This is a genomic window from Cytobacillus kochii (genome assembly GCF_020171845.1).
GTDB lineage: Bacteria > Bacillota > Bacilli > Bacillales > Cytobacillaceae > Cytobacillus > Cytobacillus kochii.
Genome location: NZ_JAIVAM010000013.1, coordinates 57,672 through 115,342 on the forward strand (window position 1 = coordinate 57,672; position 57,671 = coordinate 115,342).

Sequence of the window (57,671 nt, forward strand, 5' to 3'; positions counted from 1 at the left end):
TAAATATCCAATATGTCATCTCAAAAGGTGAAGTCTATGTGTTAGAAGTGAACCCTCGCTCAAGTAGAACGGTACCTTTCTTAAGTAAAATTACAAATGTACCAATGGCAAAAATTGCAACAAAGGTCATTTTAGGAGAAACATTACAAAGTCAAGGGTATGAAAATGGTTTAGTGTCGGAGAAAGCCGGCGTATACGTTAAAGTACCGGTATTCTCTTTCGCGAAACTAAGGAGAGTTGACATTACGCTTGGACCAGAAATGAAATCCACTGGTGAAGTGATGGGCAAAGATCAAACCCTTGAAAAAGCGTTATATAAAGGATTAGTTGCTTCAGGAATGAAAATTTATCCATATGGCACGGTTTTAATGACTGTAGCAGATAAAGATAAGGAAGAAGCTTTGAGTCTAGCGAAACGCTTTGCCTCTATCGGTTATAGATTGATGGCGACCAGTGGAACGGCAGAATATCTTCAAAGTGCGGGTATACCGGTTGATATTACGAATAAAATTGGCACAGATGAACCAAATTTACTTGATGTCATCCGAAACGGTCAAGCGCAAATTGTTATAAACACCTTAACAAAAGGGAAGCAGCCAGCAAGAGATGGTTTTAGAATTCGTAGAGAATCGGTTGAAAATGGGGTCCCATGTTTAACATCCTTAGATACAGCAGATGCCATTCTCCAAGTAATTGAATCGATGACTTTCTCTGCTGATGCAATGAATAATTTAGAAGAAAAAGCAGTACAGGAGGCGGTTTTCTTATGATCAAACAAGAATTATGTCAAGTGATTGATCAAACAGAAATCGCAACAAATATTTATGAGCTCACCGTAAAAGGTGAGCTTGTTCATGAAATGAAAGAGCCAGGACAATTTGTTCATTTGAAAGTGAATAACGGAATTTCACCGCTTTTAAGAAGACCAATCTCGATTGCAAATATCAATCAAGACGAAGAGACTTTCACGATGATCTATCGTGCAGAAGGAAAAGGTACACGCTTGTTAGCAACGTTACAACAAGGCGACCTTCTTGATGTATTAGGTCCGCTTGGTCACGGATTTCCTGTAGAGGAGACGGAGGCTTGTGATACGGCATTGCTTGTCGGTGGCGGTATTGGAGTCCCCCCGCTATATGAACTTTCGCAAAGACTAACTGCCAATGGTGTAAAAGTCATTCATGTCCTCGGGCATCAAACAAAGAATGCTGTTTTTTATGAAGAAGAGTTTAAACAATTAGGTCCGACTTTTATTGCGACTGCTGATGGTAGTTACGCTTATTCAGGATTTGTGACAGATATTATAAAGAATGAAAATATAACGTTCGATGTTCTGTATACTTGTGGGCCAACGCCCATGCTCCGCGCACTTGAACAAGAATATAGACATAAAAAAGTATTTTTATCATTAGAAGAGAGAATGGGTTGTGGAATCGGTGCTTGTTTTGCCTGTGTATGTCATACAGCAGAAGATCCCACAGGCGTGTCTTATAAAAAGGTTTGTAGCGATGGGCCAGTCTTTAAGGCAGGGGAGGTTGTCATATGAGCGCTTTGAATATTAGTTTACCAGGGCTTGAGTTGAAAAACCCAATAATGCCGGCATCTGGTTGCTTCGGTTTCGGTAGAGAATACAGTGACTTGTATGATTTGAGTCAGCTCGGTGCGATCATGATTAAGGCAACAACGAAAGATGCGAGATTCGGTAATCCTACACCAAGGGTAGCGGAGACATCTGCCGGAATGCTGAATGCGATCGGGCTGCAAAATCCAGGATTGACGAAAGTCGTAGAGGAAGAATTACCGTGGCTTTCGCAATTTGATGTACCAATCATAGCTAATGTCGCCGGTTCAATGGAAGAAGATTATATCGAGGTGGCAAAAGAAATTTCGCAAGCGCCGAATGTTCATGCACTTGAATTAAATATTTCATGTCCCAATGTGAAAACAGGTGGTATTGCTTTTGGAACCGTACCGGAAATTGCGCAATCATTAACGAAGAAGGTAAAGGAAGTATCAGCTGTTCCTGTATATGTGAAACTCTCGCCGAATGTCACAAATATTGTTGAAATGGCAAAGGCTGTTGAACAAGGTGGTGCTGACGGATTAACAATGATCAATACGCTCGTTGGTATGAGAATTGATATAAAGACCGGTAAACCGGTAATCGCCAACAAAACCGGTGGTCTTTCTGGGCCGGCCATTAAACCAGTTGCCATTCGCATGATTCATGAGGTAAGCCAACAAGTAGCGATTCCAATCATCGGTATGGGGGGCGTGGAATCAGCTGAAGATGTGATTGAATATTTTTATGCCGGGGCGAGCGCCGTCGCAGTGGGAACGATGAACTTTGTTGATCCATTTATCTGTCCAAAAATCATAGCAGAGTTGCCAGAACTTATTCATTCTTTAGGATTTGATCATATTTCTGAATGTACCGGAAGGAGCTGGAAAACAGTTGAAAAACTCACTCATCATCGCGCTTGATTTTGCTAACCGTCAACAAGTGGAAGATTTCCTCAAACCTTTCACAAATGAGCAATTATTCTTAAAGGTTGGAATGGAGTTATATTATCAAGAAGGTCCACAAATTGTTGAACGATTAAAATCTGAAGGCCACCAAGTTTTCCTTGATTTGAAACTGCATGATATTCCGAATACAGTCAAAAGTGCCATGAAAGGACTTGCTCGTCTCGGTTGTGATCTCGTGAATGTCCATGCAGCTGGTGGTATAGAGATGATGCGGGCAGCTGTTGAAGGACTTGAGGAAGGGAAAGTGCAAGGAAAGGAACGGGCAAAGCTTATTGCTGTTACGCAATTAACGAGCACATCTAGGCAGCAAATGAATAGTGAACAGTTAATCCCTGTTTCTTTAAATGAATCTGTGTTGCATTATAGCCAAATAACAAAGCAAGCAGGCTTAGATGGTGTGGTTTGTTCGCCTTTTGAAGCCAAACAAATTGCCGAGAAGGTGGGCGCTGATTTTTTGACCGTGACACCAGGAATAAGAATGGAGACTGACGACAAGCAAGATCAAAAAAGAGTGGCAACACCTGATTTTGCCAGAGCTGAAGGTGTTTCAGCAATCGTCGTAGGGCGATCCATTACTAGAGCATCTAATTCCCTTGCTGCCTATTATCAAATCAAGAATCTTTGGGAGGGTATTTCCGTATGAAAAAACAAATAGCAGAAAGTTTATTAACTATTAAAGCAGTCGCACTAAATCCTAAAGATCCTTTTACGTGGTCATCTGGTCTTAAATCACCAATCTACTGTGATAATCGCTTAACATTAGCTTATCCTAAAGTAAGAAATGAAATTGCGCAAGGGCTACAAGCACTTATTGAGGAACATTATGCAGACGCTGAGGTGATTGCTGGGACAGCGACTGCAGGCATTCCACATGCTGCATGGGTAAGTGATCGGATGAATTTACCGATGTGCTATGTTCGGTCAAAGGCGAAAGCTCACGGTAAAGGCAAACAAATTGAAGGGAAAGCGGAGAACGGGCAAAAAGTTGTCGTCGTCGAGGATTTAATTTCGACAGGTGGCAGTGTGATCAACGCTGTCGAAGCACTAAGAGAGGCAGGTTGTGAAGTTCTAGGGGTGGTCGCTATTTTTACTTATCAATTAGCAAAAGGCGAAGAATTACTTCAGGCAGCAAATGTTTCCGTTCACACACTTTCCGATTTTGAATCATTAAAAGAAGTTGCAAAGAATCAAGGGACAATCGAGGCATCCGATTTTGCAGTATTAACTGAATGGAGAAAAGACCCGCAAGCATGGGGGAAAGCATTTGCATAAATAAGTGCGGCGAAAAGTTAGCAATAGCAAACTTTTCGCTTAGCCTATCTAACAGTATACAGTTTTATCAGTAAAGAGGAATTAATGTAATAATCCCGATTGAAAAGCAATCGCCACAACTTGTGTGCGATTTTTTGCTTTTAGTTTAGTCATTAATTGACTGACATAATCTCTCACCGTATGCTCGCTTAAATAGAGCATGGAGGCGATGGTTTTATTATCATGACCATCAGCTAGTAGGATGAGAATAGAATGCTCCCTTTGGGTAAGATGAATGGAGGATTGGATCATATCATTTCCACTTTTTCGAGAAAAGAATAAACCCAATAATATACCTACTTCATTGATATAATCTAACTCTTCTTTACTATATTCAAACGCCTCTCCCTTTTGGTCAAAAGTTAACCAGCCATATAATTGTTCTTCACATAAAATGGGAAGAAAGATAATTGAAGATAAGCCGAATAATTCGATATGTTCTTGTCTAATTAATTGCTTAGGGTCTTTTAGGAAAATTGGTTTCTTTGTAGAGAAGACTGAGAAATTCTCTCCTAACTGACCTTTCATACTCTGCACTTTGATAACTTCTGTTCCGACTGCACCATAAAATTCATTGGACCACGGAATATAACCATAAAAGACACAACGTTTAAACCCAAACCAATCTTCACATTTTTTTAGGATATCGGGGAGTTCCGTCTTCGATGAACGAATTAATAATTGACTTAATTTAGTTAAGGGTGCTCTATGAGGTATTTGCTTCTCTTTTTTTGCTATTTGCTGATATGTTTTCAGTAAATCTGATTGTAAGTTAAATAAAAACATGATAAACCCATCGTTCTTATGAATTTTTTCTTTCTTTAATAAGGTTGTTACCGCTTTTTGTAGAATCAATGAAAACAAATATAATCGTTCAGTGGATAGAATGGATATTTGCGCATAAAGCCAATCTATTAACTGATTATGAATGTCTTCCTCCATTTCTCCCATGTGTATATGGTGAAACCATTCTGTAAAGGAACGGAGTAGCAGTGTAACCGCCTCAAAATGCTCTTCGTCAGAAATCCCCTCGACATTAAGGTATATCCGGATATTTTCTTCTAAGTTTTGCCTATATGTTTTCATAAAGAATATAAATTCCCGCAATGTAACTTCTTCAAAACGATCATGAGATTGAGCCATGAAATTCCCCCTATATATGACTGTAAAATAGCTACTCATAAACAGTATCTTATAGGATAGCGCTAAAAAGTTAAAGTTTGTATCATTGTAGATGTGGGGTGAACAATGAATGAATTGTTGATAAGTAAGGATATTCATGTAAATATGACAGCAGAGAAGGGGTAAGGATTATGAGATTAAATGAAAAAGTGGCTGTTATTACTGGTGGTGGCACTGGGATTGGGAAAGAGACAGCACTTCTTTTTGCACAAGAAGGAGCAAAAGTTATTCTGACAGATATTCATGAAACGTCTGGTCAAGGTACCGTCGAAGAAATCAAAGCAAATGGTGGGGAAGCAATATTTGTTCGCCATGATGTAAGTAATGAAAATGATTGGCGTAAGGTCGCTAATGAGGCGATAAAAGCTTATAACCAAGTAGATATTCTCTTCAATAATGCAGGGATTTATCTTATTAAACCACTAGCTGAAATTGAGCTAGAGGAATGGAATAAATTAATGGCTATTAATGTAGGGGGTGTGTTTTTAGGAATGAAGCATATTATGCCATTAATGGCTGAGCGGCAGAAAGGTTCTGTGATTAACGCTTCTTCTATTGCAGGCTTAGTGGGCTCTCCCGGCCATGTTTTATATGGTGCAAGTAAAGGTGCTGTACGTGTCATGACTAAGGACGCTGCCATTGAATATGCTCCAATGGGTGTTAGAGTAAATTCCATTCATCCAGGGTATATTGATACTGGCATGGCTGATTATGCTTCAGAACAGACTGGTCAGTCAAAAGATGCTTTAGGAAAGAACCTATTTCCACTCGGTTATTTAGGTAAAGTAAAAGATGTAGCTAATACAGTGCTCTTTTTAGCTTCAGACGATTCAGCATACACTACAGGGGCAGAGTTTGTCATTGATGGTGGAGCGACAGCAAGATAATGAAAAGAAAGAGGAGATTAAAATGAAATTACAAGATAAAGTAGCAATCGTAACAGGTGGAGCAAGTGGTATTGGTGAAGCAGTTGTCAAAGAATATGTAAAAGAAGGTGCAAAGGTTGTCATAGCTGATTTCTCTGACAAGGGACAAGCTCTTTCTGATACTTTGAATAAAGAAGGATATGAGACTTTATTTGTTAAAACAGATGTATCAAACGAAGAAGATGTGAAAAATGTCGTTGCACAAACAATTAGTCGGTTTGGAAAATTGGATATCATGTATGCCAATGCGGGTATTGCCAGCGATGGGCCAGCAGCTGAATTAGATTATGATAAATGGAAAAAAACGATTGATATTAATCTTTCTGGTGTGTTTCTATCAGATAAATACGCAATCGAACAATTCCAAAAACAAGGAAGCGGCGGTGTAATAGTGAATGCAGGATCTATTCATAGCTTTGTCTCACTGCCTAATATCCCAGCATACTCCTCTGCAAAAGGTGGCGTGAAACTGTTAACACAAAACCTATGTACGGCATATGCGAAAGAAAATATCCGTGTAAATGCGGTTTGTCCGGGATACATTGATACGCCTTTATTATCAGAATTAGAATCAGATGTGAAGAATCACCTTGCCTCCCTTCATCCACAAGGTAGACTTGGAAAACCAGAAGAAATTGCTAAAGCTGTTTTATTCTTATCAAGTGATGATGCGAGCTTTGTAAATGGTACAACCTTATTAGTAGATGGTGGTTATACAGCACAGTAACTGTTTAACTAATAAAAAACCCAATTGGATGGATCGCCTGGTAGAGTAAGGCGTTCATCTCAATTGGGTTTTGTTATTTCTTTTTACTAAGTGAAATGACTTTTTCTTCATCAGGGGTGACAAAGATTGTTTGTTGTTGATCATAAATGACAAACCCGGGCTTAGCACCACTCGGCTTTTTCACATTACGTACCTTTGTGTAATCGACGGGTACACTACTTGAGTTACGCGCTTTACTAAAATAAGCAGCTAAACAAGCAGCTTCTTGAATAACTTCATTACTTGGCGCTTTATCTCTAATGACCACATGGGACCCAGGGATATCTTTTGTATGGAGCCATATGTCGTCTTTTGCAGCTAATTTATTCGTCAAATAATCATTTTGTTTATTGTTCTTACCAACAATGATTTCTGTCCCATCGCTAGCGACAAAATAATCAAGGATTGGTTTGGCATTGACCGGCTTTTTCTGTTTTTTTTGTCTTTCCCGTAAGTAACCGCCTTCAATAAGTTCCTCCCGTATTTCTTCAATATCTTTCGGTGATGCGGCTTGTATTTGTTGTAAAAGATGATCGAAGTAGTTAACTTCTTCATAGGCTTGATCTATTTGTTCTTGTACAACTTGTTTGGCATGTTTAGCTTTTTGATATTTCTTAAAGTATATCTGTGCATTTTGCGAAGGTGTTTTTTGTGTATCTAGAGGGATAAGGACATTACTGTTATTTTCATCATAATAATTGCTCACTTCAATCTCATCCATCCCTCTATGAATGGCATACATATGAGCTGTAATTAATTCACCGTACAATTGAAATTGCTCGGCATTTTTTGCATCTTGCATGGTTAGTTTTAATTTCTCTATTTTTTTTGTGTTTTTTTCTTTTTCATTGCTAATGAATTTTTCCAAGTCATTACCTTGTTGTTTGACACGATCTCTTTCTGCTTTGCCGAAATAATAGCGGTCAAGCATTAGACTTAAGCTCTCAAAATGACGCTGCTCTCCCTGAATATGATCTAACTGGAGGAAATAAAAAGTCTCTTTATGCTCATTTATCGTAATGGTCGGTTGAACTTCTTTGTTTTTTATTTTATCTATTGTCTTAATAAAGGCAGCAGGTAATGTTGTACGGTTGGCTAATCCTGATTGGTAAACAATTTCTTTTGCAAGTAGGGGAGAAAACCCGCTGTAATGTTGTACAAGTTGTCTATCTAACTTCCCACTATTAAAGTCCATTCTTCGTAATACATCCGTCTCATCAGCTTCTATTGGGTTGGCTTTATTTTGAGCCGGGGGAGTCACATATGTTTGACCTGGAAGTAAGGCACGATAACTATTTACGGCATAAGATACATGTTTAATACAATCGAGAATCATATTTCGTTCTTGATCGATAAGCGTAATATTACTATGTCGTCCCATTATTTCTACAATCAGTCTTTTATAGGAAACGTCCCCAATCTCATTGCGGCCTTTAATGTCAAAGATAATAATGCGATCTAAATCCATTTGTTTAATATCTTCTAATATATATCCTTCTAAATGTTTTCTTAATAGCATGCAAAACATCGGTGGTATGCTCGGGTTGTCATAGGCTTCATTTGTTAATTGTACCCGAGCATAACTTGGGTGAGCAGATAAGAGTAATTTATGATTTTTTCCGTTTGCTCTAATCACTAATATCATTTCATTTTTATAAGGTTGGTGAACTTTATTAATTCGACCACCTTTAAGAGTGGATTGTAACTCCTCTACCATCGCTTTTGTAAATAATCCATCAAATGACATTGAAAACATCCTTTTCTACGCACGAGATTCAGCGCTGTGCGTCTCTTTACTTTATGGAAGCTATTTTCCCATAAACAAATGGTTTTTAAAAGCTTTCTGTTTATGTAAAAACATTCTTTCTCATAATAGCATAGCATTTTTTAGGACGAGACTGAATAAGCTTTCATGAGAGCCTTAAAAATAGGACAGCTCTCCATCGAGATAGTAGGGGAAGCAGGACGGTTCGCATGTAGTAGATGCGAATTCTCTTAAAATGAAAAGGAGGAAGTGTGATGTCCGGATGAAATACCATGAGATGGAAGCGAGAGAGGTTGAAGACACGTTAAACACGAATAGGCATGAAGGCATGTCTGAAGAAGATGCGCAAAAAAGATTAGAGCAATTTGGATATAATGAATTAGTAGAGGGAGAAAAGCAATCTGCTTTACTCTTATTTTTTAGTCAATTCAAAGACTTTATGACTTTAATTCTATTAGTAGCCACATTGATATCTGGGCTACTGGGTGAATATATTGATGCAATCGCCATTATTGCGATTGTACTTATCAACGGAGTATTAGGTTTTTTTCAGGAACGAAAAGCAGAGAAGTCATTAAGTGCGCTAAAAGAATTATCCACACCTCATGTAACAGTATTACGTGATGGAGAATGGAAGAAAATCCCCTCAAAAGAAGTCGTTGTTGGTGACTTATTGAAGTTCTCCTCCGGTGATAGAATTGGGGCGGATATCCGCTTAATCGAGTGCAATAACTTAGAAATAGAAGAGTCGGCCTTAACAGGTGAATCATTACCAGTGCAAAAAACAGTCGCAGCAATTAAGCAAGATAACCCCGGAATCGGCGATATGGAAAATATGGGCTTTATGGGTACGATCGTAACGAAGGGTAGCGGAGTGGGGGTTGTCATTGGCACAGGAATGAAAACAGCGATGGGACAAATCGCTGATATGATCCAAAGTGCGGAAACGATGACAACACCGCTGCAAAGAAGGTTGGAACAATTAGGAAAAATCCTCATTGTTGTCGCACTATTCTTAACGGTTCTTGTCGTAGGTATCGGTGTGCTTCAAGGACAAGAATTATATACGATGTTCTTAACAGGGGTATCGTTAGCTGTAGCAGCAATACCAGAGGGATTACCGGCGATAGTCACCGTGGCCTTATCGCTTGGAGTCCAACGCATGATTAAACAAAAGGCGATTGTCAGAAAGCTCCCAGCAGTAGAAACATTAGGGTGTGCTTCTGTCATATGCTCCGATAAAACGGGAACCTTGACTCAGAACAAAATGACTGTCACCCATTTATGGAGTGGTGGTAACACTTGGCAAGTAGATGGCATTGGCTATACACCTAAAGGAGATTTTTATCGCAGTGAAAAACGTGTAGATCCAAAAAATGAAAAAACATTACAACAATTATTGATGTTTGGTATGCTTTGTAATCATGCTGAAATTCATAAGAAAAATAAAGAATTTGTCATTGACGGTGATCCAACAGAAGGTGCATTGTTAGTCGCTGGGATGAAAGCAGGATATAGTCGCCCCTCTTTATTAAATCAATATGAAATTCTCGAAGAATTTCCTTTTGATTCAACTAGAAAAATGATGAGTATCGTGTTAAAAGATGCTAGTGGCAGAAGATTTGTTGTCTGTAAAGGAGCACCGGATGTGTTGGCACAGAACTGTGAGAGTATCCTGTGGGATAACCGTAAGCAAGCAATGACCCAAGAGATGCATAGGTCAGTGAATGAGGCCATTCACGGTTTAGCCTCCCAAGCCCTAAGAACAATTGCAATAGGATATAAAGAATTGACTAATGAGGGCAGAATAAAATCAGAAAAAGAGGCAGAAAATCGATTGACGTTTATAGGTTTACAGGGAATGATTGATCCGCCAAGGACCGAGGTACGAGCTGCGGTTAAAGAATGTAAAGAAGCAGGAATTAAGACAGTGATGATTACAGGCGATCATATTACAACTGCTCAAGCAATTGCTAAACAATTAGGTATTCTTAATAAGTCAACAAAAGTAATGGAAGGAAAAACATTAGCTACATTGAGTACAGAAGAGTTAGAAGATGTAGTGGATGATGTATCGGTGTTTGCGCGCGTATCACCGGAGCATAAATTAAAGATCGTTAAAGCTCTGCAAAATCGTGGTCATATTGTAGCCATGACAGGGGACGGAATCAATGATGCACCAGCTATCAAAGCTGCTGATATTGGCATTGCCATGGGCATTACCGGTACGGATGTAGCAAAAGAAGCATCTTCTCTTATTTTACTTGATGACAACTTTGCAACCATTAAATCAGCAATAAAAGAAGGGCGAAATATTTACGATAATATTAGAAAGTTTGTAAGGTATTTACTTGCATCTAATGTTGGCGAAATACTGGTTATGCTATTTGCAATGATACTAGCACTACCTCTGCCGCTAGTACCTATACAAATTCTTTGGGTGAATTTAGTAACAGATGGGCTGCCGGCGATGGCGTTAGGTTTAGACCGACCAGAAGGTAATGTCATGAAGCGAGAACCGCGTAATCCTAAAGAGGGCATCTTTTCAAGAGGACTTGGCTGGAAAGTTATTTCAAGAGGATTTTTAATTGGTGGAGTAACCTTACTTGCGTTTATGCTCACATATAAAGGCGATCCTAATGAGCTCGCGTATGCGCAAACCGTTGCATTTGCGACATTAGTCCTTGCTCAATTAATTCATGTGTTTGATTGTCGAAGTGAAAAATCAGTTTTTGCTCGAAACCCATTCGGTAATATGTATCTTGTCTGGGCGGTTATTTCTTCGGTTTTACTTATGCTAGTCGTTTTATATTGGCCGCCATTACAACAAATTTTCCACACAGTACCAATCGCTGGTCGTGATTGGTTAATGATTGTTGGCTTATCAGCTGTCCCAACATTTTTGCTTGGCTTCACATATTTGGCAAGAAAATCGAAGTGAAATATGGTATAATCCTTTAGGTAGTAGAGTGAAACTCTATTACCTTTTGGTTTTTTAAAGAAAACTACATAATATATGAGTGTAAGAAAAGGTATGGTTAGTGCCAAATTTGTATAAGAAAGTTGTAGGTACTTCCCGCAAACAGCGAAAGGAAGTGTGGTTAAACGATGGTAGCGAGCATGACAGGGTATGGACAGGGTAAAAGGCAAACTGACACCTTCTCTATCACGATTGAAGTAAAAACGGTTAATCATCGTTTTACAGAATATTTCCTGCGCATTCCAAAGCAATTTCTCAAGCTGGAAGATAAAATAAAAAAAACGCTTAATCAATATATTAAGCGTGGTAGAATAGAAGTCTATGCAACCATAGAACAAACGGGATCGAAACAAAAGAAGATACGTGTGGATTGGGATTTGTTAGACGAATTTTATCGTTCAATGACAGAAGTGAAAGAAAAATATAAGTTAAGCAGTGAGCCTGGGTTAAAAGATTTACTTAATGAAGATGTATTTGCTATTGTGGAAGTGGATGAAGAAGACGAATGGTTAGATGAGTTGATTCTTGAAGCGACAAATGAAGCTGGTAAAGAGCTGCAAATGATGCGGTTAGCTGAAGGTAAGGAGCTAGAGAAGGATCTTTTTAAACAGCTCGGTTTACTAACTGAATGTCTTAACCGCTTATATGACTTAGCCCCTAACGTGGTAAAGCAATACGAAGACCGTTTGCGAAAGCGAATGGAGGAATATGCTGATGGTCATATTGATGAATCAAGAATTATTACAGAGGTGGCAATTTTTGCAGACAAGGCCGATATCAATGAAGAATTGACACGACTCGCATCACATCGTAATCAATTTCAATTGACCCTTTCCTTGGAAGATGCAATTGGCAGAAAGCTTGATTTCATGATTCAAGAGATGAATCGAGAAGTTAATACAATCGGTTCTAAAGCGAATGATTCTACCATTGCTGGAGAAGTGGTTGAAATGAAAGGTCTATTAGAAAAGATGAAAGAACAAGTACAAAATATTGAATAAAGCGGTTTAGAAACGCGTGATAAAGGTCAAAATAGTTAACTGATGACGGGGGGACGCATATGTCAATAAAATTAATTAATATTGGCTTCGGAAACATTGTTTCTGCCAATAGAATCATATCAATAGTGAGTCCGGAATCGGCACCAATTAAGAGAATTATTCAGGATGCAAGAGACCGTGGTGTACTGATAGATGCAACATATGGCCGTAGAACGAGAGCAGTCATTGTCATGGATAGTGATCATGTCATTTTATCTGCTGTTCAGCCGGAAACAGTAGCTGCACGACTGAATGACCGCGATGATGTTATCGATGAAGGGTAGGATTTTCTAATGAAGGAAAAAGGTTTATTAATAGTACTCTCAGGTCCATCTGGTGTAGGGAAAGGTACAGTGAGAAAAGAGATTTTCTCACAGCCTGATACGGCATTTGAATACTCTATTTCTATGACAACAAGAAAGCCGAGACAAGGTGAAGTGGATGGAGTAGATTATTTCTTTAAATCTCGTGAAGAATTTGAAACATTAATAGAACAAGATAAATTATTGGAGTATGCTGAGTTTGTTGGCAACTATTATGGAACCCCTGTTGATTATGTGAAGCAAACGTTAAACGAGGGCAAGGATGTATTTTTAGAAATAGAAGTACAAGGTGCAAAGCAAGTGCGTGAGAAGTTTCCTGATGGCTTGTTTATCTTCCTTGTTCCACCTAGTTTATCTGAATTAAAAAATCGTATTGTTACACGAGGCACAGAAACAGAAGATATAATTAATAATCGTTTAAGTGCAGCTAAAGAAGAAATTGAAATGATGAAATTATATGATTATGTTGTAGAAAATGATCAAGTGGAAAACGCTTGTGACAGAATTAATGCGATTGTAGTAGCAGAACATTGCCGTCGCACGCGCGTTGAACCTAGATATTTGAAAATGTTGGAGGCTGAATAATATGTTAAATCCATCAATTGATTCATTGATGACAAAAATTGATTCAAAATACTCTCTTGTGTCTGTGGCTGCTAAAAGAGCACGGAAATTACAAAATAATGAAGAGCAATATCGTTTAGAAAAATATGTATCACATAAAAATGTGGGTAAAGCGTTAGAAGAGATTAATGCAAACGAACTATTTTATCGCTTAGGTGATACAACGCATGAAGGGGAAAAAAGGTAAAATACACATATATGAAAAAATAACAACCTGTATGGAGGTTGTTATTTTTGTTCATAGCCGTAATTTTTGTTAAAAACAAGAAGAGATAGATGAAAAAGTGAGCGAAATTATTCATAATAAAAGAAAAATAACCTTTTGAATATTGGGGGTTTGTATAGATGTTGAATGGTAAAAAAATCCTGTTGTGTGTAACCGGCGGTATTGCTGTTTATAAAGCTGTAGCTTTAACAAGTAAGTTAACGCAAGCTGGAGCTTGTGTGAAAGTAATGATGAGCGAGTCAGCTAGACAATTTGTGTCACCATTAACTTTTCAAGTGATGTCACGTAATGATGTATATTTTGATACCTTCGATGAAAAGGACGCTAGTAAGATTGCTCATATTGATTTAGCGGACTGGGCAGATTTGATATTGATTGCACCAGCAACTGCGAATATTATTGGTAAGCTTGCAAATGGCCTAGCAGATGATATGATTTCTACAACATTGTTAGCACACACATCGCCTGTATGGATTGCACCGGCGATGAATGTCAATATGTACAATCATCCTGCAGTGATAAAAAATATTGATACTCTTCATCAGTTTGGTTATCAATTTATTGAACCGAGTGAAGGCTATCTCGCATGTGGTTATGTTGGAAAAGGTAGATTAGAAGAACCGGAAAAGATTGTTGAGCATATGAATCATTTTTTCAATCAAAAGGAACCGTTGTTAAAAGGGAAAAAGTTATTGATCTCAGCAGGGCCGACAAGAGAAAAAATTGATCCTGTTCGTTATTTAACCAATCATTCGAGTGGTAAAATGGGCTATGCGATTGCAGAAGTCGCAGCGAAACTTGGTGCAGATGTGACATTAGTATCAGGTCCTGTCCATATTTCTTCACCTCATGGTGTAAAAGTAATCAATGTTGAAAGTGCGGAAGAAATGTATGAAGAAATGATTACTCGCTTTGCTGATGCTCATATTGTAATAAAAACGGCTGCTGTAGCAGATTATCGGCCTAAATATACTTATGATCAGAAAGTGAAAAAGAATGATGGTGATCAACAGTTGGAATTAGAAAGAACTAAAGATATTTTAATGGCACTTGGTAAAAGAAAGAAAAATCAAGTGTTGGTGGGTTTTGCGGCAGAAACAAATAATGTGGATGTATATGCGAGAGGAAAGCTGGAAAAGAAAAATGCTGATATGATAGTAGCCAATGATGTAACAAGTGCGGGTGCCGGATTTGGAACAGATACGAATGTTGTTACTCTCTATAAACGGGATGGAACTAAAACTGATCTCCCGTTAATGTCAAAACATGACGTAGCAGTAAGCATTCTAAAAGAAGCACTTCATATACACGAGGATGAGGGAAAATGATTGCTGAGGTCATTGTTGACGTACCGGCTAAGCAAACAGATCGACCTTTTGATTATGTTATTCCGCAATCACTTGAGACGGTCATTCAAATTGGGATGCGCGTCGTTGTCCCATTTGGGCCAAGGAGAATTCAAGGTTTTGTCATTGGGATCAAACCTCAGTCCACGCTTAATAAATTAAAAAATATCATTGAGCCGTTAGATTTAACACCTGTATTATCTGAGTCGCTCATTTCATTAGGAAATTGGCTATCAGAAGAAACTTTAAGTTATCGGATCTCTGCTTATCAAGCGATGTTACCAGCAGCACTTAAAGCAAAATATCAAAAAAAATTACAAGTTTCAACTGAAAGCAAACATTTGTTACCCCAAACCTTACAAGACTTATTTACTAACCAAGATAGCATCCTGTGGGAAGAAGCGAAAGAAACAGGCTATTTATCATTGTTACAGCAAGAAGTAACGAAAGGTCATATTCTAATTATTTATGAAGTGAAAGATAAAATAAAAAAGAAAAAACGCCTCGCTATTAGAAGCGCCCTTTCAACAGAGGAATTAAAGACTTATCAATCTTCTCTTACACCAAGAGCACAAAAACAACATGACGTGATCACATACTTTATCGCAAATAATGATTGGATATTCTTAACTGACTTAACGGCAACTCTACAAATATCGAATGCCGTCGTAAAAGAACTAGTGAAAAAAGAAGTATTAGAGGAGAGCGAACGTGAAATTTATCGTGATCCTTATGAAAATCGTTATTTTGCACGAACAGAACCATTGCTGTTAACAAATGAGCAACAAGAAGCCATCGATCCAATCCATGATCGCATTGCAAAATCCCTTCATGAAGTGTTTTTATTGTATGGCGTAACAGGGAGTGGGAAAACAGAAGTTTACTTACAGTCGATACAGAAAGTACTAGGGAGAGGCCAAGAAGCAATTTGTTTAGTGCCAGAGATTTCACTTACCCCACAAATGGTTCATCGTTTTAAAGGAAGATTTGGGAATCAAGTAGCTGTGATGCATAGTGGATTATCTGCTGGTGAGAAGTATGATGAATGGCGAAAAGTACAGCGTGGAGAAGTGAAAGTCGTTGTTGGAGCGCGGTCAGCTGTATTTGCTCCCTTTGAAAACCTCGGTCTCATCATTATAGATGAGGAACATGAGACAAGTTATAAACAAGAGGAAAACCCAAAATATCATGCAAAAGATGTAGCAATAAAACGAGGGAAGCAAGGTAGTTTCCCCGTTATTTTAGGTAGCGCTACACCTTCACTCGAATCATTTGCTCGTGCTAAAAAAGGTGTATACACTTTGTTAAGTTTGCCGAAGAGGATGAATAATCAAGATTTACCACAGGTGGATATTGTAGATATGCGTGAAGAGCTAAGAAGTGGAAATCGCTCGATGTTTTCTTCCTCCTTATTAGAAAAGCTCCAATTACGTCTAGAAAAAAAAGAGCAGACAGTCCTTTTCTTAAATAAACGTGGATACTCTTCTTTTGTCATGTGTCGTGATTGTGGTTATGTTGTTAATTGTCCGAACTGTGATATTTCATTAACTTATCATCGCCACCAGCAGCAAATGAAATGTCATTATTGTGGATATGAGGATCATGTCCCCTCTGTTTGTCCAGAATGCCAGAGTGATCATATTCGTTATTTTGGCACAGGGACACAAAAGGTAGAAGAAGAACTCCATAAAGTATTGCCTGAAGCGAGAGTTATTCGTATGGATGTGGATACAACGAGTAAAAAAGGCTCTCATGAGCGACTGCTTAATGAGTTCCAAAAAGGCCATGCAGATATTCTGCTAGGGACCCAAATGATTGCCAAGGGACTTGATTTTCCAAATATAACGCTTGTCGGTGTATTATCAGCTGATACAATGCTTCATTTGCCAGATTTTCGTTCATCAGAAAAAACGTTTCAGTTATTGACGCAAGTGAGTGGAAGAGCAGGGCGTCATCAATTACCAGGAGAAGTGGTCATTCAAACATACAGTCCTGAACATTATAGTATTGAGTTAGCAGCTGAACAAAATTACGACCAGTTTTACGAGCGCGAAATGATGATTAGAAAAGGCTTAAAGTACCCACCTTTTTATTTTATTACGCTTATTACGGTCAGTCACGAGCAATTGATGAAAGCGTTAGATGTCACAGAAAAAATTACCACATTTCTGACTAGTCGCTTAACTAAAAGCGCCATCTGTCTTGGTCCGGTTGCATCACCTATTCCACGAATCAACAATAGATATCGCTACCAATGTTTGATAAAATACAAACGGGAGCCAGAGTTAAATCAATCATTAAAAAAGATATTAGATCAGTATCAGCAAGAAGTGACTTCAACTTCCTTGAAAATATCTGTGGATGTTAATCCATTTATTCTGATGTAAAGAAAAATAACTAAAAAAGGTTATAGATAGAGAAAATCGTCGAGAATGGTAATAATTTTAGTCTAGCTATGGCTGTCTGTTGAATGAGAAGATGTTATGGAGGATTTATATTTTGAGTGTTAAACAAATAGTGATGTACCCTAATACAATTTTAGAAGAAAAATGTACACCGGTAACGGTTTTTGATAAAAAATTAGTAAGGCTATTAAATGATATGTATGATACAATGATTGAATTTGATGGTGTAGGACTAGCTGCTCCTCAAATAGGTCTCAATAAAAGAATAGCGATTGTAGATATTGAAGATGAACATGGCACGATTGAGATGATAAATCCCGAAGTAATCGAAACATCAGGTGAACAAACAGATCCAGAAGGCTGTTTGAGCTTTCCCGGTATTTATGGTGATGTCACACGACCGTCATTTGTGAAAATAAAAGCCTTCAATCGAAAGGGTAAGCCATATGAGTTCGCAGCAGAAGGTTTTCTTGCTAGAGCCATTTTACATGAGATTGATCATTTGGATGGAATCCTATTCACCACTAAAGTTAGCAGATATATAGAGGCAGAAGAGTTAGAGAGGTTGGATGAAGAATGACAAAAATTGTATTTATGGGTACACCGGATTTTTCAGTTCCGGTATTACGAAGTGTTATTCAAGCAGGTTATGAAGTCATTGCAGTTGTTACACAACCTGACCGGCCAGTGGGAAGGAAAAAGGTGTTAACTCCACCACCAGTAAAAGTGGAAGCACAAAAACACGGTATTCCAGTGCTACAGCCTGAGAAAGTTAAAAATAAAGAGGACTTGCAAGCTGTTTTAAATCTAGAGCCTGAACTTATTATCACGGCTGCATTCGGGCAAATTCTCCCTAAGCCATTGTTAGATGCACCTAAATATGGTTGCATTAACGTACATGCTTCATTATTGCCAGAATTAAGAGGTGGAGCACCAATTCATTACAGCATCATCCAAGGGAAAGAAAAGACTGGTATTACGATTATGTATATGGCTGAAAAGTTGGATGCAGGTGATATTTTAACACAGGTAGAAGTCGAAATCGCTAAGGACGATACTGTTGGTAGCTTACATGATAAATTAAGTGAAGCTGGTAGCAAACTATTGTTAGAAACATTACCACCATTATTAAAGGGTGATTTGCTTCCGAAACAACAAGATGAAAATTTAGCAACATTTGCATACAATATTAAGCGTGAAGAAGAAAAAATTCAGTGGAGTAAACCAGCAATAGAAATTTATAACCATATTAGAGGGATGAATCCTTGGCCAGTTGCTTATACGACTTTGTCTGATGCAGTTATGAAAGTGTGGGCTTCTGTGATCATTGAATCAAAATCAAATCAAGTGCCTGGAACAATTGTTGGATTAGAAGAGGATGGCATCAATGTCTCCACCGGCGATGGTCAGATATTGAAGCTAACAGAGATTCAGCCATCAGGTAAAAAACGCATGAAAGCGAAAGATTACCTGCGCGGCGCAGGTGCCCATCTTCAAGTTGGCATGAAGTTAGGGGACAATCAATGAAAAAACAAAGAAAAAAAAATGTAAGAGAAGTTGCGATGGATTTGTTAGATGCAATTGAAAAGAACCAATCGTATAGTAACCTCCTGTTAAACCATGCTATTAATCAAAATCATTTAGAACAAAAAGATATTGGTTTGCTGACAGAACTGGTTTATGGGACGCTACAACGTAAAATGACGTTAGATTATTATTTACAGCCCTATATAAAAAAACCAAATAAAGTGGAGTCTTGGGTAAAGCAATTATTAAGGATTACGGTTTACCAAATGGTTCACTTAAATAAAATTCCTGATCATGCGGCATTAAATGAAGCGGTAGAAATAGCAAAAAATAAAGGCCATAAAGGCATTGCTTCATTTGTGAATGGGATATTACGAAATGTACAAAGAACTGGGATTAGACAAGTGGAAGAAATTAAAGATCCTATTCAAAGAATCTCGATAGCAACAAGTCACCCAGAATGGCTCGTTGCTAGATGGGTGGATCAATTTGGGCTAGAAGCAACGGAAGAAATGTGTAAGCTTAATTTACAAGCTCCGACTCAAACAGCGCGTGTAAATAGTACGAAAGCTACGACAGAAGAAGTGATTACATTATTAGAAGAGGAAGGATATGCCGTGAAACGGAGTGAATGGGTATCAGAAGCCATTCATGCTCTTCGAGGAAATCTTGCCAAGTCTACAGCATTCAAAAATGGACTTATCACAATACAAGATGAAAGTTCAATGTTAGCTTGCTTGGCCCTGAATCCTCAAAAAAATGAAAGAATCCTTGATGCTTGTGCAGCTCCAGGTGGGAAAACGTCTCATATTGCTGAAGCGATGTCGGGGAGTGGAGAGGTTATAGCGATAGATCTCCATGAGCATAAAGTGAAGCTTATTGCACAAACAGCAGATAGATTAGGATTAGAGAATATTGGTACTCTTGCTCTCGATAGTAGACAAGTTCAAGATCATTTCCCGCAAGAGTCGTTTGATCGTATTTTGTTAGACGCACCGTGCTCAGGTTTAGGTGTGATGCGTAGAAAACCTGATATGAAATACACAAAAAAAGAAGATGATTTATCACGCCTGCAGTCCATTCAATTGGATTTATTAAATGCCATCACCCCATTATTAAAAAAAGGTGGTATGCTAGTGTATAGTACATGCACTGTTGATGAATCTGAAAACCACCAAGTCATTTCACGTTTTTTAAGTGACCATAAAGAATTTGTTGGAGACTCAACACTTAAGGCAAGGCTACCACAAGCATTACAAACGTTTGTGGATGATTTTGAAATACAAGTATTACCGCAATATATTGGTTCAGACGGGTTTTATATCGCTTGTCTGAGAAAGAAGGTGTAATCACATGGAAAGAAGTGCAACAAAGAAAAATACAGAAACGAATCATCAACCATCCATTTATTCATTACAATTAGACGAACTAAAGGACTGGTTAAAAGAAAATAATGAAAAAGTATTCCGCGCAAGTCAAATTTTTGATTGGTTATATACAAAAAGAGTAACAAACTTCGATGATATGACAAATTTATCAAAAAGTTTGCGAGAAAAGCTCGCTGCTACATTTACTTTAACAACATTAAAAACGATTATTCAGCAACAATCTACTGATGGCACGATTAAATTTTTATTTGAGTTACACGATGGCTATTCAATTGAGACGGTTTTAATGCGTCATGAATACGGTAATTCTGTTTGTGTTACAACACAGGTAGGGTGTCGTATTGGTTGTACATTTTGTGCCTCGACTTTAGGGGGATTAAAACGTCATTTAGAAGCAGGAGAAATCGTTGCTCAAGTCGTAAAAGTACAACAAGCATTAGATGAAACAGATGAAAGAGTAAGCTCTGTTGTCATTATGGGTATTGGGGAACCGTTTGATAATTATGATCAAATGATGTCTTTCTTGAAAATTATTAATCATGATGATGGCTTGAATATTGGTGCTAGACATATCACTGTATCTACAAGCGGAATTATCCCGAAAATCTATAAATTTGCTGATGAAAATATGCAAATCAATTTTGCTGTCAGCTTGCATGCCCCTAATAATGATATAAGAGGAAGATTAATGCCGATCAACCGCGCTTATAAATTGCCCGATTTAATGGAAGCTATTCATTATTATGTGAACAAGACAGGAAGACGTGTAAGTTTTGAATATGGTTTATTTGGAGGAGTCAATGATCAAGTAGAGCATGCAGAAGAGCTTGCTGATCTCGTTAAAGGATTGAAGTGTCATATAAACTTAATTCCAGTCAATTACGTACCTGAGAGAGACTATGTAAGAACTCCTAGAGAGCAGATTTTTCAATTTGAAAAGGCATTGAAAAATCGTGGGGTTAATGTGACCATCCGTAGAGAACAAGGTCATGATATTGATGCAGCATGTGGACAACTTCGTGCAAAGGAGAGAAAAGAAGAAACGAGGTGACAGTATGAAGGCTGTTTTTATGACTGATGTAGGGAAACTTCGTCAGCGAAATGAAGATAATGGTGGCATTTTTACAAACGCCAGTGGTGATCGCTTAGCTATTGTAGCTGATGGTATGGGCGGTCACCGAGCTGGTGATGTAGCTAGTGAAATGGCCAAAGAAAAGCTAAAATCTATGTGGCTGCTTGCCCCAAAGATTGAAACCGCGGATCAAGCAGAAAAGTGGTTGCATGACCATATTAATGAAACCAATAAAGCTATATATGCTCACAGTAAAGAAGTAACTGAATGTGAAGGTATGGGTACGACCGTTGTTGCTGCTATTTGTACTAGTCGATTTGCTACGATTGTAAACGTAGGTGATAGCCGTTGTTATATTAGAAATGAAGCGGGTTTTCAGCAGCTAACTGACGACCATTCCCTTGTTAATGAACTGCTTCGGTCTGGGCAAATTACAAAAGAGGATGCTGAAAATCATCCGATGAAGAATTTAGTGTTACGTGTGCTCGGTACGGAAGAAGATGTAAACCAAGATATTAAAACAATTATTTTTGAGGAAGACGATAGACTATTGCTATGCTCTGATGGTTTGTCAAACAAAGTTTCAGAACAAGAGATGGAATCGATTATAAATGGAAATGACTCATTAGAGGAGAAAGCTACTGAGTTAATTAAAAGAGCAAATGAAAATGGAGGGGAAGATAATATTACCCTCGTAATCATCGAGTATGCAGATGATTGTGAGAGAGGGTGATAAACGTTGATGATTGGTAAGCGTATAAACGGCCGTTATAAAATTTTGGAAATGGTCGGTGGAGGCGGCATGGCCAACGTTTATTTAGCTCATGATATGATTCTAGATCGAAACGTGGCACTAAAGATGTTGAGACTAGACTTCGCTGAAGATGATGAGTTTATTAAACGATTTCACCGTGAAGCTCAATCAGCTACAAGCTTAACTCACCAAAATATTGTGACGATTTATGATGTAGGAGAAGAAGATACCCTATATTACATCGTCATGGAATATGTTGACGGTCAAACATTAAAACAATACATACAAAAAAACGGACCTGTTCCTTTGGAAACAGCGATTGATATTATGAAACAGCTGACCTCAGCTATTTCTCACGCCCATCAAAACCAGATTATTCATCGTGATATTAAACCACATAATATCTTAATTGATCATGAAGGTAAGATAAAAATTACTGACTTCGGAATTGCGATGGCTCTAAGTGCAACGAGCATTACCCAGACGAATTCCGTATTAGGGTCGGTTCATTATTTATCACCAGAACAAGCCAGAGGCGGTATGGCAAACCGTAAATCAGATATTTATTCATTAGGGATTGTCATGTTTGAGCTTTTAACTGGAAGATTACCGTTTTCAGGAGAATCAGCTGTTTCTATTGCATTGAAACATTTGCAATCAGAAACGCCTTCCTTAAGAAGATGGAACCCAGATATACCACAAAGTGTTGAAAATATCGTATTGAAGGCAACAGCAAAGGACCCTTTCCATCGCTATAATAGTGCCGATGAAATGGAAGAAGACCTCTCTACATCTTTGAACGAAGAGAGGATGAATGAAAGAAAGTTTACTGTACCTGATGACGATGATGCTACAAAAGCAATTCCGATTATTACTGCAGATAAAATGTACCACCCTACTGACGAAACGATTATTCATAAAATTGAAGAAAAAAATGAAGATAGTCCTGTACCTATTGTAAAAAAGGAAAGTCCCAAAAAAGAAAAAGAAGATACGAAAAAGAAGAAAAAACGAAAAAAAGGTCCAATGATTCTTATATCTACTTTTGTTCTATTAGTTGTGCTATTTGTTCTTACCATCACTGTTTTACCTGAGGTGCTCTCACCTGATGATGTTACTGTACCAGATGTATCAAATATGAGCGTGGATGAAGCGAAAACATTGTTACAAGAAGAAGGATTTACGATTGGTGAAGAAATCGAACAAAACAATGATGAAGTGAAAGCAGGAGAAGTTATAAGAACCGAACCGAGAGCAGGTAGGACACAGAAAGAAGGAACAGCAGTAAATATTTATGAAAGTATCGGTAAAGAGCGCTTTTCTATGGAGGATTTTACTGGTCGCCCTTATAGTGATATAGAAGAGTTACTAAAAGAAGAGGGTTTCCAATCTATCCAATCAGAAGAAGAATTTAGTGAGGAAGCCAAGGGAACAATTCTCGAACAGAATATTGATCCCGGAGAAGAAGTGATTCCCCAAGAAGAAGAGCTCATCTTCGTCGTCAGCAAAGGGGAGGAACCGATAGAATTAAAAGATTTAACCGGTTATAATGATAAGGCTCTAGCAGAATACGAAGCATCTAGTGGATTAACAATTGAAGTAGCTGGAGAAGAGCATCATGCTGAGATTGCTCAAGGCGAGGTCATTCGGCAGGAACCTGAAGCTGGAGCATCTTTAAATGACGGGGACACAGTAAAAGTTTATCTATCAAGTGGGCCGGAACAAGTTCCTGTTGAAGTGAAAAGAGAAGTGAATGTACCGTATAAGCCAAATCCTGATAATGTCGGACAACCTCAAGAAGTACAAATCTTTATAGAAGATATGGACAACAATATTGATGAGCCATTTAATACGATTCATATTACTGAAGATCGAGTTATTTCCTTTTCACTGCAAATACAACCAGGAGAAACCGCTTCTTACCAAATTATGAGGGATGGACAAATGATTATTCAAGAAAATGTTCCGTATGAACAGTGATGTAGGAGGACTACTATGCCAGAAGGCAAAATCATAAAAGCTTTAAGTGGCTTTTATTATGTTTTGAACAAGGATAAAGAAATCATCCAATGTCGTGGACGCGGTGTCTTTCGTAAAAATAAAATAACTCCATTAGTCGGAGATGAAGTACACTATCAAGCAGAAAATGATAAAGAAGGGTATATTTTAGAAGTGAGAAAGCGTAAAAATGAACTTATTCGCCCACCTATAGCGAATGTAGATCAAGCTTTTCTCATTTTCTCAAGTGTTGAACCTACTTTTAGTACAGCGTTATTAGATCGTTTTCTTGTACTGGTAGAATCGAATCATATTACGCCTATTATTTGTATCACTAAAATGGATTTGGCAAGTAAAGAGGAACAAGATACACTAGCTGTATATGCTGATAACTATCGAAAAGCAGGCTATAAAGTTGTTTTGACTTCGTCCGAAACGGCGGAAGGGATTGAAGATCTTTATCCTTTCATAACGGGAGAAATATCCGTATTTGCTGGTCAATCAGGTGTTGGTAAATCTTCACTTTTGAATGTATTACGTCCTGATTTGCAATTAAAAACAGACGATATATCCTCTCATTTAGGGAGAGGAAAACATACAACAAGACATGTGGAGCTCATTGAGATTAATGGTGGACTTGTCGCTGATACACCGGGTTTTAGCTCTTTAGAGTTTACAGAAATTGAGCAAGAGGACTTACAAAATTATTTTCCTGACATCCAAGAATTAAGCAGCTCATGTAAATTCAGAGGTTGCATGCATTTAAAGGAACCTAAATGTGCAGTTAAACAAGCTATAGATGCCGGAGATTTGCCACGTTATCGCTATGAGCATTATATTACTTTTATAGACGAAATAAGAGACAGAAAGCCGAGGTATTAACGCATGGTAAAAATTGCACCATCGATTTTATCTGCAGATTTTTCTAAATTAGGAGAAGAAATTCTTGATGTCGAACGTGGGGGAGCGGATTATATTCATGTAGATGTGATGGATGGTCACTTTGTTCCTAACATTACGATTGGTCCGTTAATTGTTGAAGCCATTAGACCGATAACGAACCTACCATTAGATGTTCATCTTATGATAGAAAATCCTGATCAATATATTCCAAGCTTCGCCTCAGCAGGAGCAGATATTATTACTGTTCATGCTGAGGCATGTAAACACCTTCATCGTACAATACATCTCATTAAGTCCTTGGGTGTGAAAGCAGGCGTTGTGATTAACCCAGCAACACCTGTCGAAGCGATTAAGCATGTAATAACTGATGTTGATATGGTGTTATTGATGACGGTGAACCCTGGCTTTGGTGGACAATCATTTATTGAAAATGTTTTACCTAAAATTGCTGAAGTAAAAGAATGGAGTAAAACATCTAATCCCTCTCTCGAAATCGAAGTGGATGGTGGGGTAAATGAGGAGACTGCAAAAAAATGCATTGCTGCAGGAGCGAATGTTTTAGTAGCAGGCTCTGCCGTTTATAATAAACAAGACCGCAAAGAAGCAATCGCTAGACTGCGGAATTGACCTGAAAAAGCTGATTTTAAGATTATACTTAGAGTCAGCTTTTCTTATGTTTCTTGTATTTTACAGTAGTTAGCAATTTAAAAGAATAAATAGTTCATAACCTAAAAGGATAGGAAAAGTGGAGGGCGTAGAGATGAAAATCAATATATTAGCAGGGGGACCACAACAGTATCTACCCAATCTCAATGACTATTGTTTTGATGAAGTATTATGGATAGGTGTTGATCGTGGCGCTTATACATTAATAAAAAAGGGAATCGCAATTGATTATGCATTTGGAGATTTTGATTCAGTTGATGAAAGTCAGTACAGTATGATTAAGCAGCATGTTCCTCATCTTCAAAGGGTAAAACCTGAAAAGGATGAAACGGATATGGAACTAGCACTTTTATGGGCGATCGAGCAAAAGCCAGAAGAAATTACGGTATTTGGAGCCACAGGTGGGAGATTAGATCATTTTTTTGCTAATACTCAACTGTTAATTCAACCACTTCTAAATGACATTCTAGTACCTATTTGTTTAGTTGATAAACAAAATCAAATTATGGTTAAAAAGAGCGGCCATTATCAAATTGCTAAGGAATCATCTTACCCATATATATCTTTTATTCCGGTAACAGAAAACGTGAGGAACTTGACATTAACGGGATTCAAGTACCCATTAACTAATCACTTCGTACCTTTAGGGTCAACTCTTTGTATTAGTAATGAACTTATTGATGATAATGGTACTTTTTCTTTTGATAAAGGCATATTAATGGTGATAAGAAGTAAGGATGAAAAATAACTAATATTGATTCCTTTGTTCTAATATGAATAAAAAGAAGTAGTGCGTACGTTTATTACTTAAGGTGTGAGACTTTGAGGAGGGACTTAAATGAGATTTTATACAATCAAGCTGCCTAAATTTTTGGGAGGCATTGTGAGGGCGATGCTAGGGACATTTAAAAAGGAGTAATACTCTAACGTCTTTAGTGCGAATATTGTATAAAAAAAGAGGGTACCAATACTGGTACCCTCTCATTCATTATACGCGTTCAACTTTACCTGATTTCAAAGCTCTTGCAGAAACCCATACACGTTTAGGTTTACCGTCTACAAGAATGCGTACTTTTTGTAGGTTAGCACCCCAAGTACGTTTGTTAGCATTCATAGCATGAGAACGAGCATTACCTGTTTTTGTTTTCTTTCCAGTAATTACACATTGGCGTGGCATCTATATTCCCTCCTTACTAAAACATGACATCATTATTTTCATGTTTCGATCACAATTGTCAGTTACATCTAACTTAATATGAAAGTAGCTCGCACCAATTTCATACTAAAAAGATACTTTAATAATTTATCATACAAACACCTACAATGCAATAGTTTGCCTCTATTCTATCAAGAAAAAAACCTTGACATATATGCTGTGGAAATACGTTATAATATGAAAGAGGTAAGTATGACTTTTAAAATGCTTACATGTATAGTAAAATATTCTTTATGAAAAGTGTAGTACATGCGTCTATTCGTTCCATGGCTTCATCATACAATGATTGTCATTCATTAGATATTCACAATGAAAACGAAGACTAGCTTAGAAGAAGCAGTAATTTACCAGAAGGGGGAACAATAAAATGTCCATCGAACTAAAGAATAACTACGGGCAAATTGATATCTCAAATGACGTAATTGCGACAATTGCAGGAGGAGCAGCAGTCGACTGCTATGGTATTGTTGGCATGGCCTCTAAACATCAAATAAAAGACGGCTTATCTGAAATCCTGCGTAAAGAAAACTTTACTAAAGGTGTCATCGTGCGTCAGGAAGAAGATGAAGTACATATCGACATGTATATTATTGTTAGCTACGGAACGAAGATTTCTGAAGTTGCTCATAATGTGCAATCCAAAGTTAAATACACTTTAGATCAAACAGTCGGTCTAAGTACTGAGTCTGTTAATATTTTTGTTCAAGGTGTTCGTGTAACGAACCCGTAATGAGGAGGAAAATTTCGTGTCAATTAAAGTTTTAGAAGGAAAACAATTTGCGAAAATGATTGTCCAAGGAGCTAATCATTTATCTACAAATGCGAATTATGTAGATGCATTGAATGTTTTCCCTGTTCCAGATGGTGATACTGGGACAAATATGAACTTGTCAATGACTTCTGGTGCAAAGGAAGTTAAAAATATAACAACCAATCATATTGGTAAAGTTGGGGTTGCTCTTTCAAAGGGTCTATTAATGGGCGCTCGTGGTAACTCTGGTGTAATTCTCTCTCAGCTTTTTCGTGGGTTCGCAAAGCATATTGAGCAGAAAGAAAGTGTAAATGGACTTGAATTTGCATCTGCATTTGAAGCGGGTGTAGAAACGGCTTATAAAGCGGTGATGAAACCTGTTGAAGGAACAATATTAACTGTTGCGAAAGATGCTGGAAACAAGGCAGTACAAGTAGCGAAAACAGAAGATGATATTGTTCAAATTATGCAAGCAATCGTTAATGAAGCTAAGGCTTCTCTTGAGCGTACACCAGAGCTACTACCAGTGTTAAAAGAAGTAGGGGTAGTTGATAGTGGTGGACAAGGTTTACTTTTTGTATATGAAGGCTTTCTAGCAGAATTAAAAGGAGAAGCATTACCTGACTCCAGTGCATCTCTTCCGAAAATGGAGGAGCTTGTAAGTGCAGAACATCATAAAAGTGTACAGAGCCATATGAATACAGAAGATATTGTATTCGGATACTGTACAGAATTTATGGTTAGATTTGAATCTGAGAAGTTAGCTACGAATCCATTCTCTGAAGAAAAATTCCGTCAAGACTTAAGTCAATATGGTGATTCCCTACTTGTGATTGCTGATGAAAACCTCGTGAAGGTTCATATTCATTCTGAACAACCAGGTGATTGCTTATCCTATGGACAAAAGTACGGAAATCTTATTAATATGAAGATCGAGAATATGCGTTTGCAACACACAAACATTCTTGACGAAGATGAAAAGGCTTCCGCATCACAAAATGATACTAAAGTTCCCCAAGAAAAACGTGAATACGGAGTAATCACTGTTTCAATGGGAAGCGGAATTGCTGAGGTTTTCCGTAGTATTGGGGCGCATGTAGTAATTGAAGGCGGCCAAACAATGAATCCAAGCACAGAGGATATTGTAAAGGCGATTGAAGAAGTGAACGCAGAGAAAGTAATTATCTTACCAAATAATAAAAATATTATTATGGCTGCTGAACAGGCGTGTGAAGTATCAGAAACCGATGCCATCGTTGTTCCTTCCAAAACTGTTCCTCAAGGAATGAGTGCGCTCCTTGCCTTTAATCCATCCGCGGAGCTATCAGAGAATAAGGATTATATGTCTGAAGCGTTATCGCATGTGAAAACAGGTCAGATCACTTTCGCAGTCCGCGATACGAGTATCGATGGTCTTGAAATTGAAAAAGGCGACTTTATGGGGATTGAAGAAGGCAAAATTATCGTTAAAGATAAGGATAAACTTCAATCTGCTAAAAGTTTAATTGACCAGATGATAGATGAAGATTCGGAAATTGTCACAATTATTCAAGGTGAAGATGCCTCGAAAGAAGATGTAGAAGTAATTCTTAACTATATAGAAGAGAAGTATGATGATGTCGAAGTAGAAGTGCACGACGGCAAACAACCATTATATGCATTTATCTTCTCGGTAGAATAAATAGAAGAGAATGGCCATGGGTAGCTTCTTTTACACTGCTCCCGTGGTCTTTTTTCATCAAATGACTCACTGCCTTCTCCTGCTTACTGCAATTGGAATTTGATATCGATGGTAGGAGGGTAATTAGAGGTTAGTTATTTAATCATTTAGTTTATGAAACTATGCCTCTGTCTTCGCCTTAGTGCTCGCCAAAAGGGCGAGTTTTCTTTATTTCCCGTAAAGAAGGGCTGTTTTGAAAAGGAGGGTCAAGTATGTTAAGTGACAAAGTAGATCATATAAAAGGGTTGGGTCAATCTGCTGCAGATAATCTGAAAGATATGGGAATTACCACTGTAGGCGACTTGATTGAATACTTGCCTTTTCGTTATGAAGACTATCGTCTAAAAGATTTAAGTGAAATCAAACATGAAGAAAGAATTACAGTTGAGGGGAAAGTCCATTCACAGCCCGCACTTAGCTTTTATGGCCGTAAACGTTCGCGCTTAACAATTAGAGTATTAGTCGATCGCTACCTCATACAAGTCATTGCGTTTAATCAACCATATTTAAAAAAGCAAATAGAATTAAATGATACAGTTACTATTACGGGAAAGTGGGACCAACATCGCCAAACGATTACACTAGGTAAACTCAGCAAAGGTGAGGTTACGCAAACGAATGCATTTGAACCTGTTTATGCTGTTAAAGGCAAAGTCACAGTGAAGTCTTTACGTCGCTATATTAAGCACGCACTTGATCAATTCGGACACGATATAGTAGAAACACTCCCTTCTGAATATATTGAGGCTTATCGATTGATGGCGCGTGAAAAAGCGATCCGTACATTACATTATCCTGATACCCCCGAAATGCTAAAGCAAGCAAGAAGAAGGTTAGTATATGAAGAGTTCTTTTATTTCCAATTGAAAATCCAAGCATTACGAAAAATAGAAAGAGAAAGTAGTGCAGGTGTGAACATTGATTATGATTTGCAACGCTTAAAGTCATTTATAGATACACTTCCATTTGAACTGACGGGTGCACAAAAAAGAGTTGTTAATGAAATTCTCTATGATATGAAATCTAACTATCGTATGAATCGATTGCTTCAAGGTGATGTTGGATCAGGTAAAACAGCAGTTGCTGCTATTATGCTATTCGCTGCTAATAGTGCGGGTTATCAAGGTGCATTAATGGTACCAACAGAGATTTTAGCTGAACAACATGCAGAATCACTGGCTATGATGTTTGCGAATGATCCAATACGGATTGAAAGATTAACAAGTTCAGTGAAGGGGAAAAAGAGAAGAGAACTACTTGCAGAATTAGAGGCAGGTAACATTGATATTGTTATTGGTACACATGCGCTTATTCAAACGGAAGTTGTTTTTAAAAAATTAGGACTTGTTATTACAGATGAACAACATCGCTTTGGTGTTGAACAGCGTCGTGTATTAAGGCAAAAGGGTGAAAACCCTAACGTGTTATTTATGACCGCGACGCCAATACCGAGAACTTTGGCCATAACTGCATTTGGTGAAATGGATGTATCCATAATTGATGAAATGCCTGCAGGTAGGAAAGTAATAGAAACGTATTGGGCAAAACTAGATATGTTAGAAAGGGTATTAGGCTTTATGGAGAAAGAATTGCGTGGAGGACAGCAAGCTTATGTGATTTGCCCACTCATTGAAGAATCAGAGAAACTTGATGTCCAAAATGCAATTGATGTCCACACTATTCTTATGCAATATTTTCAGGATAGATATAAAGTTGGTTTAATGCACGGGCGTCTACATCCTGATGAGAAAGAAGATGTGATGAAGAAGTTTAGTGACAATCAGACGCAAGTACTAGTATCTACAACTGTGGTTGAGGTAGGTGTCAATGTACCGAATGCCACAATGATGCTCATCTACGATGCTGATCGTTTTGGGTTAGCTACACTTCATCAATTAAGAGGAAGAGTTGGTAGAGGAGATAAACAGTCCTATTGTATATTACTAGCTGATCCTAAGTCAGAAGTTGGCAAAGAAAGAATGCGAATTATGACAGAAACGAATGATGGGTTTGTTTTAAGTGAGAAGGATTTAGAGCTACGTGGTCCAGGTGATTTTTTTGGTCGTAAGCAAAGTGGGCTTCCTGAATTCAAGGTAGCTGACATGGTGCATGATTACCGTGCACTTGAAGTGGCAAGAAATGATGCTACTCAATTAATTCAGACAGATAGCTTTTGGTATGAAAAAAAATATCAAATGTTGAGGGATTACTTAAGGGATAATGGTGTGCTTGAAGGTGAGAAGTTAGATTAATAAAAAGGGAATGAAAGGAGATATGCGGACTAGATGCAGCTAGCTATTTGAATAAATAGTTTGAGGTAAACATTGCCTAGATACTCGCTAGTATGCTTAAGACTTTAAAAGGTCAATAGTAGCAATAATTACTTCTTGCAATATAATAGCTATAATTATATACTACTATTAGTACCTAGTCTTAATTTTCTTGGACGGTGTATAAAAAATGAAAAGAAATAAAAAGCAACGACAATCATTGTTAGTAGAAACGATAAAAGAGAACCCATTCATCACGGATGAAGATTTAGCCGATAAGTTTTCTGTCAGTGTGCAGACGATTAGGCTTGATCGGTTAGAGCTCTCAATACCTGAATTGAGAGAAAGAATAAAAACAGTCGCTGAAAAAAATTTTGAGGACGAGGTTGTCGCGCTGCCTATTGAGGAAGTAATAGGGGAAATCATTGATATTGAGTTAGATAATGTAGCCATTTCTATATTCGATGTCAAAGAGGAGCATGTTTTTAAACGAAATCAAATTGCGCGTGGACATCACTTATTTGCTCAAGCAAACTCTTTAGCGGTCGCGGTTATTAATGATGACCTTGCCTTAACAGCGAAAGCAAATATTCACTTTACTCGCTCGGTAAAGCAAGGGGAACGAGTAGTATGTAAAGCGAAAGTGATAAGTATCGATAACGATCGGACAAAGATAGAGGTTATAAGTACCGTACATAATGAATGTGTTTTTAAAGGTGAGTTTGATATGTATCGCTCGCATCAATAAAAATATTAAATGAAACTAAAGGATGAATAGATGTGAAAATTGCCATAGATGCAATGGGTGGTGACAATGCACCAGAGGAAATTGTTCATGGTGCTATGAAGGCTGCGTTAGACTTCAATGATATTGAAATTACTTTAGTAGGTAATGAAGATGAGATTAGAAAATATTTGACATCAAATGATGACAGAATTCAAGTGCTTCATACGAACGAAATGATTTTGGGCACTGATGAACCTGTTCGCGCTGTAAGAAGAAAAAAACAAGCATCAATGGTGTTAGCTGCACAACTTGTTGCAGATGGTAAGGCTGATGCTTGTATATCTGCAGGTAATACTGGAGCCTTAATGGCTGCTGGATTATTTGTAGTTGGAAGAATTGAAGGGATTGAAAGACCAGCGCTCGCCCCTACCTTGCCTACCATAGGAGGAGAAGGTTTCTTACTTTTAGATGTAGGAGCAAATGTCGATGCTAAACCTGAGCATTTAACGCAGTATGCCTTGATGGGGGCGATTTATGCAGAGAAGGTAAGAGGAGTTAAGAACCCTAGAGTTGGTTTGTTGAATATTGGTACAGAAGAGAAAAAAGGTAGCGAACTAACAAAGGGTACTTTTACTAATTTGCAACAAGCTGATATCAATTTTATTGGAAATGTTGAAGCGCGTGATTTACTAAATGGTGTAGCTGATGTGGTAGTGACCGATGGTTTTACTGGTAATATGGTATTAAAGACCATTGAAGGGACAGCGATGAGTCTGTTTAAGATGTTGAAAACGGCAATGACAAGTAATCTGAAATCAAAACTAGCTGCAGCAGTATTAAAGCCTGATTTGAAAGAGTTGAAAGGGAAAATGGACTACTCTGAATATGGTGGAGCAGCATTATTTGGACTAAAGGCACCAGTTATTAAAGCACATGGATCGTCTGATCGCAATGCTTTGTACAGTGCTGTAAAGCAGACAAGAATTATGGTAGAGCATGAAGTAGCTGAAAAAGTGAAAGCGGCGCTTGAAATTCAATCATAATGGGAGGCAGATAATATGGGAAAAATTGCATTTGTTTTTCCAGGACAAGGTTCACAAACTGTTGGAATGGGGAAATCACTAGCTGATGAGAATGAGAACGTTTTAAAATTATTTAAACAAGCTGATGAACGGTTAGGATACTCTCTTTCACAACTTATTTTCGAAGGCCCACAAGAACAGTTGACGCAAACGATGAATGCTCAACCGGCATTGTTAACAACAAGTATGGCGGTTTTGGAAGCATTCAAACAATCTGGCATCACAGCAGATTATGTTGCTGGTCATAGTTTAGGAGAATATTCAGCACTTGTTGCAGCAGGAGCTATTTCTTTTACTGACGGTGCTTATGCTGTTCATAAACGTGGTGAATTTATGGAAGAGGCTGTTCCTAATGGCGAAGGGACAATGGCTGCAGTTCTTGGTATGGAAAGAGAAGCACTGCAAGCTATTACCGATAAGGTTACTGAATCAGGTCATTCTGTACAATTAGCCAATTTGAATTCACCTGGACAAATTGTCATTTCCGGTACAAAACAAGGTGTAGAACTAGCTGGCGTAGAAGCGAAAACGGCAGGTGCGAAAAGAGTATTACCATTAGAAGTAAGTGGTCCATTCCATTCGCAACTAATGAGACCAGCAGCTGATCGTCTATTAAGCGTATTAGATGAAATCCAATTACAGGATGCAAGTGTGCCAGTGATTGCGAATGTTTCAGCAACGCCAATCACCGCGTCTGGAGAAATTAAAGAAAAGCTATTGCAACAATTATATTCACCTGTTCTTTGGGAGGATACTGTAAGGAAGCTACTTGCTTTAGGTGTTGATACCTTTATTGAAATTGGACCTGGAAAGGTTTTATCAGGCCTTATCAAAAAGGTAGACCGTAATGTTCAACTTTTTGCTATCTCTGATAGTAAGTCCATTGAGTCAACTATCGAAGCCATAAAGGAGGCTGCAAAATGAAGTTATCAAGTAAAATTGCAATTGTAACCGGTGCTTCTAGAGGGATTGGTAGGGAAATAGCTTTAGAGCTTGCCAGAGAAGGGGCAAAAGTAGCTGTCAATTATGCAGGTAGTGAGGCGAAAGCCAATGAAGTAGTTGATGAAATTAAATCATTAGGGTCAGAAGCATTTGCTATTCAATGTGATGTTTCTAATAGTGAATCAGTTACAAATATGATTAAAACGGTCATCGAACATTTTGGCCGTATTGATATTCTAGTGAATAATGCAGGTATTACAAAGGATAACCTATTGATGAGAATGAAGGAAGATGAATGGGACGCTGTCATCAATACCAATCTTAAAGGAGTATTTCTGTGCACGAAGGCAGTAACTAGACAAATGATGAAACAGCGGAGCGGACGCATTATTAATATTTCCTCTATTGTTGGAACAACAGGAAATCCAGGCCAAGCAAATTACGTAGCTGCTAAATCTGGTGTCATCGGCTTAACTAAAACAACAGCCAAAGAATTAGCATCGAGAGGCATTACGGTTAATGCGATTGCACCTGGGTTTATTACGACAGAAATGACCGATGAATTAAATGCAGAAATTAAAGAGCAAATGCTTGCTAATATTCCACTGGCAACATTCGGAGAGCCAAAAGATATTGCAAAAGTAGTTAACTTCCTTGCTTCAGAGGACAGTAAGTATATGACTGGTCAAACTTTGCATGTTGATGGTGGTATGTATATGTAAACAGTAAGTCCTTTTTTAAAGGGTTTACATATAAATGAAAGATTTAAGATTACGTGATTGTTGTATTTACTAAAAACATCTTTCGTATTTATTAACTTTCATCTATAATATCTTGAGGGGAGGTGAACAAGCATGGCAGAAGTATTAGAACGCGTAACAAAAATCGTTGTTGATCGTCTTGGTGTTGATGAAGCAGAAGTAAAAGAAGAAGCGTCTTTCAAAGATGATCTTGGTGCTGATTCCCTAGATGTAGTTGAACTAGTAATGGAATTAGAAGATGAGTTTGATATGGAAATCTCTGACGATGATGCTGAAAAAATTGTAACAGTGGGTGACGCTGTAAATTACATAAAAGCAAAAAACTAATCGTTAGATAAGTATGAGTGAGGGGTATACCTCACTCAATCTTTCTATATAAATAGCAGTTAATGAGCCAGATGTCACTTTTGTGCTTATTGTCCGCCGTGACTTGAGTTAATCAGGTAGTGACGGACAGTAAGTACATCCAGATTTATCCTCATTAGCGCTTTAAACTTGGTTAAGAATTCTTTCTGCCAAGTTTCTTTGTGTTTTTATGTAAAATTGCTTAAACTAAGAGAGAATGATGTATATAAAAAGATAAGATTTGTCATCAGTAATAAACCACGTCTAATAACGTAGTCAATATGTGTGGTTATCACCATTTAGGATAAATTTCATTTAAGGTACAAGGTGGCTGTTAAAATGCGTAATTACAAAGAAAAAGAGAAAAGAAAACGTGCGGATGAAAAGAAGTTTAAAGAATTACAGCAGGTATTATCTATTGAATTTAAAAACGAAAAATTATTAAGACAAGCTTTTACTCATTCTTCATATGTGAATGAGCATCGAAGAAAGCCTCATGAAGATAATGAAAGACTCGAATTTTTAGGAGATGCGGTATTGGAATTAACAGTTTCCAAATTTCTCTATATTAAATATCCGATGATGAGTGAAGGTGAATTAACAAAATTAAGAGCAGCGGTCGTGTGTGAACCTTCCTTAGTTGAATTTGCTAATGAAAGAGATTTTGGCAAATACGTTTTACTAGGAAAAGGAGAAGAAATGACTGGGGGGAGAATGCGTCCGGCACTATTAGCTGATGTATTTGAAGCCTTTATAGGAGCACTATATTTAGACCAAGGGATTGATGTTGTTGTTTGCTTCTTAGAAAAATATGTTTTCCCTAAGATAGACTCTGGCGCATTTTCTCATGTAATGGATTTTAAAAGCCAATTACAGGAATTAGTGCAGAGAGATTCAGCGGGAATGATTGAATATAAGATTCTACAGGAAAAGGGACCGGCTCATAATCGTGAGTTTGAGTCGACTGTTTATCTAAACGGTGAAGAACTAGGAACGGGTACAGGTCGTTCAAAAAAACAAGCAGAACAACATGCAGCGCAAATGGCATTAGAAGTACTTAAAAACCATGTGAACTAACTCTTTATAAAGGTGAAAAAGATTTAGTAAGGGAGGAGCAGGATTTTGTTTTTAAAGCAACTCGATATCGTCGGTTTTAAATCTTTTGCTGAACGAGTAACAGTTGATTTCGTTACTGGTGTAACTGCAGTTGTTGGCCCTAATGGAAGTGGTAAAAGTAATATTACGGATGCCATCCGTTGGGTATTAGGTGAACAATCAGCTAAATCGTTACGTGGCGTGAAAATGGGTGATGTTATTTTTGCAGGTAGTGATTCACGCAAACCATTAAACTATGCAGAAGTTACATTAACGCTAGATAATCATGATCAATTTTTACCACTTGACTACAGTGAAGTTAGTGTAACAAGAAGGGTTTTTCGTTCGGGAGATAGTGAATATTTAATTAATAAACAACCTTGTAGATTAAAGGATATTGTTGATTTATTTATGGATTCGGGGCTAGGGAGAGAAGCATTTTCGATTATAAGCCAAGGAAGAGTAGAGGAAATTCTTAATAGTAAGCCGGAAGAAAGAAGAACGATTTTTGAAGAGGCTGCAGGTGTTTTAAAATATAAAACACGTAAAAAGAAGGCGGAAGTCAAACTAAGTGAAACAAAAGATAATCTAAACAGGGTAAATGATATTCTTCACGAATTAGAAACCCAAGTTGAACCGTTGAAGATGCAAGCTTCTATTGCCAAAGATTATTTACAGCAAAAAGAGGAGCTTGAACAGTTTGAAGTCGGTTTAACAGTTTATGAAATAGAGGATTTGCATAAAAAATGGGAACAGCACTCGAATGATTTTGATCAACAGCAACAGCAAGAAATAGCCCTTTCAGCAGAGGTACAAACGAAAGAAGCGAAAATTGCTGAAGTACGAGACCGCACAGTCGCATTGGATGAATCAGTTAATGAATTACAAGAAGTACTCCTACATGCGAGTGAAGCATTAGAAAAACTTGAAGGTCGTAAAGAAGTGCTCAAGGAAAGAAAGAAAAATGCTTCACAAAACAAAGAACAGTTACAAAAAAACAAAGAAGTATTGACCATACGTGTAGAGGAACTTAAAAAGTTAAGACAAGAACAAGATCAAAAAACGCTTGCTTTAAAGTCTGAGGCCTCTACTTATGAAAAACAACTTTCCGAGAAGTTAGAACAGTTGAAGTTATATAGCGTTGATATTGATGAACAAATTGAGAACTTAAAAAGTGAGTATATTGACCTTTTAAATACTGAAGCAGCAGCAAAGAATGAACAGCAGATGTTGCAAAAACAACTTACGCAACAAGCAACGCGTGAAGAAAAGTTGATTGGGGATAATAGTCGATATATTGAGGAAAGAGAAGTATTGCTCGAGCGTAAAGCGGCGTTATTGCATGATCATGAGGCAGTTAAAGAACAATTAGACAACCATATACACCAATATAGACAAAAGCAAAAAGAATATGAAATGTTGCAACAAACCTATGAAAAGGATGAAAAGAAATACTATCAAGCCATCCAATTTCTACAACAAGCACAGTCTAGAAAAGAAATGTTGGAAGAGTTGAAAGAAGATTATTCCGGTTTTTTCCAAGGTGTGAAGGAAGTACTGAAAGAAAGAAACAATCGCCTTAGTGGTATTGAAGGAGCAGTGGCGGAGTTAATTGAGGTTCCTAAAGAATATCAAACTGCAATGGAAGTTGCGTTAGGCGCGGCAATGCAGCATATTGTTGTGCAGACGGAATCTGATGGGCGAAAGGCCATTCAATATTTAAAGAGCCAATCCTATGGTAGAGCGACTTTCTTGCCACTTGATGTGTTAAAAAAGAAAACATTAAATGAAGCGCAATTAAAAATTGTGAAAGAACACGAAGCGTACATAGGGTCGGCTGCTTCCTTACTACAATATGATGCTAAATATGCTCCTGCTATTGAAAGCTTACTAGGCAATGTAATAATAGCCAGTGATTTAAAAGGAGCTAATACGCTAGCCAAGCTATTAGGGTATCGCGTGCGAATAGTCACACTCGATGGTGATATCGTTAATCCTGGTGGCTCAATGACAGGCGGAGCGGTTAAACAAAATAAATCATCGATATTAAGTAGAAAAAATGAGCTGGATGATTTGAAAGATAAGATCACACATATGGATCAGCAAACAAAAGAACTTGAGGCACGTGTGAAGAAAATGAAGCACCAGTTCAAAGATGCTGAGCATATATTAGAAACGCTTAAGCAAAAGGGAGAACAATTACGCGAAGAAGAGCAAAGCCGTCTTGGTCTCCTTAAAGATATGGAGTATGAAGAGAAGAGAGTAAATGATCGCCTTTCTTTGTATGACCTGGATAAGGCACAATTTGTTGAAGAGAAAAACCGCTTCGTGAATCGAGAAAACGAATTAACAGAAATCCTACGAAATTATGCTGAAGAAATTATCTCATTAGATAACCAAATTAAAGAATTAACGCAATTAAAGAATGTACAACAAACGTCAAAAGAAAGTTTACAAGAAGAGATAAACGAATTAAAGGTGCAATTTGCTTCTAAAAGTGAGCAACTAAAATCTGCACAAGATCGTTTGCGTTCAATCGTCTCAGAAAAAGCAGACACAGAAGAGAAATTACAACTCGTTATAGATGACTTGCATTTATTATCATCAGAAATGACCAATAATTCCTCAGGAGAACAGCATCTCGAAGAAGAAGCAATGAGAAAGCGTGAAGATAAGAATCAAACAATTGAACTAATCGCTAAACGAAGAGAAGAAAGATTTTCATTGCAAACAGTACTTGAAGATATCGAAGTGGAGTTAAAAGAGTTAAAACGTCTTCATAAAGGAAGAGTAGAAGGATTAAAAGATCTCGAAGTGAAAATTAATCGATTAGACGTAGAGTTAGAGACCCGTTTAACGCATTTGCGTGAAGAATATATGCTCTCTTATGAAGCAGCGAAAGAGGCATTCCCACTAAGTATTGATGTGGAAGATGCACGCAAAAAGGTAAAGTTAATCAAATTAGCAATAGATGAACTTGGCACGGTTAATTTAGGTGCCATTGATGAATATGAACGTGTTTCAGAACGTTACGAGTTTTTATTAGAACAACAGAACGATTTACTAGCTGCCAAAGACACGCTTTTCCAAGTCATAGATGAGATGGATGTGGAAATGAAAAGGAGATTTCAAGAAACATTTGAAGGAATCCGTTTCCACTTTGAATCTGTTTTTCAATCATTATTTGGTGGGGGACGTGCAGATCTTAAGTTTACAAATCCTGAGGACTTATTAAATACCGGTATTGATATTGTCGCGCAACCACCTGGTAAAAAGCTGCAAAATTTAGGGCTACTATCTGGTGGAGAAAGAGCTTTAACTGCGATTGCGTTATTATTTTCTATATTAAAAGTCCGCCCTGTCCCATTTTGTATATTAGATGAAGTAGAGGCAGCCTTAGATGAAGCAAATGTGCACCGCTATGCGAAGTATTTAAGAAATTATAGCCATGAAACACAGTTCATTGTGATTACTCACAGAAAAGGAACAATGGAGGAAGCGGATGTATTGTATGGTGTTACGATGCAAGAATCCGGCGTTTCAAAAATGGTATCTGTAAGGCTTGAAGAAACAAAAGAGATGGCGATGAGCTAACCTAATGATAAGTCCCATTAGTAATTAGTTAGTGGGGCTTATCCTCATACATATTAAAAGTAATTATTAGCAGATTGGAGTTATGAAAATGAGTTTTTTTAAGAAGTTGAAAGAAAAAATCACTTCACAAACGGATACTGTTACAGAGAAATTTAAAGACGGGTTATCAAAGACAAGAGATAATTTCTCTGGTAAAGTTAATGATTTAGTTGCAAGATATCGCAAAGTGGATGAAGATTTCTTTGAAGAATTAGAAGAAATTCTTATCCAAGCAGATGTTGGTTTTGATACTGTCATGACATTAGTAGAAGAATTAAAGATGGAAGTGAAAAGAAAAAATATTCAAGATCCGAAAGAGGTCCATGCAGTTATTTCTGAAAAATTAATTGATATTTATGAAAGAGCAGGCGAATCTTCTGCAGATTTAAATATTCAAGACGAGGGTCTAACGGTTATGTTGTTCGTCGGCGTCAATGGTGTGGGGAAAACAACGACAATAGGAAAACTTGCTCATAAGCTAAAAGGGGAAGGGAAAAAGGTCATCTTAGCCGCAGGAGATACGTTCCGTGCTGGGGCGATTGAACAGCTTGAAGTATGGGGCGAAAGAGTCGGGGTTGAAGTAATTAAACAAGGGGCAGGTTCTGACCCTGCTGCAGTGATGTTTGATGCTGTACAGGCAGCAAAGTCAAGAAAAGCAGATGTTCTTATTTGTGATACAGCCGGTCGGCTGCAAAACAAAGTGAATTTAATGAAAGAACTTGAAAAAGTAAAACGTGTCATTGAACGGGAAGTACCAGGTGCACCTCATGAAGTTCTGTTAGCTTTAGATGCGACAACTGGGCAAAACGCAATGGTTCAAGCGAAAACGTTTAAAGAAGCGACAAATGTAACAGGTATTGTTTTAACGAAATTAGACGGAACAGCTAAAGGTGGCATCGTCTTGGCCATTCGAAATGAGTTGGAAATCCCAGTGAAATTAGTTGGTTTAGGTGAGAAAATGGATGATTTACAAACATTCAATGCAGAACAATATGTGTATGGATTATTTGCTGAAATGGTTGAAGCAGAAGAATAAGAATAAGAACAAAGCTCATTGCTGAAGAATGCAATGAGCTTTACTTAATGTAATCGGTTATTTTAAAATGACAGAAGCTTGGCTGACAAATATAGCTTATATATAAGTTAATACACTATAAAAGTCAGTCTATGCTTGACAATTCAGTGTGTGATAGGTAAACTTTACATTGTAAAGGCTTTTCACTTAACAAGGGGGTTTAGAGATGCTTGAAAAAACAACGAGAATGAATTATTTGTATGATTTCTATCAATCGTTGTTAACACCAAAACAAAGCAGCTATATGTCCCTTTATTATCTTGATGACTACTCCTTAGGTGAAATTGCAGAAGAGTATCACGTGAGCCGTCAGGCAGTTTATGATAACATAAAGCGTACAGAAGCGATGCTTGAGGAATACGAAGAGAAGTTATTATTGTTTCATAAATTTCAAGAGCGCGCTAAAATTATTGCAAAATTAAAGAGTAATTTTCAACCAGAAAGCTTAAAAGAACAATATGAAGCCTTGCTGGAAGAGCTTGAGAAATTAGATTAGGAGGCGGCGTGCATGGCATTTGAAGGTTTAGCCGACCGACTGCAGAATACAATTCAAAAAATCCGTGGAAAAGGAAAAGTAAGTGAAGCGGATGTAAAGGAAATGATGCGTGAAGTTCGCTTAGCATTACTTGAAGCTGATGTTAACTTTAAAGTAGTTAAACAATTCGTCAAAAAGGTAAGCGAACGTGCTGTCGGACAAGATGTAATGAAAAGTCTGACTCCAGGACAACAAGTCATCAAAATTGTTAAAGAAGAATTAACAGAGCTTATGGGCGGCGAACAAAGTAAAATCGCTGTTAGCAATCGTCCACCAACTGTTATTATGATGGTTGGGTTACAAGGGGCAGGTAAGACGACAACAACAGGAAAGCTTGCAAACTTATTAAGGAAGAAATATAACCGTAATCCGATGTTAGTGGCAGCTGATATTTATCGACCAGCGGCTATTAAGCAATTGGAGACATTGGGCAAGCAAATTAATATGCCTGTGTTTTCCTTAGGAGATCAAGTAAGTCCTGTTGAAATTGCCAAACAAGCCATTGCTAAAGCGAAGGAAGACCATCATGATTATGTGCTAATCGATACAGCTGGTCGTTTACATGTGGATGAAACCCTGATGACTGAGCTTAAAGATGTAAAGGACTTGACAAATCCAGACGAAATCTTCCTTGTAGTCGATGCAATGACGGGACAAGATGCTGTTAATGTAGCGTCTAGTTTTAACGAACAGCTCGGGCTCACTGGTGTGGTATTAACTAAATTAGATGGTGATACCCGTGGTGGAGCAGCGCTATCTATTCGCTCAGTCACCGAAACACCGATTAAATTTATTGGACTTGGTGAGAAGTTAGATGCAATTGAAGCTTTTCATCCAGAGAGAATGGCTCAAAGAATTTTAGGTATGGGTGACGTGCTTTCACTTATTGAAAAGGCGCAAGCCAATGTAGATGAGGAAAAAGCGAAAGAGCTAGAAAAGAAAATGCGTACGGCTTCGTTCACACTTGATGATTTTCTAGAGCAACTTGGTCAAGTGAAGACCATGGGACCGCTCGATGAATTATTAAAAATGATGCCTGGTGCAAACAAGGTAAAAGGGCTGAATAACTTAAAAATTGATGATAAACAAATTGCCCATGTTGAAGCCATTATTCAATCAATGACACATGAAGAAAAAAATCAGCCTGAGATTATTAATGCAGGTAGAAGAAAACGAATTGCAAGAGGTAGTGGACGAACGGTCCCTGAGGTCAATCGCTTACTGAAGCAGTTTGAAGAAATGAAAAAAATGATGAAACAGATGTCAGGAATGCAACAAAAAGGGAAGAAAAAGGGCGGTTTAAAGCTTCCTTTTAACCCTTTTTAATAAAAAAATACTATGTAAAGAAAAAAACCTTTACAAACCAGGGTAGTATCTGATAATATACTATCTTGTGTGAAACTATTCGGAGGTGCTTTAAAAATGGCAGTAAAAATTCGTTTAAAACGTATGGGAGCTAAAAAATCTCCTTTCTATCGTATTGTAGTAGCTGATTCTCGTTCACCACGTGATGGACGTTTCATTGAAACTGTAGGAACTTATAACCCAGTTGCTCAACCAGCAAGTGTTGATATCAATGAAGAACTAGCGCTTAAATGGTTACAAGATGGTGCTAAACCTTCTGATACGGTTCGTAACTTATTCTCAAATGCTGGTATTATGGAAAAATTCCATAATGCAAAGCATGCAAAATAAGTGATTAACTTATGATCAAGGACCTTATCGAGACAATTGTGAAGCCCCTGGTTGATTTTCCTGAAGATATTCAAGTGAGTATTCGTGAAGAAAACCGAGCGGTGACCTATTTGCTTTCTGTCAACAAGAATGACATGGGGAAGGTAATTGGTAAGCAAGGGCGCATTGCAAAAGCGATAAGAACTGTTGTTTATGCAGCAGGTACTTCTCAAGAAAAAAAGATTTTCTTAGAAATTAAATAATCGATTCTATCGATATAGCTGAATAAACAAACATGAGAAAGGAGGGGAGACCCTCCTTTTTTCACCATTAAACAAAATTTTCACATTCTATTATTGAATGGAGGCTGGTTGATCTTGCAAATTATTCAAACGGTTACTGTGAAACAAGTTTTAACTGAAACGAGTAAACAGGAATTATTAAATAACTATGAATGGAAAAAACAGCAACTACAAAAAGAATGTGATCAATTTAAGTTTGAAATGAGAAAGTGGGAGAAGAACCAAAAGGCCCAAAATGGCCATCTTCGCTCCTTTTTTGATAAAGAAATAGAATCAAGAAATGAAAAAATGAAATTACTTGATTTTCAAATAGAGCAGTTACATATGCTTCCACTTGGAAGTGAATTAAAAGAAAAAGAAGTTCAATCGTTAATAACCATCGAAAAGGGAGATAATTGGGAAGAGATCGAAAAAGGAAAAACGATTATCATTAAAGATGGATTGGTTGACGATATCCGCTAGAGGTGAGTATGAAATGGAAACATGGTTTAATGTAGGTAAAATTGTAAATACCCATGGTGTTCGTGGTGAAGTTCGCGTCATTTCTCGAACAGATTTTACAGAAGAACGCTATTCACCAGGAAATAAATTGACCTTATTTATGCCTGATAATAAACAAGGGAGAGAATTAACAGTTTTATCCCACCGTACACATAAGTCTTTTGATTTACTTACTTTTGAAGAGGTTGTCGGTATGCAAGAAGCTGAAAAGCTTAAAGGTGGCATTTTAAAAGTAAATGAATCGCAATTGAGTGCATTAGAAGAAGATGAGTTTTATTATCACGAAATCATTGGGTGTAAAGTCTATACGATGGATGGTGAAGAGCTTGGTGAAATTAAAGAAATTCTTTCACCAGGTGCGAATGATGTTTGGGTGATTAAAGGTAAGCAGAAAAAAGAAATCCTCATTCCTTATATCGCTGATGTCGTAAAGGAAGTAAATATCGCTGATAAGAAGATTATGGTCGATTTGTTAGAAGGGCTATTATAATGAAAATAGATGTACTATCTCTATTTCCAGAAATGTTTGCAGGTGTATTCGGTCACTCTATCTTAAAAAAAGCAAGTGAAGCAGGAGCTGCATCCTATAATGTAGTGAACTTTAGGGAATATGCGGATAATAAACATCAAACAGTCGATGACTATCCCTATGGTGGCGGAGCGGGTATGGTGTTAAAACCACAGCCGATTTTTGATGCTGTCAGTGATATAAAGAGTAAAAGTGATGCAAATCCTCGTGTTATTCTTCTATGTCCTCAAGGGGAAAGGTTTACACAGAAAAAGGCTGAAGAGCTTGCCGAAAGTGAGCATCTTATTTTTATATGTGGACATTATGAAGGTTATGATGAACGGATCCGTGAACATATTGTAACTGATGAAATTTCCATTGGTGATTATGTATTAACAGGTGGAGAATTAGGAGCAATGGTTGTCATTGACAGTGTGGTGAGATTATTGCCTAATGTTTTAGGAAATCAAGAGTCACATATGAAAGATTCTTTTAGTACCGGGATGCTTGAACACCCTCATTATACGAGACCAGCTGATTTTCGAGGATTGAAAGTCCCGGACGTATTAACCTCAGGAAACCATCTTCATATTGAACAATGGCGACAGAGGGAAACGTTAAAGAGAACATATCAACGACGTCCTGATTTACTTGAACAAATAGATTTGACTGATGAAGAAAGAAATTGGTTAGAAGAAATAAAAAAAGAACAGATTTAACATTGATGTTCTGCGGATGATATGGTATTATAATCTTTGTGACTTGGGCTTGTTAAAAGTCTTTTGTCTGATAACGATGTTCCGCTGTAACACAAATGGTTTGCATGAGCGTCTTGGGAGGAGTTGAAAACGATGCATAAATTAATTCAAGAAATCACTCAAGAACAACTTCGTTCGGATCTACCTGAATTCCGTCCTGGGGATACTGTACGTGTACACGTTAGTATCGTAGAGGGAACTCGTGAGCGTATCCAAGTATACGAAGGAGTTGTGATTAAGCGTCGTGGTGGTGGAATTAGCGAAACTTTCACAGTTCGTAAGATTTCTTACGGTGTAGGCGTAGAGCGTACATTCCCTGTACACACACCTAAAATTGCGAAGCTTGAAGTAATTCGTCGCGGTAAAGTCCGTCGTGCGAAACTTTACTACCTACGTAACCTACGTGGTAAAAAAGCTCGTATTAAAGAAATTCGATAATCGGTTTAACAAAAGGGATGTAAGTTCAACTTATGTTACCTTAGTTAAAATGAAGAAAGGAGAGCTTGTATTTTTACAAGCTCTTTTTCTATACATATTTCTCATTTCTGATATGATAATAACATACTTATAGGCTGTTTTTTCAGCATTGGTAGGGTGAAGAAGCAGTTTGATTCTACTAAATCAAACAATAGTTCATTGTATAGTTGCATCGTCTACTTCTTTTATGTATAAAATAAGAGTATGTCAATAATCGAGAGAATAAAACGCAACTGTATAAGTGGCTATGCTTTTAAAAGAGAAAGAATGGTGGGGAAACGATGGCTAAGAAGAAAAGTGAATTATGGGAATGGACAAAGGCATTAGTTGTCGCCGTCTTGCTAGCAGCAATTATTAGATATTTTCTTTTTGCACCGATAGTGGTAGACGGATTATCGATGATGCCGACACTGCATGATCAAGACCGAATGATTGTTAATAAATTCAGTTATAAAATTGGAGAGCCTGATCGGTTCGATATCATTGTTTTTCATGCACCAGAAAATAAAGATTATATTAAAAGGGTCATTGGTTTACCTGGAGACAAAATTGAATATAAGGATGATACATTATACGTAAATGGGGAACCTTATGAGGAGCCATATCTTGACGAATATAAGCAACAAGTAGCTGATGGTCCATTAACAGAGCCATTTACGCTAGAGGAGAAAATCGGCCAAGAAACAGTGCCTGAGGGCCATTTGTTTGTGATGGGTGATAATCGCCGCTTTAGTAAAGATAGCCGTCATATTGGCCCAGTTCCTATGGAAGATGTATTAGGAACTGCTGGAATTATTTATTGGCCGATTGAGGATATTAGATTAATTAAGTAGATTTGAATGAATGATAACATCTAAAACACAATATGGCGCTTAAGATGATTATTGCATGATTTCTCTTAACTTAAAGAATGGGTTTATCCTTTTTCTTAAACAAGCGCCATGATTGTGTTTTTTTGTAGGTAATTTAAATGTTTAATAAAGCGTAAATTTGAAATGTGAATTTAAAGGTGATGATACGTAATGACAATACAATGGTTTCCAGGACATATGGCGAAAGCTAGACGAGAAGTAACTGAGAAGTTAAAGTTAGTCGATATTATTTTTGAATTGGTTGATGCAAGGATTCCTCTATCCTCACGCAATCCAATGATTGAACAGATTATTCAACAAAAGCCTAGATTAGTATTGCTTAATAAAGCAGATATGGCAGATCCTATCCTAACGAAACAGTGGATTGACTATTTTAAAAGCAAAGGGTTAACCGCAATTAGTATTAATTCACAAGATGGCCAGGGTATGAAGGACATTACTCTAGCAGCAAAACAATTACTTCAAGAGAAATTCGACAAGCAAAAAGCAAAGGGAATAAGGCCGCGAGCCATTCGAGCGATGATAGTTGGCATACCTAATGCAGGTAAGTCAACCTTAATTAACCGCCTGGCGAAGAAGAATATCGCCAAAACAGGTAATAAGCCTGGCGTCACGAAGGCACAAAGTTGGATTAAAGTTGGAAAAGAGATGGAGCTACTTGACACGCCAGGGATTTTATGGCCGAAATTCGAAGATCAAGAAATTGGTTTAAAGCTTGCATTAACTGGTGCGATTAAAGATACGATCTTAAATCTACAAGATATTGCTGTTTATGCTCTGAGATTTATGACAGAACACTACCCAGAGAAGTTAGTTGAAAGGTATCAATTAAATGAGCTTCCTGAAGAAATCGTAGAACTATTTGATGAAATTGGCCAAAAAAGAGGCTGCTTAGTGAGCGGTGGTACAGTTGATTATGATAAGGTGACAGAGTTAATCATTAGAGAGTTCCGCTCAGAAAAATTTGGTCGCTTAACATTAGAAAGTCCGAAAGATATAATAGAAGAAGAGTAATGTGTTCATGAACGGAAAGAAGAATATAGTAAGTACATTATCCGATTATAAAGGTCTTAATCATAGGCCTTTATTTTTTCGTCCATAAACGCAAATGTTTAAGAATTTGACCAATCTGTCGATGAAATAGGAGAGTGCAGATATGAAATCGATTAAAGAAATAGAGCAATTATTAAAAAATAGTGATAGAGAAGATGACTACATAAAAACATTAAGATTAGATGAAAGAAAAGGTGTGCAAAAAGCATTAGGACGATGGGAAAAGCAAATAGAAAAACGAGAAGCCTTACTAGAGAAGTACGAGCTTATGCAAAAATATGAAAAGCTATTTAATAGGGAAGGTTATCGGTTGATCGCCGGTATAGATGAGGTAGGGCGAGGACCGTTAGCTGGACCAGTTGTAGCCGCCGCCGTTATTTTACCTGAGAACATTCAGCTTCTAGGTATTGATGATTCAAAAAAACTCTCTGAAGAGAGACGTTTGTATTATTATGAAAGAATTATGGAGGAAGCAACTGCTGTTTCAACATGTATGATTGATCATCATGAGATTGATACAATGAATATTTTAGAGGCATCGAAAAAAGCGATGATACATGCGGTAAATAGTTTGCATACTCAACCTGATTTTTTGCTTATTGATGCCGTTAAACTACCCACACCCTACCCGAGTGAATCAATTATAAAGGGTGATAGCAAAAGTATTAGTATTGCTGCTGCATCGGTTGTAGCAAAAGTAGAACGTGACAGGTTGATGAAAGATTATGATCAACAATATCCTGACTATGGATTTGCGAAAAATATGGGCTACGGTACAAAGGAACATTTACGTGCAATTGAAGAAAAAGGAATATCGCCCATTCATCGCCGTAGCTTTGCTCCAGTTAAAGATTTTCTAATTGACAATAGAAGGTGATAAGGTTGGTGAAAGTGAATGAATTAACGCAGGTTTCCAAAGATCAAATAAAAAACCAGCCACTCATGTTACGGCCGGGACAATTGTTAAAGGGCAAAGTTGTAAAGGTGAACGAGGAAAACATGGCTGAAATTCAAATAGGGGCTCAGAAGATTTATGCGAAAACCTCAATCAATCTTATTAACAATAGTGATATTTGGTTTGTGGTGCAAAAGAATGGTGAGGGAGTTAACTTACAAATTATCGATGAAAATCAACTTTTAAAAGGCATATCGCCCCAAGCGATTCTACAAACGATGGGTATAAATGCTACACAAGAAAAGGTTGAGCTCCTTAAATGGTTTCAAAGTCGAGAGATCCCACTTACTCAATCACTTGTAAAATCATTTATTCATTGGATGACAGGGGATACAAAACAAGATATCGCTGTGTTTAAAACACTTCTAGATAGACGATTACCATTAACTAAAGAAGTTTTCAACGCCGTACATAGCATGAAAAATGAGCCAACAATCACGTTCGCAATAAACAATCTTCAACATAAGCTTACGCCCTATCTCAATAACGAAACAGCTCAAACACTTGATAACCTTTTAAATAAATTTAACCATCTTTTCAATGATAAAATGTTAACAAGTTTAATGGATGGCTGGCTGAAAAATAGCGTTCAAGCAAAAGAAAGTTTCTCCTTGCTACAAAAGTTAGGTGTATTTTCGTCGAAAAGCAGTGAAGCACAAATCATTCAGCAACTGTTATATACCAGTTCAGGTGAAAAAAATAAAGCAATATTAACTCTTTTACAAAATATACAAAGCGGGGGATTACAAAAACAAACGGCCCCTTTTTTGCTCACATTAACAAAATTAAATCATGCTTTTTCATATACATGGGAGAGTGGGACTAATTTACAGGCTAGCATAAAAAGTGGAGAAATTACATTGCCTTTAAATGCTAACCAGCTAACAAGTTTAATAAAGGATGGTCTGGCGAAATTATATGACCATCCGTCCACCCCCATGAAGCAAACCTCATTAGCACTTGTAGATGTTTATTCACGTATGCAAGAACAACTTCAAGTGCTAGAAAACACAAATAAAAACGCTTTTTCAAAAGCGCAACAACTTTTGTATAATATTGCAGAAGAAAACAGGCAACAATTACATAACCCAGTGATGATAAAGAGTGAACTTAAGTACATATTAGCTATATTCGGTTTAACTTATGAACAGCAACTTAATGAAAGACAGCCAATTAACATTCAGGCGATTAAACCACTCATTTTACAGTTGATCAAAGAAATTCAGCAACCTGCACTCACCGAAGCTGCTAAAGAGTTATTAAATAAAATCACTGGGATGCAGTTACTTTCACATGATACAAATGGACTCTCACACTTTGCCCTGCAGTTGCCATTTCCACTAAGCCCATTCAGTAAACTCCTTTCAATGCAGTGGTCAAGTAAAAGGAAAAAGAATGGAGAAATTGATCCAAGTTTCTGTCGGGTGCTATTTCATTTAAATATGGAAACATTGGGTGAGACTTATATAAAGTTGCAGATTCAAAACAGAGTAATTACGATGAATATTTCAACTGAAAACAAAGAACTGCTCCCAGATACGCAGCCTTATGAGGAGCTGATTAAACGTAAATTAAACGAAACGAATTATCAATTAACACAAATTAATTTTTCCGAAATAACAAGTAAAGTGGAAGAGGATAAGAAGGATAAGGCGAATATATTACAAATTACAGGTGTGGATATGCGAATATGAATGGACAAAACGCTAAACAAGCAGTTGCCTTAACTTACTCAGAAAAGATGGATGCACCGGTCGTTTCTGCAAAGGGAAAAGGGCTTATTGCAGAAAATATAATAACTGTTGCACAACAGCATGAATTACCGATCCAAGAAGACCCTTCTTTAGTGGAGTTACTAGGAAAATTAAATATGAATGAAAAGATACCTGAAGAGCTGTATCAAGTAGTCGCGGAAGTTTTCGCGTTTATTTATCAAGTAGACAAAAAGGCGAAAGACGGAGAAGTGCGAAATAATGGCGTCCGTTCACTGAATCAACAATAATACTTTTTGACCCATTCAAGTAAAGAGAATTGTAATTAATCATCTTTTTGAAAAGGCGAAGTAGTTGAAACAATAATATTTTTTTGAAATAGAAAAAATGCGATGAGATAAAGGCTTAAAGCACTTTTTTTGAATAAGTATTGAATCAGCTGATTGAATATTTCAGCTAATACAGTAGACAACTTTTGTCACATTATATAAAATGTAAACGCAGTCTAATTTTTTGAAGAGTTAGTTAGGAGGATGGGAAATGAATATACATGAGTATCAAGGAAAAGAAGTCCTCAGACAATACGGGGTTGCAGTACCAAATGGTAAAGTAGCATTCACTGTTGAAGAAGCAGTAGAAGCCGCAAAAGAATTAGGTACTGACGTTTGTGTTGTAAAGGCGCAAATCCATGCAGGTGGACGTGGAAAAGCTGGCGGAGTAAAAGTAGCTAAAAACTTGGAAGAAGTGCGTACATATGCTGAAGAAATTCTAGGTAAAACGCTTGTTACTCACCAAACAGGACCAGAAGGAAAAGAAGTAAAACGTTTGCTTATTGAAGAAGGTTGCGACATTCAAAAAGAATATTATGTTGGACTAGTTTTAGACCGTGCAACTTCTCGTGTAACGCTAATGGCTTCTGAAGAAGGCGGAACAGAAATTGAAGAAGTAGCAGAAGCTACTCCAGAGAAAATCTTTAAAGAAGAAATTGATCCAGTTGTTGGATTAACAGCGTTCCAAGCACGTCGTATTGCTTTTAATATTAATATCCCTACAAAGCTTGTAAACCAAGCTGTTAAATTTATGATGGGTCTTTATCAAGCATATGTAGAAAAAGATTGTTCAATTGCTGAAATAAACCCATTAGTTGTAACAGGGGACGGTAAAGTAATGGCCCTTGATGCAAAATTAAACTTCGATAGCAACGCATTATATCGTCGTAAAGACATTTTAGAAATGCGTGATTTAGAGGAAGAAGATACAAAAGAAATTGAAGCTTCTAAATATGACTTAAGCTATATCGCACTTGATGGTAACATTGGTTGTATGGTTAACGGTGCGGGCCTTGCTATGTCTACAATGGACATTATCAAGCATTATGGCGGCGATCCGGCAAACTTCCTTGATGTTGGGGGCGGTGCGACTGCTGAGAAAGTAACTGAAGCATTCAAAATTATCCTTTCTGATGAAAATGTTAAAGGTATTTTCGTTAATATCTTTGGCGGAATTATGAAATGTGATGTTATTGCTACAGGTGTTGTTGAAGCGGCTAAACAAGTTGGATTAGAAGTTCCTCTAGTTGTACGTTTAGAAGGTACAAATGTGGACTTAGGTAAGAAAATTCTTGCTGAATCTGATGTTGAAATCGTTGCAGCAGACTCTATGGCTGACGGAGCGCAAAAAATCGTATCACTTGTAGGATAAGACCTATAGGTAGATGACGAAAAAAAGTGATAATGGGCATCGTGCCTTAGTTATTATTTTTGAGATACGGAAATCAGGAAGGAGAAAAAAACATGAGCGTATTTATTAATAAAGATACAAAAGTGATTGTACAAGGAATTACCGGTTCAACTGCGCTATTCCATACAAAACAAATGCTTGAATATGGTACTAAAATTGTCGGCGGTGTGACTCCTGGTAAGGGTGGCATGGAAGTTGAAGGTGTACCTGTTTTTAATACTGTGAAAGAAGCTGTTGAAGCAACTGGTGCGACTGCATCTGTTATCTATGTTCCAGCACCTTTTGCTGCAGATTCAATCATGGAAGCAACTGATGCTGAATTAGATCTTGCTATCTGTATCACAGAACACATTCCAGTACTTGATATGGTGAAAGTGAAACGTTACATGGAAGGTAAGAAAACGCGTCTAGTTGGACCTAACTGTCCTGGTGTTATTACAGCAGATGAATGTAAAATTGGTATTATGCCAGGATACATTCATAAAAAAGGTCATGTGGGCGTAGTTTCACGTTCTGGTACATTAACTTATGAAGCAGTGCACCAATTATCAGAAGCTGGAATTGGACAAACAACTGCAGTAGGTATTGGTGGAGATCCTGTTAATGGTACAAACTTCATCGATGTACTAAAAGAGTTTAATAATGACCCTGAAACTTATGCAGTTATCATGATTGGTGAAATCGGTGGTACTGCAGAAGAAGAAGCTGCTGAGTGGGTAAAAGCGAACATGACTAAGCCTGTTGTTGGCTTTATTGGTGGTCGTACAGCGCCTCCAGGAAAACGTATGGGCCATGCTGGTGCGATTATTTCTGGTGGTAAAGGAACAGCTGATGAAAAAATCCGTGTAATGAATGAATGCGGAATACAAGTAGCTGATACACCTTCAGTAATGGGTGAAACACTTATTAAAGTGTTAAAAGAAACTGATCTTTATGATAAATGTAAAACGCATTAATTAATAGATGAAGTCCCCTTTATAAAGAAGGGGACTTTATTAAATAAAATAATTTTCTTAAAATTTAGAAAAAGGAGTGTGTTCTTATGAATGATTTGATGACAACTAAACTACTCGCTCTCCATCATTGTCAATCTGTATCGTGGAAAACGTTATATCAAATTGTAAAAGCAGATCCCACCCTTTCCTCCATCTCTTTTCAGCGACCAAAACCTCTCCCTTATTTTCACTTCCTAACTGCAAATACGAGAAATAAAATTAATGATGAGATGCTTACCTTAAACATGGAAGAGCTACTTTCACAATATGTGAACAATGACATACAAATCATTTCTATTATGGATGAAAATTATCCTAAGCTTTTGAGGGAAACGTATCAGCCACCTTGGTTTCTCTATGCAAAAGGAGACTTGTCGTTACTAAATATGAAACCAATTCTTTCTGTTGTCGGAAGTCGAAATATGACTGAATACGGGGCGAGAGTAATCGAAGAAATTTTTCCCACACTCATAAAAAGAGGATTTATTATCGCAAGTGGTTTAGCAAAAGGAGTAGATGCCCATGCTCATAAGGTAGCTATGCACTTGAGTGGGCATACGATTGGTGTATTGGGAAGTGGATTTTTTAATATGTATCCAACAAGTAACCGCCATTTATTTCAGCAAATGTCTCGTAATCATCTTGTGTTATCAGAGTACCCACCGCATACAAAAGCGGAAAGATGGCATTTTCCAATGAGAAATCGCATAATTAGTGGTATTAGCCGTGCGACTTTAGTCATTGAGGCAAAAAGGAAAAGCGGTTCTCTTATTACTGCTAACTTTGCTGTTCAAGAAGGTAGAGATGTGTTTGCGGTACCAGGAGGCATTCTTTCCCCTTTTTTCTCCGGAACGAATGAACTGATTCAAAATGGTGCGAAATTAATACTTTCAGCGGAAGATATTATAGAAGAGCTGGTATATTAGGGGCAAAAATCATAAATTTTACAGGAATTTTTATGAAAAAGGTTGAAATTATTGAAAAACTGTTATACATTTTGCTTCAGAAGTTTGTTTGTATGACAACAAATGGAGAGGCGATAGTAGCGGTTTAGATTTGACAAAGCTAAATAAATTGATTAATAATAGTGGATATTTCGAAGAACAAATATGATTGAGCATTTAAATAGGTAGAAAATGGTCAATAAATAACAATAAACATTTATCTAAAATGAAAGAAACAGCGGGTTTAGCAAATTTATTCCCTCTTGAGGAGGACAACTGGATGTCAGATTTTCTAGTAATCGTAGAATCCCCAGCTAAAGCAAAAACAATAGAAAGATACTTGGGGAAAAAATATAAAGTGAAAGCATCCATGGGGCATGTAAGGGATTTACCTAAGAGCCAGACGGGTGTAGATGTTGAAAATAATTATGAACCAAAATATATAACGATTCGAGGTAAGGGACCAGTACTAAAAGAGTTAAAAACAGCTGCAAAAAAAGCGAAGAAAATTTATCTCGCAGCTGACCCCGATCGCGAAGGGGAAGCAATTGCATGGCATTTGGCGCATAGCTTAGATATGGATATTGATTCAAAATGCCGTGTTGTATTTAATGAAATCACAAAAGATGCCATTAAAGAATCTTTTAAACATCCAAGAGCGATTAATATGGATTTAGTTGATGCCCAGCAAGCAAGAAGAATGCTAGATAGGTTAGTGGGCTATAATATTAGTCCACTACTATGGAAAAAGGTTAAAAAGGGGCTTAGCGCCGGTCGTGTACAATCAATTGCCGTTCGTTTAATCCTTGATAGAGAAAAGGAAATTAACAAATTCGAGCCAGAAGAATATTGGAGCATAGATGGAGAATTTGTCAAAGGTAAATCTACGTTTGATGCAAGCTTTTTTGCTCTAAATGGTAAAAAGTTTGAGTTGAAATCTGAAGAAGATGTGCAATCCGTTTTAAAAGAGTTAAAGAATAATGAGTTTGAAGTAACAGATGTAACGAAAAAGGAGAGAAAGAGAAATCCTGCAGTTCCTTTTACTACATCTTCTCTTCAACAGGAAGCAGCAAGAAAATTAAATTTCCGTGCAAAGAAAACAATGATGCTTGCTCAGCAGCTTTACGAAGGTATTGATTTGGGAAAAGAAGGTACAATTGGATTAATTACTTATATGAGAACGGATTCTACGAGAGTATCTGAAGTTGCTCAAAGTGAAGCAGTGGATTATATTACAAACCATTATGGCAAAGAGTATTTGCCAGCATCAAAAAGAAAAGAAAAGAAAAACGCTAATGCTCAAGATGCACATGAAGCCATCCGACCTACCAGTATATTAAGGGAACCGAATTCGCTGAAAGAGCATCTTTCAAGAGATCAGCTTCGTTTATATCGTTTAATCTGGGAACGTTTTACTGCTAGTCAAATGGCTCCTGCCATAATGGATACAATGAGTGTTGATTTAATCAACGGTCAAGTGACCTTTAGAGCAAACGGTTCAAAGATTAAATTCCCTGGGTTTATGAAAGTATATGTCGAAGGAACAGATGATCAGACGGAAGAAAAATCTAATATGCTTCCTAATTTAAAAGTGGGAGATAAAGTCGTTAAGAAGGATATCGAACCGAAACAACACTTTACGCAACCCCCTCCAAGATATACAGAAGCAAGGTTAGTCAAAACGCTTGAAGAACTAGGTATAGGTAGACCTTCAACTTTTGCACCGACGCTAGATACCATTCAGAAGCGCGGCTATGTCACATTAGATAATAAACGTTTTGTGCCAACTGAATTAGGAGAAGTCGTTTCCGTACTATTAATGGAGTTTTTCCCTGAGATATTAGATGTGGAATTTACTGCAAAAATGGAACAAGATCTGGATTATATTGAAGAGGGAAAAGAAAATTGGGTTAAAATTATTGATGAGTTTTATCAAGGTTTTGAAAAACGTTTAGAAGTAGCAGAGAAAGAAATGCAGGAAATAGAAATTAAAGACGAACCTGCGGGTGAAGATTGTGAACAATGTGGAAGCCCGATGGTATACAAAATGGGACGGTATGGCAAGTTTATGGCTTGCAGTAACTTTCCAGAGTGCCGCAATACAAAGGCAATTGTGAAGGAAATCGGTGTGAAATGCCCTACTTGTAAAGAAGGTAATATCATTGAGAGAAAAAGTAAAAAACGCCGTATCTTTTATGGTTGTGACCGCTACCCTGAGTGTGAGTTTATTTCATGGGATAAGCCGATAGCAAGAAGCTGTCCAAAATGTGAATCACTACTTGTTGAGAAAAAACTGAAAAAGGGTGTACAAGTACAGTGTGTTGAATGTGACTATAAAGAAGAGAAACAAGGATAAATTGAAGTGAGTAACGGTTTGCCCATTTCTAATAAAAAAGTATAGAGAGACACAGAAACGAACAATTATTAATTATTTACATTAATTGTTCGTTTTGTTTTATATTTAAAGGCGTTTTTTGTCAAAAAAAGATTAGAAGGAGTATTTTCTAGGGGGGATAGGAGTTAACTGAATGGAGTGATGTGAATGTGAAAGTAAAGAAAAAATCGTCATTGCTATTTTATAAAATTACTAACTATTAAATCTCGTTTAACTGTTCTATATCAGCAATGATGAATGATGGAATCAAAAAACAATTTGAAGTTTTTGTGAATAGTAAAAGATGAAATGTTATCAAATGAGATGATAAAAATGCGATTGAAGTGGTAAAAATGGTTAAGAGGCTGAAAGCAATAACATCATGTATTATTTGAAAAAACATTAAAATCACACAGTGGATGGACAAATGATGTTCTAAGATGGACAACGGTTAAAAAAATACTTTATGCTTTCAAATTTTTTTGTAATATTGTACAATGCAATTTGGGATTAAAAGATTACACTCGTTTATGATTTAGTTAAAACGAACAATTAAATGAATGATATAAATTATTTTACAATAAGTAAGGAGAATTAAATAATGACTGAACAGGTAGTAAACGTAGTTGGGGCTGGGTTAGCTGGAAGTGAAGCCGCTTGGCAAATTGCTAAACGAGGCATTCAAGTACGCTTATATGAAATGAGACCAGTTAGACAAACAGCAGCTCACCATACAGATAAATTTGCTGAATTAGTTTGTAGTAATTCTTTAAGAGCCAACAATTTAACGAATGCTGTAGGTGTATTAAAAGAAGAAATGAGACAACTAGATTCTGTAATTATTTCTTCAGCAGATGATAGTGCGGTTCCTGCAGGTGGTGCTTTAGCTGTTGACCGCCATGACTTCGCTGCAAGGGTAACTG

At 37.4% G+C, this 57,671-nt stretch carries 56 protein-coding genes (2 of these 56 cut by a window edge); 53 read left to right on the forward strand and 3 right to left on the reverse strand.

Annotated elements, in window-relative coordinates; genetic code table 11:
- The 5 genes in view from carB to pyrE are tightly spaced (each overlapping or abutting the next) and all read left to right on the forward strand, a layout consistent with a single transcriptional unit that may run on beyond the window.
- A protein-coding gene (carB, locus tag LCM23_RS20260; protein WP_224938556.1) for a carbamoyl-phosphate synthase large subunit crosses the window boundary here: on the forward strand, positions 1-770 show its 3' portion. It extends 2,449 nt beyond the left edge of the window; the window shows 770 of its 3,219 coding nt (coding positions 2,450-3,219); its start codon lies off the left edge, out of view; its stop codon occupies positions 768-770.
- On the forward strand, positions 767-1,546 hold the full coding sequence (locus LCM23_RS20265) for a dihydroorotate dehydrogenase electron transfer subunit (protein WP_224938557.1): 780 nt from the start codon (positions 767-769) through the stop codon (positions 1,544-1,546). Before carB ends, LCM23_RS20265 begins: the two co-directional genes overlap by 4 nt.
- Positions 1,543-2,484 (forward strand): dihydroorotate dehydrogenase, encoded by a 942-nt coding sequence (locus LCM23_RS20270; RefSeq protein WP_224938558.1) that lies wholly within the window; start codon positions 1,543-1,545, stop codon positions 2,482-2,484. Before LCM23_RS20265 ends, LCM23_RS20270 begins: the two co-directional genes overlap by 4 nt.
- Positions 2,456-3,172, forward strand: a complete 717-nt coding sequence (gene pyrF, locus LCM23_RS20275; RefSeq protein ID WP_224938559.1) for an orotidine-5'-phosphate decarboxylase — start codon at positions 2,456-2,458, stop codon at positions 3,170-3,172. Before LCM23_RS20270 ends, pyrF begins: the two co-directional genes overlap by 29 nt.
- Positions 3,169-3,801: an orotate phosphoribosyltransferase gene (pyrE, locus tag LCM23_RS20280; RefSeq protein WP_224938560.1), complete on the forward strand. Its 633-nt coding sequence runs from the start codon at positions 3,169-3,171 to the stop codon at positions 3,799-3,801. The genes pyrF and pyrE overlap by 4 nt, the downstream gene beginning before the upstream one ends.
- 81 nt (positions 3,802-3,882) lie before the next feature.
- On the opposite strand, the gene LCM23_RS20285 is transcribed toward pyrE, so the two are convergent.
- Positions 3,883-4,983 carry a LuxR C-terminal-related transcriptional regulator gene (locus LCM23_RS20285; RefSeq protein WP_224938561.1) on the reverse strand — a complete coding sequence of 367 codons (1,101 nt, stop codon included), beginning with the start codon at positions 4,981-4,983 and terminating at the stop codon, positions 3,883-3,885.
- Between the two features lie 170 nt (positions 4,984-5,153).
- Here LCM23_RS20285 and LCM23_RS20290 point away from each other — a divergent pair, with 170 nt between their 5' ends.
- Entirely contained in the window at positions 5,154-5,909 is a 756-nt protein-coding gene (locus tag LCM23_RS20290; RefSeq protein WP_224938562.1) for an SDR family NAD(P)-dependent oxidoreductase, read from the forward strand.
- A 22-nt stretch (positions 5,910-5,931) separates the two neighbouring features.
- A complete protein-coding gene (locus tag LCM23_RS20295; protein ID WP_224938563.1) occupies positions 5,932-6,675 on the forward strand; it encodes an SDR family NAD(P)-dependent oxidoreductase in 744 nt (247 codons plus the stop codon).
- 73 nt (positions 6,676-6,748) lie between these two features.
- Here LCM23_RS20295 and LCM23_RS20300 read toward each other — a convergent pair whose 3' ends face one another.
- Positions 6,749-8,461, reverse strand: coding sequence for an Rqc2 family fibronectin-binding protein (locus LCM23_RS20300; RefSeq protein WP_224938564.1), 1,713 nt, complete (start codon positions 8,459-8,461; stop codon positions 6,749-6,751).
- A gap of 280 nt (positions 8,462-8,741) precedes the next feature.
- On the opposite strand from LCM23_RS20300, the gene LCM23_RS20305 reads away from it, so the two are divergent.
- From LCM23_RS20305 to spoVM, 17 genes are all read left to right on the forward strand, one after another.
- Positions 8,742-11,420, forward strand: a complete 2,679-nt coding sequence (locus tag LCM23_RS20305) for a cation-translocating P-type ATPase (protein WP_224938565.1) — start codon at positions 8,742-8,744, stop codon at positions 11,418-11,420.
- 167 nt (positions 11,421-11,587) lie between these two features.
- The gene (locus LCM23_RS20310) at positions 11,588-12,460 is read left to right on the forward strand and encodes a YicC/YloC family endoribonuclease (RefSeq protein WP_224938566.1); all 873 of its coding nucleotides are present in this window, start codon (positions 11,588-11,590) and stop codon (positions 12,458-12,460) included.
- Positions 12,461-12,519: 59 nt separating this feature from the next.
- The gene (gene remA / locus LCM23_RS20315) at positions 12,520-12,783 is read left to right on the forward strand and encodes an extracellular matrix/biofilm regulator RemA (RefSeq protein ID WP_095369581.1); all 264 of its coding nucleotides are present in this window, start codon (positions 12,520-12,522) and stop codon (positions 12,781-12,783) included.
- 9 nt (positions 12,784-12,792) lie between these two features.
- Positions 12,793-13,407: a guanylate kinase gene (gmk, locus tag LCM23_RS20320; protein WP_095369580.1), complete on the forward strand. Its 615-nt coding sequence runs from the start codon at positions 12,793-12,795 to the stop codon at positions 13,405-13,407.
- A 1-nt stretch (position 13,408) separates the two neighbouring features.
- Entirely contained in the window at positions 13,409-13,633 is a 225-nt protein-coding gene (rpoZ, locus tag LCM23_RS20325; protein WP_095369579.1) for a DNA-directed RNA polymerase subunit omega, read from the forward strand.
- Between the two features lie 158 nt (positions 13,634-13,791).
- Positions 13,792-15,000 carry a bifunctional phosphopantothenoylcysteine decarboxylase/phosphopantothenate--cysteine ligase CoaBC gene (gene coaBC, locus LCM23_RS20330; protein WP_224938567.1) on the forward strand — a complete coding sequence of 403 codons (1,209 nt, stop codon included), beginning with the start codon at positions 13,792-13,794 and terminating at the stop codon, positions 14,998-15,000.
- Positions 14,997-17,405 carry a primosomal protein N' gene (gene priA / locus LCM23_RS20335; RefSeq protein ID WP_224938568.1) on the forward strand — a complete coding sequence of 803 codons (2,409 nt, stop codon included), beginning with the start codon at positions 14,997-14,999 and terminating at the stop codon, positions 17,403-17,405. Before coaBC ends, priA begins: the two co-directional genes overlap by 4 nt.
- 112 nt (positions 17,406-17,517) lie before the next feature.
- The gene (gene def, locus LCM23_RS20340) at positions 17,518-18,003 is read left to right on the forward strand and encodes a peptide deformylase (RefSeq protein ID WP_095369576.1); all 486 of its coding nucleotides are present in this window, start codon (positions 17,518-17,520) and stop codon (positions 18,001-18,003) included.
- A complete protein-coding gene (fmt, locus tag LCM23_RS20345; protein ID WP_224938569.1) occupies positions 18,000-18,950 on the forward strand; it encodes a methionyl-tRNA formyltransferase in 951 nt (316 codons plus the stop codon). Before def ends, fmt begins: the two co-directional genes overlap by 4 nt.
- Positions 18,947-20,299, forward strand: coding sequence for a 16S rRNA (cytosine(967)-C(5))-methyltransferase RsmB (gene rsmB / locus LCM23_RS20350; protein WP_224938570.1), 1,353 nt, complete (start codon positions 18,947-18,949; stop codon positions 20,297-20,299). The genes fmt and rsmB overlap by 4 nt, the downstream gene beginning before the upstream one ends.
- Before the next feature lie 4 nt (positions 20,300-20,303).
- Positions 20,304-21,389, forward strand: a complete 1,086-nt coding sequence (rlmN, locus tag LCM23_RS20355) for a 23S rRNA (adenine(2503)-C(2))-methyltransferase RlmN (RefSeq protein ID WP_224938571.1) — start codon at positions 20,304-20,306, stop codon at positions 21,387-21,389.
- Positions 21,390-21,393: 4 nt separating this feature from the next.
- Positions 21,394-22,143 (forward strand): Stp1/IreP family PP2C-type Ser/Thr phosphatase, encoded by a 750-nt coding sequence (locus LCM23_RS20360; protein WP_095369572.1) that lies wholly within the window; start codon positions 21,394-21,396, stop codon positions 22,141-22,143.
- A gap of 9 nt (positions 22,144-22,152) precedes the next feature.
- Positions 22,153-24,144 (forward strand): Stk1 family PASTA domain-containing Ser/Thr kinase, encoded by a 1,992-nt coding sequence (gene pknB, locus LCM23_RS20365; protein ID WP_281202427.1) that lies wholly within the window; start codon positions 22,153-22,155, stop codon positions 24,142-24,144.
- Between the two features lie 15 nt (positions 24,145-24,159).
- The gene (rsgA, locus tag LCM23_RS20370) at positions 24,160-25,044 is read left to right on the forward strand and encodes a ribosome small subunit-dependent GTPase A (protein WP_224938573.1); all 885 of its coding nucleotides are present in this window, start codon (positions 24,160-24,162) and stop codon (positions 25,042-25,044) included.
- Positions 25,045-25,047: 3 nt separating this feature from the next.
- On the forward strand, positions 25,048-25,692 hold the full coding sequence (rpe, locus tag LCM23_RS20375) for a ribulose-phosphate 3-epimerase (protein ID WP_224938574.1): 645 nt from the start codon (positions 25,048-25,050) through the stop codon (positions 25,690-25,692).
- A 133-nt stretch (positions 25,693-25,825) separates the two neighbouring features.
- On the forward strand, positions 25,826-26,479 hold the full coding sequence (locus tag LCM23_RS20380; RefSeq protein ID WP_224938575.1) for a thiamine diphosphokinase: 654 nt from the start codon (positions 25,826-25,828) through the stop codon (positions 26,477-26,479).
- 90 nt (positions 26,480-26,569) lie between these two features.
- Positions 26,570-26,650: a stage V sporulation protein SpoVM gene (gene spoVM / locus LCM23_RS20385; RefSeq protein ID WP_095369568.1), complete on the forward strand. Its 81-nt coding sequence runs from the start codon at positions 26,570-26,572 to the stop codon at positions 26,648-26,650.
- A gap of 69 nt (positions 26,651-26,719) precedes the next feature.
- Here the strand turns inward: spoVM and rpmB are convergent, their stop codons facing one another.
- Complete coding sequence (gene rpmB, locus LCM23_RS20390; protein WP_095369567.1) at positions 26,720-26,908, reverse strand: 50S ribosomal protein L28; 189 nt, start codon at positions 26,906-26,908, stop codon at positions 26,720-26,722.
- A 406-nt stretch (positions 26,909-27,314) separates the two neighbouring features.
- Between rpmB and LCM23_RS20395 the strand changes: the two genes are divergently transcribed.
- From LCM23_RS20395 to trmFO, 29 genes are all read left to right on the forward strand, one after another.
- Complete coding sequence (locus tag LCM23_RS20395) at positions 27,315-27,677, forward strand: Asp23/Gls24 family envelope stress response protein (RefSeq protein WP_095369566.1); 363 nt, start codon at positions 27,315-27,317, stop codon at positions 27,675-27,677.
- A gap of 16 nt (positions 27,678-27,693) precedes the next feature.
- Positions 27,694-29,379: a DAK2 domain-containing protein gene (locus tag LCM23_RS20400; protein ID WP_224938576.1), complete on the forward strand. Its 1,686-nt coding sequence runs from the start codon at positions 27,694-27,696 to the stop codon at positions 29,377-29,379.
- A gap of 251 nt (positions 29,380-29,630) precedes the next feature.
- Positions 29,631-31,670 carry an ATP-dependent DNA helicase RecG gene (gene recG, locus LCM23_RS20405; RefSeq protein ID WP_224938577.1) on the forward strand — a complete coding sequence of 680 codons (2,040 nt, stop codon included), beginning with the start codon at positions 29,631-29,633 and terminating at the stop codon, positions 31,668-31,670.
- A gap of 208 nt (positions 31,671-31,878) precedes the next feature.
- Positions 31,879-32,436 (forward strand): transcription factor FapR, encoded by a 558-nt coding sequence (fapR, locus tag LCM23_RS20410; RefSeq protein WP_095369563.1) that lies wholly within the window; start codon positions 31,879-31,881, stop codon positions 32,434-32,436.
- A 32-nt stretch (positions 32,437-32,468) separates the two neighbouring features.
- On the forward strand, positions 32,469-33,458 hold the full coding sequence (gene plsX, locus LCM23_RS20415; protein WP_224938578.1) for a phosphate acyltransferase PlsX: 990 nt from the start codon (positions 32,469-32,471) through the stop codon (positions 33,456-33,458).
- A gap of 15 nt (positions 33,459-33,473) precedes the next feature.
- Positions 33,474-34,421: an ACP S-malonyltransferase gene (gene fabD, locus LCM23_RS20420; protein ID WP_224938579.1), complete on the forward strand. Its 948-nt coding sequence runs from the start codon at positions 33,474-33,476 to the stop codon at positions 34,419-34,421.
- A complete protein-coding gene (gene fabG, locus LCM23_RS20425; RefSeq protein ID WP_224938580.1) occupies positions 34,418-35,161 on the forward strand; it encodes a 3-oxoacyl-[acyl-carrier-protein] reductase in 744 nt (247 codons plus the stop codon). The genes fabD and fabG overlap by 4 nt, the downstream gene beginning before the upstream one ends.
- 132 nt (positions 35,162-35,293) lie before the next feature.
- Complete coding sequence (locus LCM23_RS20430) at positions 35,294-35,527, forward strand: acyl carrier protein (RefSeq protein WP_095369559.1); 234 nt, start codon at positions 35,294-35,296, stop codon at positions 35,525-35,527.
- Positions 35,528-35,884: 357 nt separating this feature from the next.
- Positions 35,885-36,622, forward strand: a complete 738-nt coding sequence (rnc, locus tag LCM23_RS20435) for a ribonuclease III (RefSeq protein ID WP_224938581.1) — start codon at positions 35,885-35,887, stop codon at positions 36,620-36,622.
- A 45-nt stretch (positions 36,623-36,667) separates the two neighbouring features.
- On the forward strand, positions 36,668-40,234 hold the full coding sequence (smc, locus tag LCM23_RS20440; protein WP_224938582.1) for a chromosome segregation protein SMC: 3,567 nt from the start codon (positions 36,668-36,670) through the stop codon (positions 40,232-40,234).
- 88 nt (positions 40,235-40,322) lie between these two features.
- Positions 40,323-41,309, forward strand: a complete 987-nt coding sequence (gene ftsY / locus LCM23_RS20445; RefSeq protein ID WP_224938583.1) for a signal recognition particle-docking protein FtsY — start codon at positions 40,323-40,325, stop codon at positions 41,307-41,309.
- 205 nt (positions 41,310-41,514) lie between these two features.
- Positions 41,515-41,844, forward strand: a complete 330-nt coding sequence (locus LCM23_RS20450) for a putative DNA-binding protein (RefSeq protein WP_095369555.1) — start codon at positions 41,515-41,517, stop codon at positions 41,842-41,844.
- A 12-nt stretch (positions 41,845-41,856) separates the two neighbouring features.
- Complete coding sequence (ffh, locus tag LCM23_RS20455) at positions 41,857-43,209, forward strand: signal recognition particle protein (RefSeq protein WP_224938584.1); 1,353 nt, start codon at positions 41,857-41,859, stop codon at positions 43,207-43,209.
- Positions 43,210-43,305: 96 nt separating this feature from the next.
- Positions 43,306-43,578: a 30S ribosomal protein S16 gene (gene rpsP / locus LCM23_RS20460; protein ID WP_095369553.1), complete on the forward strand. Its 273-nt coding sequence runs from the start codon at positions 43,306-43,308 to the stop codon at positions 43,576-43,578.
- Positions 43,579-43,592: 14 nt separating this feature from the next.
- Positions 43,593-43,820: a KH domain-containing protein gene (locus tag LCM23_RS20465; protein WP_095373476.1), complete on the forward strand. Its 228-nt coding sequence runs from the start codon at positions 43,593-43,595 to the stop codon at positions 43,818-43,820.
- A 114-nt stretch (positions 43,821-43,934) separates the two neighbouring features.
- Positions 43,935-44,321, forward strand: a complete 387-nt coding sequence (locus LCM23_RS20470) for a YlqD family protein (RefSeq protein WP_095369552.1) — start codon at positions 43,935-43,937, stop codon at positions 44,319-44,321.
- A gap of 13 nt (positions 44,322-44,334) precedes the next feature.
- Entirely contained in the window at positions 44,335-44,850 is a 516-nt protein-coding gene (rimM, locus tag LCM23_RS20475; protein WP_224938585.1) for a ribosome maturation factor RimM, read from the forward strand.
- Positions 44,850-45,587, forward strand: coding sequence for a tRNA (guanosine(37)-N1)-methyltransferase TrmD (gene trmD / locus LCM23_RS20480; RefSeq protein ID WP_224938586.1), 738 nt, complete (start codon positions 44,850-44,852; stop codon positions 45,585-45,587). The genes rimM and trmD overlap by 1 nt, the downstream gene beginning before the upstream one ends.
- A 132-nt stretch (positions 45,588-45,719) precedes the next feature.
- A complete protein-coding gene (rplS, locus tag LCM23_RS20485) occupies positions 45,720-46,064 on the forward strand; it encodes a 50S ribosomal protein L19 (RefSeq protein ID WP_095369549.1) in 345 nt (114 codons plus the stop codon).
- A 320-nt stretch (positions 46,065-46,384) separates the two neighbouring features.
- A complete protein-coding gene (gene lepB, locus LCM23_RS20490) occupies positions 46,385-46,936 on the forward strand; it encodes a signal peptidase I (RefSeq protein WP_095369548.1) in 552 nt (183 codons plus the stop codon).
- Between the two features lie 189 nt (positions 46,937-47,125).
- Complete coding sequence (gene ylqF / locus LCM23_RS20495) at positions 47,126-47,989, forward strand: ribosome biogenesis GTPase YlqF (RefSeq protein ID WP_224938587.1); 864 nt, start codon at positions 47,126-47,128, stop codon at positions 47,987-47,989.
- Between the two features lie 142 nt (positions 47,990-48,131).
- A complete protein-coding gene (locus LCM23_RS20500) occupies positions 48,132-48,905 on the forward strand; it encodes a ribonuclease HII (protein ID WP_224938588.1) in 774 nt (257 codons plus the stop codon).
- 8 nt (positions 48,906-48,913) lie between these two features.
- Positions 48,914-50,677 (forward strand): hypothetical protein, encoded by a 1,764-nt coding sequence (locus tag LCM23_RS20505; RefSeq protein WP_224938589.1) that lies wholly within the window; start codon positions 48,914-48,916, stop codon positions 50,675-50,677.
- Entirely contained in the window at positions 50,674-50,985 is a 312-nt protein-coding gene (locus LCM23_RS20510) for an EscU/YscU/HrcU family type III secretion system export apparatus switch protein (RefSeq protein WP_224938590.1), read from the forward strand. Before LCM23_RS20505 ends, LCM23_RS20510 begins: the two co-directional genes overlap by 4 nt.
- A gap of 250 nt (positions 50,986-51,235) precedes the next feature.
- The gene (gene sucC, locus LCM23_RS20515) at positions 51,236-52,396 is read left to right on the forward strand and encodes an ADP-forming succinate--CoA ligase subunit beta (protein ID WP_095369543.1); all 1,161 of its coding nucleotides are present in this window, start codon (positions 51,236-51,238) and stop codon (positions 52,394-52,396) included.
- A 92-nt stretch (positions 52,397-52,488) separates the two neighbouring features.
- The gene (sucD, locus tag LCM23_RS20520) at positions 52,489-53,391 is read left to right on the forward strand and encodes a succinate--CoA ligase subunit alpha (protein WP_095369542.1); all 903 of its coding nucleotides are present in this window, start codon (positions 52,489-52,491) and stop codon (positions 53,389-53,391) included.
- A gap of 86 nt (positions 53,392-53,477) precedes the next feature.
- On the forward strand, positions 53,478-54,356 hold the full coding sequence (gene dprA / locus LCM23_RS20525) for a DNA-processing protein DprA (RefSeq protein WP_224938591.1): 879 nt from the start codon (positions 53,478-53,480) through the stop codon (positions 54,354-54,356).
- A 298-nt stretch (positions 54,357-54,654) separates the two neighbouring features.
- Positions 54,655-56,730: a type I DNA topoisomerase gene (topA, locus tag LCM23_RS20530; RefSeq protein WP_224938592.1), complete on the forward strand. Its 2,076-nt coding sequence runs from the start codon at positions 54,655-54,657 to the stop codon at positions 56,728-56,730.
- 619 nt (positions 56,731-57,349) lie between these two features.
- Positions 57,350-57,671: the 5' portion of an FADH(2)-oxidizing methylenetetrahydrofolate--tRNA-(uracil(54)-C(5))-methyltransferase TrmFO gene (trmFO, locus tag LCM23_RS20535; protein ID WP_224938593.1), read on the forward strand. 986 nt of this gene lie beyond the right edge of the window; 322 of the gene's 1,308 nt are visible here — the first part of the coding sequence; it begins with the start codon at positions 57,350-57,352; its stop codon lies beyond the right edge, outside the window.

What these genes read in the sequence shown, in the direction of transcription:
- LCM23_RS20265 (WP_224938557.1), top strand. Translation starts at nt 767, where the DNA reads ATGATCAAACAAGAATTATGTCAAGTGATTGATCAAACAGAAATCGCA.
- LCM23_RS20270 (WP_224938558.1), top strand. Translation starts at nt 1,543, where the DNA reads ATGAGCGCTTTGAATATTAGTTTACCAGGGCTTGAGTTGAAAAACCCA.
- pyrE (WP_224938560.1), top strand. Translation starts at nt 3,169, where the DNA reads ATGAAAAAACAAATAGCAGAAAGTTTATTAACTATTAAAGCAGTCGCA.
- LCM23_RS20285 (WP_224938561.1), bottom strand. Translation starts at nt 4,983, where the DNA reads ATGGCTCAATCTCATGATCGTTTTGAAGAAGTTACATTGCGGGAATTT.
- LCM23_RS20290 (WP_224938562.1), top strand. Translation starts at nt 5,154, where the DNA reads ATGAGATTAAATGAAAAAGTGGCTGTTATTACTGGTGGTGGCACTGGG.
- LCM23_RS20295 (WP_224938563.1), top strand. Translation starts at nt 5,932, where the DNA reads ATGAAATTACAAGATAAAGTAGCAATCGTAACAGGTGGAGCAAGTGGT.
- LCM23_RS20300 (WP_224938564.1), bottom strand. Translation starts at nt 8,461, where the DNA reads ATGTCATTTGATGGATTATTTACAAAAGCGATGGTAGAGGAGTTACAA.
- LCM23_RS20305 (WP_224938565.1), top strand. Translation starts at nt 8,742, where the DNA reads ATGAAATACCATGAGATGGAAGCGAGAGAGGTTGAAGACACGTTAAAC.
- LCM23_RS20310 (WP_224938566.1), top strand. Translation starts at nt 11,588, where the DNA reads ATGGTAGCGAGCATGACAGGGTATGGACAGGGTAAAAGGCAAACTGAC.
- remA (WP_095369581.1), top strand. Translation starts at nt 12,520, where the DNA reads ATGTCAATAAAATTAATTAATATTGGCTTCGGAAACATTGTTTCTGCC.
- gmk (WP_095369580.1), top strand. Translation starts at nt 12,793, where the DNA reads ATGAAGGAAAAAGGTTTATTAATAGTACTCTCAGGTCCATCTGGTGTA.
- rpoZ (WP_095369579.1), top strand. Translation starts at nt 13,409, where the DNA reads ATGTTAAATCCATCAATTGATTCATTGATGACAAAAATTGATTCAAAA.
- coaBC (WP_224938567.1), top strand. Translation starts at nt 13,792, where the DNA reads ATGTTGAATGGTAAAAAAATCCTGTTGTGTGTAACCGGCGGTATTGCT.
- priA (WP_224938568.1), top strand. Translation starts at nt 14,997, where the DNA reads ATGATTGCTGAGGTCATTGTTGACGTACCGGCTAAGCAAACAGATCGA.
- fmt (WP_224938569.1), top strand. Translation starts at nt 18,000, where the DNA reads ATGACAAAAATTGTATTTATGGGTACACCGGATTTTTCAGTTCCGGTA.
- rsmB (WP_224938570.1), top strand. Translation starts at nt 18,947, where the DNA reads ATGAAAAAACAAAGAAAAAAAAATGTAAGAGAAGTTGCGATGGATTTG.
- rlmN (WP_224938571.1), top strand. Translation starts at nt 20,304, where the DNA reads ATGGAAAGAAGTGCAACAAAGAAAAATACAGAAACGAATCATCAACCA.
- LCM23_RS20360 (WP_095369572.1), top strand. Translation starts at nt 21,394, where the DNA reads ATGAAGGCTGTTTTTATGACTGATGTAGGGAAACTTCGTCAGCGAAAT.
- pknB (WP_281202427.1), top strand. Translation starts at nt 22,153, where the DNA reads ATGATTGGTAAGCGTATAAACGGCCGTTATAAAATTTTGGAAATGGTC.
- rsgA (WP_224938573.1), top strand. Translation starts at nt 24,160, where the DNA reads ATGCCAGAAGGCAAAATCATAAAAGCTTTAAGTGGCTTTTATTATGTT.
- rpe (WP_224938574.1), top strand. Translation starts at nt 25,048, where the DNA reads ATGGTAAAAATTGCACCATCGATTTTATCTGCAGATTTTTCTAAATTA.
- LCM23_RS20380 (WP_224938575.1), top strand. Translation starts at nt 25,826, where the DNA reads ATGAAAATCAATATATTAGCAGGGGGACCACAACAGTATCTACCCAAT.
- spoVM (WP_095369568.1), top strand. Translation starts at nt 26,570, where the DNA reads ATGAGATTTTATACAATCAAGCTGCCTAAATTTTTGGGAGGCATTGTG.
- rpmB (WP_095369567.1), bottom strand. Translation starts at nt 26,908, where the DNA reads ATGCCACGCCAATGTGTAATTACTGGAAAGAAAACAAAAACAGGTAAT.
- LCM23_RS20395 (WP_095369566.1), top strand. Translation starts at nt 27,315, where the DNA reads ATGTCCATCGAACTAAAGAATAACTACGGGCAAATTGATATCTCAAAT.
- recG (WP_224938577.1), top strand. Translation starts at nt 29,631, where the DNA reads ATGTTAAGTGACAAAGTAGATCATATAAAAGGGTTGGGTCAATCTGCT.
- fapR (WP_095369563.1), top strand. Translation starts at nt 31,879, where the DNA reads ATGAAAAGAAATAAAAAGCAACGACAATCATTGTTAGTAGAAACGATA.
- fabD (WP_224938579.1), top strand. Translation starts at nt 33,474, where the DNA reads ATGGGAAAAATTGCATTTGTTTTTCCAGGACAAGGTTCACAAACTGTT.
- fabG (WP_224938580.1), top strand. Translation starts at nt 34,418, where the DNA reads ATGAAGTTATCAAGTAAAATTGCAATTGTAACCGGTGCTTCTAGAGGG.
- LCM23_RS20430 (WP_095369559.1), top strand. Translation starts at nt 35,294, where the DNA reads ATGGCAGAAGTATTAGAACGCGTAACAAAAATCGTTGTTGATCGTCTT.
- rnc (WP_224938581.1), top strand. Translation starts at nt 35,885, where the DNA reads ATGCGTAATTACAAAGAAAAAGAGAAAAGAAAACGTGCGGATGAAAAG.
- ftsY (WP_224938583.1), top strand. Translation starts at nt 40,323, where the DNA reads ATGAGTTTTTTTAAGAAGTTGAAAGAAAAAATCACTTCACAAACGGAT.
- LCM23_RS20450 (WP_095369555.1), top strand. Translation starts at nt 41,515, where the DNA reads ATGCTTGAAAAAACAACGAGAATGAATTATTTGTATGATTTCTATCAA.
- ffh (WP_224938584.1), top strand. Translation starts at nt 41,857, where the DNA reads ATGGCATTTGAAGGTTTAGCCGACCGACTGCAGAATACAATTCAAAAA.
- rpsP (WP_095369553.1), top strand. Translation starts at nt 43,306, where the DNA reads ATGGCAGTAAAAATTCGTTTAAAACGTATGGGAGCTAAAAAATCTCCT.
- rimM (WP_224938585.1), top strand. Translation starts at nt 44,335, where the DNA reads ATGGAAACATGGTTTAATGTAGGTAAAATTGTAAATACCCATGGTGTT.
- trmD (WP_224938586.1), top strand. Translation starts at nt 44,850, where the DNA reads ATGAAAATAGATGTACTATCTCTATTTCCAGAAATGTTTGCAGGTGTA.
- rplS (WP_095369549.1), top strand. Translation starts at nt 45,720, where the DNA reads ATGCATAAATTAATTCAAGAAATCACTCAAGAACAACTTCGTTCGGAT.
- lepB (WP_095369548.1), top strand. Translation starts at nt 46,385, where the DNA reads ATGGCTAAGAAGAAAAGTGAATTATGGGAATGGACAAAGGCATTAGTT.
- ylqF (WP_224938587.1), top strand. Translation starts at nt 47,126, where the DNA reads ATGACAATACAATGGTTTCCAGGACATATGGCGAAAGCTAGACGAGAA.
- LCM23_RS20500 (WP_224938588.1), top strand. Translation starts at nt 48,132, where the DNA reads ATGAAATCGATTAAAGAAATAGAGCAATTATTAAAAAATAGTGATAGA.
- LCM23_RS20510 (WP_224938590.1), top strand. Translation starts at nt 50,674, where the DNA reads ATGAATGGACAAAACGCTAAACAAGCAGTTGCCTTAACTTACTCAGAA.
- sucC (WP_095369543.1), top strand. Translation starts at nt 51,236, where the DNA reads ATGAATATACATGAGTATCAAGGAAAAGAAGTCCTCAGACAATACGGG.
- sucD (WP_095369542.1), top strand. Translation starts at nt 52,489, where the DNA reads ATGAGCGTATTTATTAATAAAGATACAAAAGTGATTGTACAAGGAATT.
- dprA (WP_224938591.1), top strand. Translation starts at nt 53,478, where the DNA reads ATGAATGATTTGATGACAACTAAACTACTCGCTCTCCATCATTGTCAA.
- topA (WP_224938592.1), top strand. Translation starts at nt 54,655, where the DNA reads ATGTCAGATTTTCTAGTAATCGTAGAATCCCCAGCTAAAGCAAAAACA.